The sequence below is a fragment of the Micromonospora sp. NPDC005220 genome, assembly GCF_040607895.1.
Taxonomy (GTDB): Bacteria; Actinomycetota; Actinomycetes; order Mycobacteriales; family Micromonosporaceae; genus Micromonospora.
Map to the genome: position 1 here is coordinate 57,312 of NZ_JBEXHP010000002.1, position 56,674 is coordinate 113,985.

The window sequence follows — 56,674 nt, forward strand, 5'->3', positions numbered from 1 at the left end:
CCCGACGGGCGGATCACCGGCCTGTCCAAGCTGGCCCGACTCGTCGAGGTCTTCGCCCGTCGGCCGCAGGTGCAGGAACGGCTCACCTCGCAGGTCGCCGACCTGCTGATGAGCAAGCTCGCACCACGCGGGGTCGTCGTCGTGCTGGAATGCGAACACATGTGCATGGCGATGCGCGGCATCCAGAAATCCGGTGCCAAGACCATCACGTCCGCCGTACGCGGCGTCCTGCAGTCGGACTCCAAGTCGCGGGCCGAGGCGATGGCGCTGATCATCCCCCGCTGACACCGCGGAGGTGTTGTCAGCCGGCGAGCAGGGCCAGCAGCAGACCTGCCGTGGCCAGCACCGCCGGCACCAGGCACACCAACGCGCCGAAGCGCACCGTACGGTCCAACCGCTCGGTGGGGCTGACCCGGAACAACCGCCCGATGCTGATCCAACCGGCAACGAACGCGACCGCCGGCATCGGCAGCCCGCAGATCAACGCCGCCACGCTGGCCGGTCCCACCCCCGTCGCCGCCAGCACCGCGACCTGGATCAACGGCACCAGCAGCGCGAACGGCCCGTACACCAGGAGGTTGCGCGCTCGCGCGGGCCAGGACGCCGGCCGGAACCGGCGGCGCGCGGCCAGCGCCGCGTCCGCCGCCTCGGCCCAACCCCGCGCGGCCCGCAGCGCCGCCAGCACGGCCGCCGGGCCACCCGCCATCGACCGGGCCGCCTCGGTCAGCTCCGGCGGTGACGGCACCAGGGAGATCGCCGGTACGCCCAGCTCGCGCAGCCGCTCCTGCTGACTCGCCAGCCCGGTACGGACCACCGTCAACTCCTCCCGGGCGGCCTCCGCCGACCGGGAGTGCTCACCGGCGGCGGCAGCCGCGCTACGGCGTACCCCGTCCAGCTGGCGGGCGGCCGCAAGGTACTCCGCCCAGGCCGCGCTCGGCTCGACCGCCGGCGGCGGAGCATCCCCGGTCGCCGCGGCAGCCCGCTGCCGCCCCGGCCCGATCACCGTCGCGGTCGGATCCACCTCGACACCCTTCGCCAGTGCCACCCGATCAGCCGGCCTCGTCCGCGAACGGCACCAGGACCGTGCCCCGCTCGTCCGGACCGTCCCAGAGCACCACCCGGTCGGTGCGCGCCTGCCACTCGACCGGCCGGCCGAAGACCGCGGTGAGCTGCGCGACCGGCACGTCCAGCACGGCCACCGCGGCCAGCTTGTCGACCTCGCCCCCCGGCTCGAACAACGCGGCGAACGGCGGCACCGCACGCCACCAGCCCAACAGATGTCTCCCCGCCGGAGGCCCGTCCCGCAAAAGCGACCGCAGCCGGTCCACCGGCAGCTCCCGAGGACCAGGCCGGTCCAGCCCGAAGACCACCAGGTACGTCGGCAGGTCGTCGGCCGCGTCCGCGAGCAGCGTCGGCAGATCCACCAACTCGGCCGGATGCCGGGTCGCCAACTCGGCTGTCAACGCCTCCGCCAGCACCCGGGAGCCCGGGTCCGGTGCCGCCACCAGGAAGCGGGCGCCGCCCGGTGCGTGGTGAGCCGACGTGCTCCGGGCCGCCGTCGCCAACAACCCGCCGGCCGCGACGCCCGAGCCCAACACCGCGAGGTTGCGCCCGGCCGCCGGCCCCAACGGCACGGCAACAGTCGAACGGGCCACGTCCACCGCACGGCCCAGCAGGGCGGCCGGCCCGTGCGCCTGCCCGGCCAGGGCCGCCCGGTGGCGCGGATCGTTGCCCAGCAGCGGCCGGGCGTAACCCGCGAAGACCACCGGCGGCACCGACCCGGTCGGTCGGGCCGCCCACAACTCGTGCCGCAGCTTCTCCACGACCTCCGGATGATCCTGCGGGTCCGGGTGACGGATCAACCGCTCGTGACCCCGGATCGCACCCCGCGGGCCGCCGAGCCCGCCGGCCGTGTTCACCACCGCGCTGCCCACCGGCAGACCGGCCGCCGAATCGTTCGTCGGCTCCAGCACCGGGCTTCCTCCCGGCAGGGCCACCCGCACCGGGAACTGCCCGAGCACCGAATCCCGATGACCAGCATCCGCGCGGGTACTCAGCCCCAACTCGCCCGCGCCGGCCAACACCAGGTGCACGCCGTACGCCCGACCGGACCGGGCCAGCCCGTCCAACTGGGCGGCCACCTCGGCGGCCAACCGATCCCGCTCGGCGAAGAGCAGCGGCACATTGTCCACCACACAGACGATCCGGGGCAGCGGCTGGTGCTGACGCAACTCCGCGAAACGTTGACCCCCGGCCCGGACACCCGCCTCCGTGCGGCGCTGAACCTCGGCCGTCAACACGTCCAACAGATTCCGGACGTACTCCCGGTCGGCGGCCATCGCCGCCGCGCGCACCTGCGGAACCCACGACCGGTCCCGCTCGGTCTGTAGAAACTCCACGAAGGACTCGCCGTTGCCGAGATCCGCCAGGTAGAACGCCAGGTCGTCCGGGCCGTAGCGGGCGGCCAGGCCGAGCAGCGCGGTGGTCAGAAACGCCGCACGGCCCGCTGCGGACCGGCCACTCACCAGCCAGTGTGGGGTCAACTCGGTGAAGCCCAGCGGCACCGACCGACCCCCGGCATCGCCGACGGTCGTGGTCAACCCGTCGGCCGAGTCCGACTCCCACAGCCGCTCACCCGTCGGCGGCAGCAGAGCACCCAACGCCAACCGGGAACCCGCCTCCACCTGCTCGGCGAGCCGCCGACACACCGCGTCGACCAACTCGGCCGGCGGGTCCGACTCGACGAAGACCGGCGAGTTCAAACCGCCCGGCGGATCGGCCCCCGGCCCGGCGAACGACGCCCCCGGCGGGTCGCCGAGCAGCGCGTAAGCGTTACGCAGCGCCAGCGAAGTGGCGCGCGGCAGCGGTGCCCGGGCCGAGTACGGGCCGGCCGGAGGCCAACCCGCCACCACCAGGTGCAGCCCAGCGGCGGGCCCCTGCTCCGCCAACGTCTCGATGCGCGCCAGATCGGACACGCCGGTCGACTCCGGCAGCGCGGCCACCACCAGCAACAACGTCCGATCGTGCCGACGCCGCCCACTCGCCCCCGGCGTGATCCACTGCTCCGCCTCGGTCAGCACCGCGCGCAGACCCGCCACATCCACCGCCGGTGGCGGCAGCAGGCCAGCATCCGCGAGCGCGCCGAACGGCGTCAACACCGCCCCGGTGGCGTCCACCGCGCGAACCAGCAGGGCACCCGCCGGTGCCGCACCCAACAACCGCAGGAGTACGGCCCGGAGCAGCCCCGCCACCCGCGGCTCCCGCGCGTCAGCGTCCACGCTGAGGTGACCGGTGCCGAGAAGCGGCACCAGCGCGGGGAAGCGGGCATCGTCCAACGGCGCCGCGGTGCCGACCCGAACGAACGGCGGTGGACCATCACCCGCCGGCGAGTCCACGGTGAGTGAGTCCAGTGCCGCGCCCGACCAACCCGGAGCCAGCACCGCCGCGGCCGTCCGTAGTCGATCGGCCACCTCGTACTGACGGCGCTGATCGGCCGGAGCTGGCCGCGTCTCGTCCAGGATTCCGGCAGCTGCGGTCGCGACAGCCGTCGCCCGACGGTGCAGGGCTGCGGCGCGGTTCGTGCGAGCCTTCGGACCGGCCACCGCGTCCACCCCCTCTACCCGAGGTTGGCAACCCCTCCCCGAGCAGAGACGGTATCCCAGCCGAGGGCTCTCCTCCGGGAGGTGCCTCGGCGCTGCGCCGGTGTTGTCGTGGATCTCACCGGTGGGGAGGGGTCCGTCACGATCCGCTGGATCTGAGGCATTGGCTCCGGAGCGTCCAGCCGATAACGTCAGGAGGTGGAATCAGTGCAGCCCCCCGCCGGTTCCCAGGTCTCCCGCGTACCGGCCCAGCGGACACCGTCCGAGCAGCTGCCGCCCGCCCCGGCACCGCCGGCGCCGCAGCCGCCACGCCGCCGGATGCGGACAGTGCTCACGGTCGTCGCTGGCGTGCTCGCCCTGCTCTGCATCGGCGGAGTCGCAACGGCCCTCGTCTGGTACAACCGCGCCTCGACACCCGACCGCAGCGCACCCGACGTGGTCGTGGACAACTATCTGCGGGCATTCCTCGTGGATCGCAATGACACAAGAGCAGGCCTGTTTACCTGCGAGAGCGGGGCCGAACTGCAGGCCGTCCGGGACCTGAGAGTTGAAATTGAGCAGCGTGAGGCGAAGTTCGCTGTCACCGTGCGAGTCAGTTGGGGCCAACTGACTCGCACGCCGTCTAGCGAGGGAGAATCGGTCGACACCACGCTGATCATTTCCGGGTCCGCTGAGGGCGTTGTCCGCAGCAGCCGCAGAGAGGCTTGGACCTTCACTGTGGTCGAGGATGACGATGGTTGGCGAGTATGTGGCGGCACGCAGGCTAGCTAACGTCACTCAATCCATAGGAGGTGAACCGGAACCTCCAGGGTGGTGGGTGACTGGCCCCGCCAGGCCCAGCGGTACCACTCCACCTCGGGTGTGATTCGCACGCAGATGTCCCCTTCGGCCCCCGAGTAGGTCTCGGTGACCGCTCGAAGGTCACGGTGCTCCAGGCCGTCCTCGACGTGCACCACCCGCCGTCCGGTGACCGCGTCCGCTTCAAAGACCGGTGTGGGGGTCCGGTGTGCCGGGCCGTCCAGCGAGACCAACCGGATGCCGGTGCCCCGGGCACCGTCGGCCCCCGGTCGGCTGCCGACGGTCTCCACCCAGACCCGCTCGACCGGCACCAGCGGCGCGAACACCTCGACCTGGTCGGCTTCGGCCCGGTACCACTCGTGTTCGGGGATCACCGGCACGTAGGTTCGGGCGCTCTGCACCACCCGGTCGTCCGCGCGCAGGTCGCCGCGCCAACCCAACCCGGGCAGCCCGACCAGCACCCGTCGCCCGCGTAGTTCCACCCGCTCGGTCGCCGGGACGATGGCCAACGGTCTCGGCGGTTGCGGTGCCCAGTCGGGGTGGTCAGCGAAGGGATCGGGCAATGGTCCGGTCATACCGTGGTGGCCTCACTCGGCGGCGCGCAGCGGGGCGCCCCGCTCGCGCATGAACGGGACCGGATTCACCGCGCCGGAGGCACTGCGGTCGTTGCGCAGGTGCACCTCGAAATGCAGGTGTGGGCCGGAGGAGTTGCCACTGCTGCCGACCTTTCCGATCACCTGACCGGCCGTCACGATCTGATCTTTCTTGACGAAGGGCTGGACCACCATGTGGCAGTACCGGGTGATGTAGCCACCGGCGTGCAGCAGGTCGACGAACCAGCCGCAGCCCCCCTTGCCGGGGAAACCGTCCACGTTGCAGTCCTGGCGGCCGCGGTGGTCCTCGTCGCAGGTCGAGACCAGCACCCGACCGGTCGCTGCCGCGCGGATCTCGGTGCCCTTGGCCGCGCCGATGTCGACGCCGTTGTGGCTGGGTCGGCTGGCGGTGCGGAAACCGGAGCCGACTCCGCCTGGGATCGGCGCGGTCCAGCCGGAGGCGGCGATCTGGCCGCGTTCGGCCGCGTTGCACACCGCCTTGCCGTTGATCTCGACGGTGCGGGCCGCGCCGCCGGCCAGCGCGTCCACGATCCGGCTGGCCACCTCCTCGTGTTTGGCGTACGCGTCCGGGTATGCGCTGACCTGCACTCGCTGCGCGACAACGGTCAGTGGCCGGCGTTGCCAGCTCTCTACCTTGACGAGCTTCTCGTAGAACTTGCGGGCCGCATACGCGGGGTTCAACCGCTCGGCGACCGAGCCCCACCCCGGCCGCTGCTGGAACAGACCCAGCGAGTCGTGGTCCGCGCCAACGCCCTCATGCGGCAGGGCCAGGGACTCGGACACACCGCTGTTCGCCAGGTTGCGCAGAGCGGACTCCTGCATCGCGGTGGCGAGGGCGATCACCCAGCCCCGCGAGGGCACGCCCACGTCCTGGCCGACCTTGATAATGATCGCGGCATTACGGACCTGGCTGTCGCCGTACTCGCTGAACCGCGGCAGCTTGCCTGCGACGCTCACCGCTTGGACCGGTCCGCACTCCATGCGGGCCAGGGCATCCCCGTTCTCGGCGTCGTCGCCGCCGAGCCCGGTGAGGAAGAACGCGGCGGTACCGCCGGTGCAGCAGAGCAGCAGCAGCATCCCGGTGAGCACTGCGGCGATCACACCGAGCCGGGGCCGGCGGCGGGTTCCGGTGCTACCAACGTCGTTCACGGCCGCTCCCAGTCCAGAACGTCGACCAGCCAACCATCGTCGGAGGTGACCAACTCCAGCCGGAGCCGGCCGGTATCAAGGGGGAGCAGCAACTCGACGAACGTCTCGGTCCGCTCTCGCATGGTTGGCGGACCGCTGACCTTATCGGCGGGCACGCTCTCGGGCTCGGCGCCGGCCAACTTCTCTCTCAGCGCTGGCGTGGCGAGCGGCCGTAGGCCAGCCTGCCACTCTTCGGCGGTCATCCCGGGGCGGCCCAACCAGGCTGTGGCGAAGCGATCGGCGGTCTGCTCGGGCGTGCGCGCGCCGGGCGACGTCACGGGTGACGGCGGAGCCGCGCTGTTGAGCAAGCCGTCGTCGCCGGCCGTCGGGTCCACACTGATGATCGGCCCATCCGGACGGGTACTCAACCCATCGGCTGAACCAGCCGGGTTGGAGATCAGCCGGGCCGCCCCGAGCACGCCGACGACCACCACCCCGATGGCCAGCGCCACGCCCAACCGGGACCGTAGCGCCCGGGTGAAGAGGAATTCCAACGCCCGTCGCATGACCGTCACCTCGCCTCTGAGCGCACCCGAGGTCCGGTGCGATCCGGCGTTCGCTCGGTGGAGCCCGGGCGGTAGACCACGAACGACGGATTCTCAGCCGGTACATCCGGCTCGGTCCAGGTCGCCGGCTGTCGGCGTCGGGGCTGCGGAGCGACCGGGCGGCTCCGACCTCTGCCCTCCTCCGCCGGCGCCTCGTCGGGCCGCTCTCGACCGTCGGGGCGGACCGTGTCCGCGCGCCGGCCCTCGGCCGCAGCAGTCGGTACCGGGGCCGGGTCCTCCCGCCGAGCCTCCGGACGTAGCCGGGTCTGCTCGACGTCGGGTGACCGCCGACGTCCGCCCACCGGCTCGGCGGTGCCGCCCGGCTCCGCCACGTCCAGCCGTGCGGCGGTCCGCATGTCCCGGAAAAACCGGCGGTGCCAGGATCCAGCCGAGCTGACCGCTTCGCTGCTGTCCTTGCCGCCGAGTTGGGTGATCCGTCGGTACGGCCGAAGCAGCAGCCACCCGACCACCCCGCAGAGCCAGACCAACACCACCTGAAGCCAACCCGGCAGAGCCGGGGTACTCATGATCAGGTCGACGGCAAATAGATAGATAGCGGCCCCGGTGCCGAAGATGGCGATGTTGAACACCGCAGCGACCACTGCATTCGCCAGCCGGCGCAGCCCGGCGCTGGCTGGTCGGAGCAGCCCGATGGTGCCCAGGATGGGTGCCGCGATCACCGCCCAGCGGAAGATCAGAAAGCCAAGCAGCACAAGCACCGACGCGGTGAGGTCGAACATCGCGAAGAGCACGGCCGCGAGCACGGCGATGAAACCAGAGCCGATTCGGTCCATGTCGCGGGTGCCCGTCAGGAACTCGTATGCCTCCGGATCCTCGGTCTTGATCTGCTCGGCCACCGTCATCCACTGCTGTTGCTTCGCCTCGATCGTCGCTGGACGGGTAGCCGGGTTGGCGCGCAGCTTCTCGGCCTCCTCCCAGGAAAACGCCTTGGCGTCGTACAGGGCAGGGCCATACTTGCGGGCGGTCTCGCTATCCGCCGAGCCGAGCACTCCGCGCAGCCAATTGCGGTAGAGCATCGCCTCGGTGGCAGTGTCGCTGGCCCGGACGGCCGGCGGCCGGTTGTCCTTGCAGGCCTTGGGGTCCGGATCGTCGCACTGATCCGGCGGGGTGTCCTTCGAAGCCGGGCCTATGGCGTCGTGGACGACGCCGAGCGAGGTGATCAGAGTGCCGTCTGCGATGTTCGCCGATTTGACCGGCCAGGCCGCCAGCGCGGTTACCGCCACCATCACCAGTAGTGCCCACCCGGCCGTCGTCATCGCATTGCTCATGTCCGACTGGCGGGAGCGCCATAGCAAGTACAGACCTACCACGCAGAGGGTGATGATCCCGAAGACGCTGAATACCTTTTGGTAGACCGCCTTGGTGGCTTTTTCCACCAGTGGGTCGGCCCAGTTCCACATCGAGCGCGGATCCCAGGCCCGCTCCCGCAAGGCGTTCGAGGCGCCCACGACCGCCGTGGCGATCATGAGCTCACCGTTGGCGACGGTGGTGGTGAACTTGTAATCCGGATGGAGAATGGTGGAGGCGCAGCCACCCTCCACGTCATAGGTGTTATAGCTGTAACCGCCGTAGCCGTAATCGCTGTAAATGCCCTTCGGCCCGGGCATTTTGGACGAATCCGGGCGAGAGGCGAACCAGCCGGCGAGGCCAGAATCCGGGGCGGACGGCACCGGCGGCTTCCGACAATCGATCTCTGCCTTGCTGACCTGCTTCAGCTTTCCCGCGCAGGTGCGGAAGTCGGCCTGCCATTCTGCAGTCGTGCAGAGGTCGGCGCGGGCCTGGGCGGTGGGCGGTGCGGCGGCCGCCGCCTCCGCGCCGATCAGCGGCCAGGTGAGGGTGGCGCCGGCCAGTACGCCGAGGGCGAGCAGGAACGACACGATCCTGGCCCGGACCCCGGGGCCTGGGTCACGGCTCTCCGCCTCGGTTCTACCGAGGACCTTGACCCAGGCCCTAGCCATGTCACGCCTCCAGATCCGGCAGGGGGATGCTCGGCAGGACTCCGGCCGCTGCGGCGATCGCGGCGGGCGTCGTGTCGAGGTGGTCCAGCAGCCCTTCGACGTACGAGACGTCGACTCGGACCTTCTGCACCCGGCCGTCAACGTCGCGCATCACGAACTCGCGGAAGCCGAGGCGGGAGGCCGAGTTGGTGTCGGCGGCGGAGAGCGAGGCGAGCGTGGCCTCGTACCCGTCGTTGACCGGTACGCGCAGCAGCCGCAGGGCTTCGGAGGCGATTTCGGCGTCCTCGGCGATGCGGCCGACGAAGACGGTGGAGACGAGGTTCTGCACGTCGAGGCCGAGGATGTCGCGGGGGTTCTGCGAGGCGACCAGCGCGGCCAGGTTCCACTTGCGGGAGTCGCGGGCGAGCCGGACCAGGAAGGAGCGCCCGGACCGCCAGCCCTCCATGAAGTGCGCCTCGTCGAGGCCGACGAGCTTGCGGGACGACATCGACCCGCCGTAGCAGCGGCGGACTGCGAGCCGGTGCGCGGTGTGCAGCATCGGCAGGGCCAGGGCCTCCTCGGCCGACCAGTACTCGCGTTCGATCTTGAGGTCGGGCAGCCGTAGCCCGGCCATGGTGATCACGGTGAGCGCCGCGTCGGCACCGAGCAGCCCTTCCGGCGGTCGGCCGAAGAAGAGCATGGCCAACGGCATCTCGGCGGTGTCCAGCAGGAGGTTGGCCAGTTCCTTGCCGGCGTCGTCGTCGAGCCGCCCGAGGCAGCTGACCACGTCGTCCAGGGTGGAGGTCTCCTCGGCGGGGACCTGGCGGACGGCGTGCCGGAAGAGGGTGGCGGTCGACGCCTCCCGGGCCACCTGCGGCGGAACGAGCATCATGCAGATGTCCTGGACCAGCATCCGGCGCTCGGCTCGGGCGTTGGAGACCGCGATCTCGAACTCCCGGTCACCGGCGGCCCCGGTGCCGAACTCGGAGCGCAGCGGCGTCGGAATGAGCGAGTAGGGCGCCAGGGTGCCGTGCTCCGAGCCGGTCAGGTTCAACACCCGGGAGTACGGCCGCAGCTCGGGCATCGCGCAGAGGCGGGCCAGCGGGCCGGACGGGTCGAGCAGGGTCACCTGGACACCTCGGCGGGCGGCCAGGTAGCCCAGGGCGCCGAGCAGCGTCGACTTGCCACCGCCCGGTTCGGCGACGAAGACCGCGAGCCCGGAGCGTTCCCGGACCTCCATGGGGAAGTGCAGGTCGAGGAAGACCGGGCGGCGGCAGGTGCCGGCGGTCCGGCCGATCAGGTCGCCCCGCCGGTCGCCCACGTTCGAGGCGGCCTGGGGGAGCGCGGCGGCGAGCAACGGCACCGGCATGCGGCGGACGTAGCCGGTGTTGGCGATCGGCTCGCCGGGAATGAACTCGCGGGCCAGCCAGTCCTGGTTCTTCGGGTGTTGCAGCGAGATGCGCAGCTCCCGGGAGTAGAGCTGAATGAGCCGGCGGGCCCGCTCCAGGCATTCCTCCCTGGTCCGGCCGCCGACCGCGATCCGGTGCCAGCCGTGCGCACGGGCCGAGTCGACCGGCAGACCCGTGGTCATCTCGTCGCCGATAACCAGGGCGCGCTTGGCCAGTCGTTCCAGCTCGGGGGGCGCGTCGATGCCGTGTTCGGCGTAGTCGAGCTGTTGCGAGCGGATCATCCGCAGCCGGTGTTCGAGATTGCGGAAGGAGTCGCCGGAGCCGAGGATGTCGACGCGGGTGGAGATCTCCATCGGCCAGGGCAGTCGCTCGTGGAAGTGCAGCCAGGGCTCGTGCCGCTCCGGGATCTCCAGCGGCTCCATTCGGCCGACGGCGAGCACGGCCACGTGCCGCTCCTCGCCGGTCATCCGATTGACCAGCTTGACCGTCGAGCCGTACGGGGTGCGGTAGCGCTCGACCTGCTCGGTCATGGCGAGGAGGTCGCCGCGCTCCCAGCGCCCGTCGGTGACGGGGGAGAGGGTGCTCGGCGGCGACATGCACAGCGCCACCGAGCGGTAGAGCAGCCACTCCAACTCCTGTGCGGTGACTCGTCGGCCGCGCATGCCGAACGCGCCGAGGACCTCGTCGAACTGCTCGACCGTGCGGCCCAGCTTGCGGCGTTCGCCATCGGCGGTGCCCCGGCCGAAGGTGCGGAGCAGCCGCTCGGTGAGCGAGTCGCCGAGGGACCGGCGGGCGAAGGTGACACCCAGGTAGGTCTGCCCCTCGGCGTGGTTGACCGCCATCAGGTGGCGTTGGGCGGCGACCAGGTGGTCGGCCCAGCCGGTGGTGCCGGGGACGTCGGGCAGTGGCGCCGCGGTGTGCGTGTCGATCGTGCGCGCCCACTCGTCGGCGGGGAACGGGCGGGTGGTGCGGCGCAGGTGCAGTCGGAAGCCGGCCAGACCGGCGTACTGCTCGGAGATCGCCGACAGCAGCGCCTCGCGTTCGGCGTCCGGCCGGAACGCCCAGCGGACCTCGGGCAACCAGTACCAGGCGGTGACCGTGTTCGGCGTGAAGGTCAGGTGGCCGGCGATCTCGGTGATGGCCAACTCGACAGATGGATCCCGATCCCCGAACTTGATCTTCGGAGCGCGGACCCGGGTCGGCTTGATCGGTCGGTCCGGTCGGCCAGCCGTGCGCTGTCGCGGGGCGGCGACCTCCTTCCCGGTGGCCGCGGCGCCAGTGCTCCTGGGTCGATCCGGGTCGGTTGCCCGCCGCGCCGTGCGGTCCAGTGCCGGCCGCTCAGTGGCCGCGTTGCTGGCCGGCTGCTCGACCGCTGCCATCGGCCGGGCCGCTTGAGCGGCCGGCGTGGCTGCGGGTCGGCCGCCCGGCAGAGTGCCGGCTGGACGGCCAGCGGGGCCGGTGACCGCCGACGGCGAGCCACGGCCAGCGGGCCCGGTGGTCGCCGCCGGCGAGCCACGGCCGGTGGACGGGTCGACCTCGTCCGGCGGACGCCGCATCGGCCGTCGATCGCCGGCCTGGTGCGGCACCCGGGACTCGCTGGCCGGGTGGCCGCCGCTGTGCCGTGGCTCGACCGGTCGACCGCCGCCGTTGCCGGGCTCGGCGGCGGGATTCCACGGGGGTTCCCGCTCGGGAACCGCGCGGGCTGGTGCCGGGCTGGCGGTGGGTGGCGGCTGATGCGGAATCGCCGGCTGCTCGCGGGTGCTCGGGCCGGACGTGACGGCTCGTGTGGTGCCGGGTCGGGCCCCGCCGCCGAAGAGATCCAGGAAGGGGGAGTCGATGTCGGCGTTCTCGCCGGCCGACACGGCGGTGGGCTCGGCCGGTGGCGTCCGGCGGGGAACTGGCCGGGGCGCCTGGAACACGCCGACGGCGCCGTGGCCGGGCGATGTCACCAGCGCGGGATCGAGGGCGACCTCGTCCTCGTCTTCGGTGTAGTCGAATGAGTGCGCACGGTGACCGGCCGGCGCGCCTGGGCGGCCGGCCGGGGAGCCCGGCGTGGAGGAGCGGCTCATGCGACCGCCTCGGCGACTGTCGGCAGATTCCTGCCCGCGTCCTGCGACGGACCGTTCGACGTACGTCCGGTCATGCCAGCTCCTCCCGAATCCTGATCCGGCTGCCGACCAGGCGCGGATCGCGCTGCTCGACCGCCGGCTCCCGGGTGCGTCGCCAGTCGGTCAGCGCGGTGCGGATGACCACCCGCGCCGGCCGATCGGGGTCGACGTGCCGGAAGATGAACGACGTGGTCACGATGGCGAGCGCGATCTCCCAGGCTGGGAAGAGCTCGACCGTCAACGTGAACAGCCAGTGGATGAACATGTAGAGGGGGACCAGCAGCATGAAGAGCCCGTACTGGGCGTAGGGCAGGTGGACCGGAAGGGTGTAACCGGGCGGCCCGAGGTAGACCAGGCGGGCCCGGTAGATGTCGTCGTCGGTGCGCAGCCGCATCTGGTGAACGCGCCTATTCGAAGATCAGGTCGATCAGGTAATCGCCGACGAAGAAGAGTGTTGCCGCGCCAGCGATGAAGGCGAGCCCGACGATGGCGATCGCGGAACTGGTCAGCACCTTGGAGATCTCGCCTCGGCTGGCACGGCCGATGAATATGACGCCCAGGACGGCGAGCAGGATCGGCGCGATCTTGCTGGCGAAGAAGGTGACGACACCGTTGGTGTCGATCCCCTTCGGTGCCGGCTCCGCGAGTGGAGTCGACGCCAGGGTGGAGAGCGCGTGGGCGACGCCGGACGACGCCGTCTCCATGAGCTCGAAGGCGATCACTGGAACCTCCCCATAGCGCGGCCGGCGGTGCCGCGGCGGTGCAATAGGCAGACCTGGCGGGAAAAGTGCTCCACAGGGCATGGCGTTCTTGACCCTGTGTTCGTTACTCACCACGGAGGGTGGCGAGGTTTGGGCGGATTTTCCCTGCTTCGGCCCTCCCTCCAAGCTTCGCCATCTCGATGCTGGCCAATTCCAAAGCGTACGGGCCGCCCCGGATTGCGACAAGCCGCGAAGGGGCTGCCCGATACTGCCCGGATGACCGATCGTACACGCGTTCTAATCGGCACGTCAGGGCGGTGGTGCGGGGCCGACCCGGGCCGGTGGGCGCCGCTGCCGCGACCGGTACCGTCTAGTCGTGACCGATCTGGTGCGGGCTTCGGGCCCGGTGGTGATGGGCGTCCTCAACGTCACACCGGACTCCTTCTCCGACGGCGGACGGTACGCCGACCTGGACGCTGCCGTCGGACACGGCGTCCGTCTGCGGGACGCCGGTGCGCAGCTGGTCGACATCGGTGGCGAGTCGACCCGGCCGGGCGCCGAGCGGATCGACGCCGCGACCGAGGCCGAGCGGGTGCTGCCGGTCATCCGGGAACTGACCGCTGCCGGCGTGGCGGTCAGCGTCGACACCAGCCGCGCCCGGGTGGCGGAGGCCGCCCTGGCCGCCGGCGCGGCGGTGGTCAACGACGTCTCCGGCGGATTGGCCGACCCGGACATGGCCCGGGTGGTCCGCGACGCGCACTGCCCCTGGGTGCTGATGCACTGGCGTGGGCACTCCCGGTCGATGCGCGAGCTGGCCACCTACACCGACGTGGTGGCCGACGTCCGGGCGGAGTTGGCCCAACGGATCGACGCGGCGCTGGCCGCCGGGGTGGCCGCCGACCGCCTCATCATCGACCCCGGGCTCGGCTTCGCCAAGACGGCCGCGCACAACTGGGAACTCAGCGCCCGCCTGCCGGAGCTGCTGGATCTCGGCTACCCGCTGCTCTTCGGTGCGAGCCGCAAGTCGTACCTCGGCGGGTTGCTCGCCGCCCCGGACGGCACGCCGCGACCGACCGCCCAGCGGGAGGCGGCCACCGTGGCCACCAGCGTGCTGGCGGTCGCCGCGGGCGCCTGGGGCGTACGCGTGCACGACGTGCGGGCCACCGCCGACGCGCTCGCCGTCTGGGCCGCGACCGGCCGCCCCCGCCTGGCCGTGCCGCCGCACGACCAGAACCGAGCGCGACACGATCACGAGCAGGGGGTACGGCGATGACGACGGACCGGATCCAGCTGACCGGCCTGCGGGCGCGCGGCCGGCACGGGGTGTACGACTTCGAGCGCGTACAGGGGCAGGACTTCGTGGTCGACGCCGTCCTGGAGTTGGACCTCGGCCCGGCCGCCGCCAGCGACGATGTCACCGCCACCGTGCACTACGGCGAACTGGCCGAACGCCTTGTGGCGGTGGTGACCGGCGAGCCGGTCAACCTGATCGAGACCCTCGCCGACCGGCTCCTCGCGGTGTGTCTGGCTGACGAACGGGTCGACTCCGCGACGATCACCGTGCACAAGCCGGAGGCTCCGGTGCCGCACACCTTCACCGACGTGGCCGTCACCATGACCCGGACGCGTGCCCGGTGACCCGGGCGATCCTCTCGCTCGGCAGCAACCTGGGCGACCGCCTGGAGCACCTGCGTACGGCCGTCGCCACCCTCGGCGACGCGGTGCTCATGCTCTCCGGGGTGTACGAGACTCCACCGTGGGGCGACACCGACCAGCCCGCGTACCTCAACGCGGTGGTGCTCGCGCAGGACGGGACCGCGACCCCGCGCGACTGGCTGGAGCGGGCCCGCGACGCGGAGCGCGCGGCCGGCCGGGTCCGTGACCCGCGACGGCGGTTCGGGCCGCGCACCCTCGACGTGGACGTGATCGCGGTCTGGGGCGACGACGGCGAGCCGGTGCTCAGCGACGACCCGGAGCTGATCCTGCCGCACCCCCGGGCGCACCTGCGCGCCTTCGTGCTGCGTCCGTGGATCGACATCCAGCCGTACGGTCGGCTGCCCGGGCACGGCTGGCTGACCGACCTGCTGACCACCGGCCCCGCGGCGGACGAGGCGTTGGAACTGCGTCCCCGGCCGGAGTTGGCGTTAGAGTCGACGGCATGACCGAGCGGAACCAGCCGGCATGACGCAGGCGAAGCCCCCACCCGGCGGGTCCGGCCCGGATCGGTCCCGGATGGGCCCCACCCGGATCTCGACCCTGGTCGTGGCCGGCCTGGCTGCGGCGGCGGTGGCCTGGCTGCTGATCAGCACCCTCTACTACAGCGGCATTCCCCGGCTGCCCTGGCTGCCGGTGGTGACGCTGGCCGGGCTCGCGGTGTTGGAGGCGTACGCGGCGATCAACACCCGGGGTCGGGTCGAGCGCAAGCCGGGCCGGGATCCGGTCAACCCGCTGATGGTCGCCCGCTTCGTGGTGCTGGCCAAGGCGTCGGCGCTGGCCGCGGCGATCTTCGCGGGCTTCTACGCGGGGCTCACCGGCTGGCTCTTCGTGGAGACCACCCGCGCCGCCCTGGACGACCGACCGGCGGCTGCCGGGGGTCTGCTCGCCTCGCTGGCCCTGGTCGGCGCCGCGCTCTGGCTGGAGCGCTCCTGCCGGGTGCCGGAACGCCCGGACGACGAGCGCGAGCAGGACCCACGCGAGAGCCGCCCCGGCCAGCGCTGAGCAGGGGGGTTACGCCCGGCTGCGGGCGCGGGTACGGTGCCTCCGATCAGAGAGCAAGGTCCGCCCAGGGTTCGTCCGCGCGCCGGACCGGGGACGGCCGGCCACTGGGGAGGCGGCGTCATGGGGTACGAAGAAGCGGGCCGGGACCGGTCGGCCGAACCCTCGTCGGGGGTGCCCGCCGCCGTACTGGAGAACGTCTTCGACGACCCCACCCACGGTGAGCTCGGCCGGGATCGGATCGGCGTACACCTGTGGTGGGAGCTGCTGCTGCTGGTTGGTCTGGCGGCGGTGAGCTGGCTGCTCTGGCAGGAGGATCCGGCGGCCGTACGCGACGGCAACCTGCGTACGTTGCTGGTCAACGCGGTCGGGCTGGGGTTGCTCGCCCTGGCCGCCGGGCTGAGCCTGCGTACCGCCGCACCGAACCTGGCCGTCGGCCCGGTCGCGGTCGCGGCCGCCCTGCACTACGCCGAGCAGGGTGACCGGGGCCTGCCGGCGTCGATCGGCCCGGCTGTGGGGGTCGCCGCGGTGGGTGGGCTGGCGCTGGCGCTGGCCGTGGTGCTGCTGCACGTGCCGGGCTGGGCCGCCAGCCTGGCCGGCGTCGCCGCCGTGGTGGTGTACATCGAACGCCGTTCGGCGCCGGTGCTGGTGCAGGGCGACTACGACCCCGCCGGCAGCGCCGGGTACCTCTTCGCCGGCTTCGCCGCGGTGGCCGTCCTCGGCGGGCTGTTCGGCGCGATCCGGGCGATCCGCCGGCTCGTCGGCCGGTACCGACCGATCGCCGATCCGGCCCGTCGGCGGGGCGCGGTGGCCGCCGTGGTGACCGCCCTCGCGCTGGTCGTCTCCACGGTGCTGGCCGCTCTCGCCGGCGTGCTGCTCGCCGCCAACGACCCCGGGCCGGTGGCGCCCACCCCCGGGCTGGACTGGACGGTGCTGGCGGTCGGCGTGGCCCTGCTCGGCGGCACCAGCGCGTACGGTCGGCGGGGCGGTGTGTTCGGCACGCTGCTGGCCGTCGGCCTGGTCACCGTCTTCCAGGTGTACGCGCCGGAGCGGGGCTGGACGCTGAGCAACTGGATGGTCGGCGGGGCGGCGCTCGGCGTCGGGCTGCTGGCCACCCGGCTGGTCGAGACGTTCGGGCGGCCCCGAGCCGGCAGCCCCGACCGGCTCGAACCGGTCAGCGACGGCAGGATCAGCTCGGGCTGGACCATGCCGCAGTCGCAGTCCGTCGACAACTGGCCTCCCACGCTGCCCACCCAGCCCGCGCCGCAACCGATCGACCCGTGGCGGGATCCGCGCTGGGAGGACGGCCCGCAGCGGTGGGACACGGACGAGCGGTGAGCCGCGTCGCGTCCGCCGAGCCGGAGCTGATCTCGACCGTTAGGCTCGGCGACATGACCGACACACCTGCCGCCACCCCCGGCGGAACCTCGTTCGAGGAGCTTGACGCGCTGTCCACCGAGGAGCTGCGGGAGCGGGCGTTCGCCCGGGCCCGGGAGCGTCGGGACGTGGGGTTCTACTGGTCGGTGCTGCGCCACCTGCCGAACGCGGACGAGGCCACGGTGCTGGACGGCGCGCCGAACTCGATCGGCCCGACGATCGACGAGGCCAACGCGCTGTGGCGGGAGCTGACCGGTCACGGGTACGAGGAGTCGGCGCCGCTGCTGCGGGCCGCCTTCATCGACTACCTGATGAAGCACTGAGCCGCTCGGGGCAGCCCAGGTCCACCCGGACGACCGGTTCGGGGCCTGGGCGGATCGCGTCGCTGATGCACCGTTCCGGCCCGGTCAGCCGCTACGGCACGGCCGCCGGCACCGGCGCGCTCGCCGTGTTGCTGCTGGTCGGCATCTGCGGCAGCCCGGCGTACACCGGTTGGGCCGCCTCCCTGACCGACCCGGAGTCGGCCGGCGCCTTCTACGCGCGCCTGCTCGCCTGGCCGGCCTGGCGTCTCGACGCGGACGGGCAGCCGGGCGGGTTGTTCGCCGCCGACGTGCGGGCCGTGCTGCTGGTGGTCCTCGCGGTGGCCCTGCTCTACCTGTTGCCCGCCGCCCAGGTGGCCCGGGTGCCCGGCCCGGTCAGCCAGTTCTTCTCCGGCTGGGCCGCGTACGTGCTGGCCGGCGGGCTCGCCGCCGTGCTGGCGGCGCTGCTCGGCCCGGCACCGTCGATGCTGGGCGCCCTACAGGACGCCAGCGCCGGTGCCGGTTACGGCTTCCTCACCGGGTGGATCATCGGCATCGCCAGCCTCGGCGGTCGCGCCTGACCCGGCCCCGATCGCGCCTGACCCGGCCTCGGTCGCGCCTGACCCGGCCGATGCGGGGTCGGTCGCGGCGGTCGTCCGGACCCGACCGGGGCGGTCAGCTGGTCGGGCGGCCGAGGTCGAGGAGACGCTGTCGGCTGAGCGCGCCCACCGGCCGGCCGGCGTCGGTCACCAGGAGCCGGTCCCGGCCCGAGGTGAGCAGGACCGCCAACGCGTCGTACGCGGAGCCGTCCACCGCGACGGTGGGCAGGTCGGCGCCGGCGTCCTCGGGCACCGGCTCCAGCGCCTCCCGGTCCAGTGGGGTGACCGCCAGCCGGCGGATGCCCCGGTCGGCGCCGACGAACTCGCGTACGAACGGGGTGGCGGGCGCGCCGAGCAGCGCGGCCGGGGTGTCGTACTGCTCCAGGTGCCCGCCCGCGGAGAGCACCGCGATCCGGTCGCCGAGTCGGACCGCCTCGTCGAGGTCGTGGGTGACCAGCACGATCGTCTTGCGCACCTCGGCCTGAAGGCGCAGGAACTCCTCCTGAAGGCGGGCCCGGACGATCGGGTCGACGGCCGAGAACGGCTCGTCCATCAGCAGCACCACCGGGTCGGCGGCGAGCGCGCGGGCCACCCCGACCCGCTGCCGCTGGCCACCGGACAGCTCGTGCGGGTAGCGACCACCGAACTCGGTCGGGTCCAACCCGACCAGGTCGAGCAGCTCGTCGACCCGGGCCCGGGTCTGGCCCTTGGGCCAGCGGAGCAGACCTGGCACGGTGGCCACGTTGGCCCGGACCGTCTGGTGTGGAAAGAGGCCGACGTTCTGGATCACGTACCCGATTCGACGGCGTAGCCGCACCGGGTCGACGTCGGTGACGTCCTCGTCGCCGAGCGTGATGCGGCCGGAGGTCGGTTCGATCAGCCGGTTGATCATCCGCAGCACTGTCGACTTGCCGCAGCCGGACGGGCCGATCAGCACCACCAGCTCGCCGGCCCGGACATCCAGGCTGAGGTCCCGGACCGCCTCGGTGCCGTTCGGGTAGCGCTTCTGGATGCCCTGCAGGGAGATCGACGCCGCGCGAGGTGATTGGGCCACGTTGGCAGCCTCCGGGGTAACGTCCACGTATGTCCTTCCGCCTGAGCTACCGGGCCGACCCGGGTAACCCCTGGTTCTCCTGGCAGTACGTGCGGGACAACTCTGACACGATCCTCGCCGCGCTGCGCGAACACGCCTCCCTCACCGGGCGAGCGGTGTTGATCGCGGTGCTGATCGCCCTGCCGTTGTCCGTGCTGGCGTACTGGGTCCGTCCGCTCGCCGGTCCGATCCTCGCGGTCAGCGGGGTGGTCTACACCATCCCGTCGTTGGCGCTCTTCGCGTTCATCGCCCCCTACCTGGGCACCGGGGCGACAACGGTGCTGGTCGGGCTGGTCCTCTACGCGCTGTTGCTGATCGTGCGCAACGTGGTGGCGGGTCTCAACCAGGTGCCCCCGGAGGTTCGCGAGGCCGCCGAGGGCATGGGTTACGGCCGGTGGAGGCGTTTGTTCCGAATCGACCTGCCGCTGGCGTTGCCGGGCATCGTGACCGGCGTACGGCTGGCGACCGTCTCGACGGTGGCGCTGGTCACGGTCGGGGTGCTGGTCGGGCACGGCGGGCTCGGGCAGTTGATTTTCGCGGGCTTCCAGAACAACCTCTACAAGGCCGAGATCATGACCGCCGCGCTGCTCTGCGTGGCGCTCGCGGTCGTGCTCGATCTGCTGCTCATCCTGGTCGCCCGACTGGTGACCCCCTGGTCCACCCGGAGGGCACGGTGACCGTCGCGGCGAACCCGATCGGGCAGGCGATCACCTGGATCAACGACCCACTGAACTGGACCAACCCCGGCGGCATGCTGGACCGACTCGGCGAACACCTGACGATCTCGGCCCTGGCGGTGGCGCTCGGCTGCCTGGTGGCCTGGCCGCTCGGGCTCTGGCTGGGCCACCTCGGCCGAGGTGGCGGCCTCGTGGTGCTGATCTCCAACGCCACCCTGGCCATCCCCACCCTGGCACTGTTGACCATCCTGCCGGTGGTCTTCGCCAGCGGCTTCGGGAAGACGCCGGTCGTGGTGGCGCTGGCCGTCTTCGCCGTGCCGCCGCTGCTGGCCAACGCGTACACCGGGGTACGGCAGGTGGACCCGGAGGCGCGCGACGCGGCCCGGGGGATGGGGCTGTCCGGCGGGCAGCTGCTGCGCCGGGTGGAGTTGCCGCTCGCGGTGCCCTACCTGGCGGCCGGGTTCCGGACGGCGGCGGTCCAGGTGATCGCGACCGCGGCGTTGGCATCCTTCGTCAACGGCGGCGGCCTGGGCCAGATCATCCGGACCGGCTTCGGCATCGGTATCGCCGCCGGCGGCGGGCAGATCGTCGCCGGCGGTGTGCTGGTGGCCGGGCTCGCGCTGCTGGCCGAGGTGATCCTCGGTGGCGTCGAACGGCTGGTCACCCCCAAACCGCTGCGGCGCGGGCGGCAGCGCCTCGGCCGGCCCCGGGCCGCCGATGCCACCGGCAGCGCCTGACCTGTCCGGGTGAGCCAGCGTCGAGCTGCCGACCCAGGCCCGTCCAATCGGTGACGATGAGGTGACGAAGTCCATCTCAAGTTGTCGGTCGGGTGCGGAGGATGTTGGGTGGACATTCGCGGGCGGCCGACAGTCAGGATCGCCCGTCGGACACGCGGCCGGCCCGGGACGGGCCGCGCCGGGACACGGAAGGCGGGCACATGCGCGCACGTACACGTCTGGCGATCGGGGCCGTCAGCGCCGTCGCCGGGGCAGCGCTCCTCACCGGCTGCGGTGACGCCGGCTCGTCCGGCACCGACGCACCCGCAACGAGCGCCTCCGGCGCCGGGTGCGCCCCGGTCGCCGGCCAGCAGCTCATCGCTCTGCAGGACGACAAGAAGCTCCAGAACTCCGACAACGTCATTCCCGCGGTGAACAGCAAGGCGGCCAACCCGCAACTGATCGCCGCACTGGACAAGGTCTCCGCCGCGCTCGACACTCCCAAGCTGATCCAGCTCAACAAGGCGGTGAACGAGGACCGCAAGACCCCCAAGGTGGCGGCCGAGGAGTTCGCCAGCGCCAACAACCTCACCGCGGGCATCGCCAAGGGCCCCGGTGGCGACATCACGGTGGGTGCCGGCAACTTCGCCGAGAGCCAGATCCTGGGCGAGCTGTACCGGATCGCGCTCACCGCGGCCGGCTACCAGGTCAAGGTGCAGCAGATCGGCAACCGGGAGCTTTACGCGCCGGCTCTGGAGAAGGGCGAGATCCAGGTCGTCCCGGAGTACGCGGCGACCATGGCGGAGTTCCTCAACACCAAGGCCAACGGCCAGAACGCCCAGCCGGTCTCCTCGCCCGACATCAACACGACGGTGACCGCGCTGAAGGCCGAGGGCGACAAGGCCGGCCTCACCTTCGGCACCCCGGCCGCCGCACAGGACCAGAACGCCTTCGCGGTGACCCAGGCCTTCGCCGACAAGTACGGCGTGCGGACCCTCTCCGAGCTGGCGGCGAAGTGCTCCGGCAGCGCGACGGTGCTGGGTGGCCCGCCGGAGTGCGAGCAGCGTCCGTTCTGCAAGCCGGGCCTGGAGAAGACGTACGGGCTGTCGGTCGGCAAGTTCTCCTCCCTGGACCAGGGCGGACCGCTGACCAAGAGCGGGCTGCGCGACGGCTCGATCAGCGTGGGCCTGATCTTCTCCTCGGATGGCGCCTTCGCCACCAGTTGAGCCCCCTCCGCAGGTGCTGAGGACGCCCCCGCCCCCGACCGGGCGGGGGCGTCCGCGCATCCCGGGGACCCCGTTCCCTCCGGTGGATATCGTCGGTAGGCTGCACATCCATGCCAGCCCCGGCCACCTCTGACGCCCGGCGTCAACCAGCGTTGCTGAACGTGCTCTTCTGGGCGGGCGTCGCGCTCGCGCCGGTGGCGGCGTTGATCCTGCTGGTGGCCGACGGCAACGGCCCGCTGCGCTTCGCCGCGGTGCTCGCCATTCTCGCGGTGGTGCTGATCGGCCTCTCCATCGCGCTGCGGCCCGGCGGCGAGGGCGACTCGGCGCGGACCGACGAGCTGCTGGACGAGATCGAGGAGCTGCGTCGGGAGCTGCGCAGCGAGATCGTGGCCGCCGCGCAGCGCGGTAACCAGGCGCTCGACCAGGCGCAACGGGCCCAGGAGGGGATCGCCGCGGTGCGCCGCCGCCTCGACGCCAGCGGTGCGGCCCTCGCCGGTGCCGCCCCCGCTGTGGAGCCGGCAGGCGCCGGGCGGGCGCGCGTGGCTGCCGTCGAGCCACCGGTGGACGACGTACCGGTGGCGGCCCGTAGCCGGGTCGCGGGTGACGCGCCGGCCGGCCGCGCCCGGGTGTCGGGCCCCGACGACGCGCCCCGGTGGGGGCGCTCCGAGCACCAGGACGACGACGAGCCGGCGTACGCGCGGGAGGCGCCCCAGCCGCCGGCCACCGCCGGGGTGTACGGCGGGGAGCGGCCGGCCGCCGCCGCGTACGGCTCAGCCCGCCCCCGCGAGCACGACCGCCCGGAACCGGCGCACCGGCCGGGTGGCGTGGTCCGACACACCGAAACCGTGCACGTCACCACCCGGCACACAGTGGTGGACGGCGGCGCGGCCGAGCCGGCCGGGCGCTACGGCGGCGGGTACGCCGGTCAGTGGACCCCGCCAGCGCAGGAGTGGACCCGGGGCGGCGACGCGGACGAGCGTCCCCGCCCGGCCGGCCGGGCGAGGAGCGAGCCGGAGGAGCGCCCCAGGGCCGGGTACGGCGACGAGCCGGGCTGGACGGGTCGCCGCGACGAACCGGAGTGGACCGATCGGCGCGACGCGTACGCCCAGCCCGACGAGCCCGCCCCGACGGCCCGGTCGCACCGCACCCCGGAGCGGCCGGCAGCCGCTTCCTGGGACAGCCCGGACGATCGGGGCTGGTCGGAGCAGCGCGACCGGGCGGGCGCAGCGCCGCCGCAGCCCGGACCGCCGCTGCGCGCCGACGACACCGGCGAGTACTGGTCGCAGCTGCGGGCCGGTGACCGGTGGGCCGCCGTCCGCGACGACGAGAACGGTCGCGAGGTGCGGGTCGGTGAACGCCGGGCCGAGGTGCACGCCGACGCCACCGGCACCGAGTACCGGGTGGCCGACCGCTGGGCCGCCGTCCGCCACGAGGAGCCGCACCGGTACGAGGAAGCCGGCCGCTACGAGGACGCCGGCCGCTACGAGGACGCCGGTGGGTACGAAGAGCCGCACCGGTACGAGGACGCCGGTCGGTACGAGGACGCCGGCCGTTATGCGGAGCCGCGTCGCTACGAGGAGCGGGAGTCGTACCCCCGGGAGGAGCCGGCGCGCCGGCACGACCGCGACGGTGGCCGGCGGGCCGAGCCGGGCAGGCCCGCGCTGCCGGTGGGTGGGGTGCCGGTGCCGGACGAGTGGCGCCCACCGCGCCAACGCGGCCACCAGGTGGAACCCGTGCCGGAGCGGACCGGCCGGCGGCGGGTCGACGAGCGCTACGGCTACCCGCCCCAGGACGACGTACCGCGTGCCGGCGGCGCGCCACCCAGCGACCGCTGGCGGTGACCGGTCAGGCGACTCGGGTCACTTGTCGATGTCGCCGACCACGAAGAACATCGAGCCGAGGATCGCGATCAGATCCGGGACCAGGCAGCCGGGGAGCAGGGTGGCCAACGCCTGCACGTTCGCGTACGAGGCGGTGCGCAACTTCAACCGCCACGGCGTCTTCTCACCCCGGGACACCAGGTAGTAACCGTTGATGCCGAGCGGGTTCTCCGTCCAGGCGTACGTGTGCCCCTCCGGCGCCTTGAGCACCTTCGGTAGCCGGGTGTTGATCGGCCCGGTCAGCTGGTCCACCCGGTCGAGGCACTGCTCGGCAAGGTCCAGCGACGCGTACACCTGGTCGAGCAGCACCTCGAAACGCGCGTGGCAGTCCCCGGTGGTGCGGGTGACCACCGGCACGTCCAGCTCGTCGTACGCCAGGTAGGGGTCGTCGCGGCGCAGGTCCAGGTCGAGCCCGGAGGCGCGGGCCACCGGCCCGGAAGCGCCGAACGCGGCGGCGTCCGCGGCGGACAGCACACCCACGCCGACGGTACGGGCCAGGAAGATCTCGTTACGCCGGATCAGGTGGTCCAGGTCAGGCAGCCGGCGGCGCACCTCGCCGATGGCCGCGCGGGCCCGCCCGGTCCACCCGTACGGCACCTCCTCCTTGAGGCCACCCACCCGGTTGAACATGTAGTGGATCCGGCCGCCGGAGACCTCCTCCATCACCGCCTGGATGGTCTCCCGTTCCCGGAACGCGTAGAAGATCGGTGTGATCGCCCCGATCTCCAACGGGTACGAGCCGAGGAACATCAGGTGGTTGAGCACCCGGTTCAGCTCCGCGAGGGCCATCCGCAGCCAGGTGGCCCGCTCCGGCACCTCCATGCCCATCAGGCGTTCCACGGCGAGCACCACACCCAGCTCGTTGGAGAACGCCGAGAGCCAGTCGTGCCGGTTGGCCAGCACGATGATCTGCCGGTAGTCACGCACCTCGAAGAGCTTCTCCGCGCCCCGGTGCATGTACCCGACGATCGGTTCACAGGCGACCACCCGCTCGCCGTCGAGCACCAGCTTCAACCGCAGCACACCGTGGGTGGAGGGGTGCTGCGGGCCGATGTTCAGCACCATGTCGGTGCCGAGCGGCTGATCTCCGGTGCCGGGTACCAGGCCGGCCCCGGTGCCGACGGTCAGTTCACGAAGGGCCCCGGCGTCGGTGGTCATGCCCGTCATCGTGCCACGGCCGGCCCGAACGGGATGCCGACCGGCTGGCGCAGCCACCAGTGCCCGCCGAGCCCGGTCGGGTCGGTCAGCTCGGTCACCGCCGACGCGGCGGCCAGCGCCCGCAGGTAGCCGGCCGGGTCACTGCCGGCCAGGCTGAGCGGCGGTCGCCCGCCGTCGGCCCCGAGCGCCCGCAGCGCCTCCCGCTGCGAGACCAGGGAGTACGCGCACCGGGCGACCGCCGCGCCAGCGGAGGCGACCGAGTCCATGGCCACGTGCGCGGTGACGTCACTCGACCCGTCCGGCACCGGAGGCACCTGCCGCCCACCCCGGTACCCGGTCAACGTCCCGTCCACCGGTCGTGCCTCCCTGAGGTGCCCGTAGTCCACGGCCACCGCGAGACCTCGGCTGATCTGCCGCAGGGCGTCGGCCCATGCCTCATCTCTGCTTCGGCCGATCTCGGCTCGTTGGTAGTCGCTGCTGGGGGTTTCGGGGCAGCCCGGCCGGCTCCGGGCGGTCAGGCTTGATCCCTGCGCCGGCCGGGCTGCCCCAAAACCCGACTCGCTGCCGCTTGTCGCGCCCGTTGAGGTCACCCCCGCACTGAGCAGGGTCGTGGGCCACCAGGTGGTGAGCCAGTCGAGATCAGCCGGGCTGACCAGCTCCCCAATCGATTCGGCACCACTTTCCGGGTCGACCAGCACGTACCGCCAGCCGTCCTCCGTGTGGACGGCCACGTCCAGCGGCACGTTGTCCAACCACTCGGTGGCGATCAACAGCCCGGTGATCTCCTCGGGGATCTCGGCTGTCCAGTTGATCTCTGCGGGCAGGTTCTCAGGGCGGTCGGCGTACTCGACTGCTGTGAAGCGGATTCGCTGCGCGAGCGACGGACGGGCGGTGCCCAACGACGGCTCGTCGGGTGAGCGACGGACGGCGGCCGTGGGAGTCAGGGTTTCCGGGGAGCCCGACCACGGAGGGATCAAGCCTGACCGCCCGGAGTGGGCGGGCTCCCCGGAAACCCCCACCGCAAGCCCGACGGCACCCCCGGAAACCCCCACCGCGCCCGCGATGGACAGCAGCAGTTCTCCTCGACCCGCGCCCACGTCGACCACGTCGAGACGCGACGGGTGGTCGAGGGCGGCGTCCACCTGTTCGAGAAGGCGCAGCAGTGCGCTGGCGAACGCAGGGGACGCGTGCACGCTGGTGCGGAAGTGGTCGGCCGGCCCGGTGTCGGCGACGAAGAAGCCGCCCGGCCCGTAGAGGGCTCGGCTCATCGCGTCCCGCCAGGCGATCGACATCAGGTCACTCCGAGGTCAAGGTGCGCTGCGCTCACCCGCGGTAGCTGGTTCGATGCCGGAGGGGTGCGCGGTGATCAGGTGATGAAAAGTAGGTCAGAAACGACCCGGACGCCTATTTTTCATCACCTGATCAAGATGGTGGCGGGAACGCGATGGTGGGCGGCGCTTCTGCGGCGGTCGGGACGGTGGCGGAGGGCACTTCCGGGGGCGGTGAAGGTTTTCACACATGCTTGTCCGGGTTCGGTGGGCCGGGCGCATACTTGCGATCGACCGGTACCCCTTCTCGAGGACTGGATCGTCGTCATGAGCGCACCGTCGCGCCCGCGTCCGGCCGCCCCGCACGGGCCCGCCGTTCTCGGTGCCTCCGCCACTCCCGCCACCTCCCGTCTGCTCACCGTCGGTGTCGTTGGCGCCGGCCGGGTCGGCGCCGTGCTGGGCGCCGCGCTCGCCGCCGCCGGGCACCGGGTGGTCGCCGTCTCCGGCGGCTCCGGAGCCAGCCGTGCCCGCCTCGCCCTGCTGCTGCCCGAGGTGCCCCGCCGCCCGGTCGCAGCGGTGGCCCACGCCGCCGCCGACCTGCTGCTGATCGCGGTGCCGGACGATCGGCTGGCCGGTGTGGTGGCCGACCTCGCCGAGCGGGGCGCGCTGCATCCGGGTCAGATCGTCGCGCACACCTCGGGAGCGCACGGCCTGGCCGTGCTGGGGCCGGCCGTCGCGGCGGGCGCCCGGCCGCTCGCCCTGCACCCGGCGATGACCTTCACCGGTACGCCGGACGACCTGGCTCGGCTGGACGGCATCTCGTACGGGGTGACCGCACCGGCGGAGTTGCGCCCGCTGGCGTCCCGGCTGGTCGCCGACCTCGGTGGCGTGCCCGAGTGGGTGGCCGAGTCGGACCGCCCGCTCTACCACGCCGCGCTGGCCCACGGCGCGAACCACCTGGTCACCCTGGTCAACGAGGCGACCGACCGGTTGCGGGACGCCGGGGTGTCCCGGCCGGAGAAGGTGCTCGCCCCGCTGCTGCGGGCCGCCCTGGAGAACGCGCTGCGGCTCGGCGACGACGCGTTGACCGGCCCGGTCTCCCGGGGCGACGCGGGCACCGTGCAGCGGCACCTGGCCCGGTTGGCGGCCACCGCACCGGAGTCCGTCCCCGCCTACCTGGCGCTGGCCCGTCGTACCGCCGACCGGGCGATCGCCGCCGGCCGGCTGCGGCCGGTGGACGCACAGTCGCTGCTCGGTGTGCTGGCCGACAGCGGTCGGGAGGTGGCGGCATGACCGAGCTTGTCCACACGCGCGCCGAGTTGGCGCACGCCCGGGCCGGGCTGAAGGGCACGGTCGGGGTGGTGATGACCATGGGCGCGCTGCACTCCGGGCACGAGACGCTGCTGCGTGCGGCCCGGGAACAGGCCGACCACGTGCTGGTGACGATCTTCGTGAACCCGCTGCAGTTCGGGCCGAACGAGGACTTCGACCGCTACCCGCGCACCCTCGACGCCGACCTGGAGGTGTGCCGGCGGGCGGGCGCCGAGCTGGTCTTCGCCCCGTCGGTGGCGGACATGTACCCGGACGGGCAGCCGCGGGTCCGCCTCGATCCGGGTCCGCTCGGCGCCGAGCTGGAGGGGGCGAGCCGCCCCGGCTTCTTCCACGGCGTGCTCACCGTGGTGCTGAAGTTGCTCCAGCTCACCCAGCCCGACCTGGCGTTCTTCGGCGAGAAGGACTACCAGCAGCTCACCCTGGTCCGGCGGATGGTCCGTGACCTGGACGTGCCGGTCGAGGTGGTCGGCGTGCCGACCGTCCGGGAGCCGGACGGGTTGGCGCTGTCCAGCCGCAACCGCTACCTGAGCGAACCGGAACGGGCCGCCGCGCTGAGCCTGTCCGCCGCGCTGCAGGCCGGTGCGCGGGCCGCCGACGACGGCCTGGACGCGGGGGCGGTGCTGACCGCCGCGCACGCCGCGTTCGGCGCCGGTACGCCCGGCGCCCGCCTCGACTACCTGGTGCTCACCGATCCCGAGTTGGAGCCGGGGCCGGTGTCCGGCCCGGCCCGGCTGGTGATCGCCGCCTGGGTGGGCGCCACCCGGTTGATCGACAACGCGGCGATCCACCTCGCCCCACGTCCCTGATCCGGCCGCGCCGCCACTCCACCAATCCCGCGAAAGGCCACCCCGATGTTGCGGACCATGCTCAAGTCGAAGATCCACCGAGCCACGGTGACCCAGGCCGACCTGCACTACGTCGGTTCGGTGACGGTGGACGAGGACCTGCTCGACGCCGCCGACCTGCTCCCCGGCGAGCAGGTGGCGATCGTGGACATCACCAATGGCGCCCGGCTGGAGACGTACGTGATCCCGGGCCAGCGGGGCAGCGGCGTGATCGGCATCAACGGCGCCGCCGCGCACCTGGTGCACCCCGGTGACCTGGTCATTCTGATCTCGTACGGGCAGATGGACGACGCCGAGGCCCGGTCCTACCGGCCACGGGTCGTGCACGTCGACGCCGACAACCGGGTGATCGAGCTGGGTGCCGATCCGGCTGCTGCGGCGCCCGGGACGGCCGGGAACCCGGTGCCCAGCCCGCTGGCCGTGTCCGGAGTCTGATCCCCCGTACCACGATTCCGGTCTGTCACCAGAAGGTCATTTCCGGTTACCCTGGGCACGCTGGCGGAAGCCGGTCGGTGGCTGGGGGAGGCCGCGATGAGCCGTGCCATGACGACCCTGTTCGCCGCTGCCGTGACGGCAGTGCTGCTGGTGGGCTGCGCCGGGTCCGGCGGCTTGGACGGTGATCTGACCGACGACTGGGCGGCGTTGCCGGCCCCGTCTGCGTTCACCCCGGCCGCCGGTGTGTGTCACGCCGCCGACTTCACCGATCTGGTCAGCCTGGCCGGCTATGAGCCGGTGGACTGCGCCGGGCCGCACCGACTGGAGACCGTGCACGTGGGGGTGTTCCCGGTCGAGCGGACGACCGCTCCGGCGGGTGGTTCGGCGGAGTTGCGGGGCGCGTTCGCCGAGTGTGACACCCGTGCGGCGGGCTACCTGGGTGACGACTGGCGGTCCGGCCGGCTTCGGCTGTCCGTGGCGCTGCCCAACGGGCCGGGCTGGGCGGCGGGTTCCCGGTGGTTCCGCTGCGACCTCACCGAGCTGACCACGGTCGAGGCGGCGGCCACGGTGGTGGTCCGGTCGGGCAGTCTGCGGGACGCGTTGAAGGTGCCTACCGGGCTGCGCCTCGGTTGCCAGCAGACCCGCGGCGGCGCCGGCCGGGGTGTGCAGACGCTGACCCCGGTGGAGTGCGGCAAACAGCACGACGCCGAGTTCGTCGGGGTGTGGCGGGCACCGGATCGCCCGTACCCCACCCGGGACGCCGACTGGTTGCCGCTATACACGGGTTGTCGCAGTGTCCTCGCCCGGTACACGGGGGTCCCGGATGACACCAGGCTGCGTTTCCGCAGCGGGGTGGTGGTCCGACCGCCGGGGGCGGGGCGGTGGAAGGTCGGTGATCGAGGCGTCCGCTGCTATTTGTGGCTCAGTGACCGTACGGTGACCGCCTCGCTGAAGGGCGCGGGCCCGGCGGGTCTGCCGGTCCGGACGAAGTGACCACGGCCTGACGGTCGGCGCGGCACGGCGGGCGCCGGACGGGGTCGCCCAGAACACTCGTCCCGCCCCCGCCGCCCCGGGCGAGGATGGTTCGGGTTGACTGGGGGGATGGACCTCCCGACCGTCGACCTGCCTGCCCTGCCCGCGCTGCTGGCCGCGCCCGCGCCCGGCTGGGTGGAGACCACCGACGTGATCGTGGTGGGTTCCGGCGTGGCCGGGTTGACCGCGGCGCTGCACCTGCGAGAGGCGGGTCTGCACGTCACCGTCGTTACCAAGGTCAACATTGACGACGGCTCGACCCGGTGGGCGCAGGGCGGCATCGCCGCCGTGCTCGACCCGGCCGACACCCCGGCGGCGCACGCGCGGGACACCGAGGTCGCCGGCGTCGGGCTGTGCGACCCGGCGGCGGTCCGGGTGCTGGTCGAGGAGGGTCCGACCCGGCTGCGTGAGCTGATCCGGATCGGCGCCGAGTTCGATCGTCACCCGGACGGCTCGCTGATGCTGACCCGCGAGGGCGGCCACCGGGCGGACCGGATCGTGCATGCCGGCGGGGACGCCACCGGCGCGGAGGTGCAGCGGGCCCTGCACGCCGCGGTGCAGCGCGACCCGTGGATCCGGCTGGTCGAGCACGCCCTCGTGTTGGATCTGCTGCGGGCGCCCGGCGACGGCCCGGACGGGCTCGGGCCGGCCTGCGGGATCACCCTGCACGTGTTGGGCGAGGGCAGCGAGGACGGCGTCGGCGCGCTGCTGGCCCGTGCGGTGGTGCTCGCCACCGGCGGGATGGGGCAGGTCTTCTCGGCCACCACCAACCCGGCGGTCTCCACCGGGGACGGGGTGGCGCTGGCGCTGCGGGCCGGCGCGGCGGTGACCGACGTGGAGTTCGTCCAGTTCCACCCGACCGCGCTGATCACCCCGTCCGGCGCCGGGGTGCCCGGGGCGGGGCACGCGCAGCAGCCGCTGGTCTCGGAGGCGTTGCGCGGCGAGGGCGCGTACCTGGTGGATGGGGACGGCAAGAGGTTCATGGTGGGCCAGCACGAGTTGGCCGAGCTGGCCCCTCGGGACGTGGTGGCCAAGGGCATCCACCGGGTGCTGCTGGCCAGCGGCGCGGACCACGTCTTCCTCGACGCACGGCACCTGGGCGGCGATTTCCTGGCCGGTCGGTTCCCCACCATCGTGGCGTCCTGCCTGGCGATCGGCGTGGACCCGGCGACCGACCTGATCCCGGTGGCGCCGGCCGCCCACTACGCCTCCGGCGGAGTCCGTACCGACCTGCGCGGCCGTACCTCCATCCCCGGCCTGTACGCCTGCGGCGAGGTGGCCTGCACGGGCGTGCACGGCGCGAACCGGCTGGCCAGCAACTCGCTGCTGGAGGGCCTGGTCTTCTCCCGACGGATCGCCGAGGACATCGCGGCCGGCCTGCCCGAGCAGGCCCAACCGGCGGAGACCGGCGCCTGGCGTGGCGGTACGGGTTGGGTGCTGCCCGCGGCGGTGACGCCGACCCTGCAACGGGCGATGACCCGGGGGGCCGGGGTGCTCCGATCCGCGGCGACGCTGGCCGACACGGCCGGGGCGTTGACCGAGTTGGGCGTTGCCCGGGGCCGGCCGCGGACCGCCGACTGGGAGGCGACGAATCTGCTCACCGTGGCGTCGACGCTGGTCGCCGCCGCGTACGCCCGGGCCGAGACCCGGGGCTGCCACTGGCGGGAGGACTTCCCGACGGCCGACGAGCGGTGGCTGGGCCATCTGGTCGGAGCGGTCGGGGCGCAGGGCCGGGTGACGCAGCATTGGGAAGGAAGGTCACAGTGAGCGCGAGGAGTGAGCCGGTTTTGCGAGCCCCGCAGTCGCGAACGGAGATGGCATTGACGGAGTCGACCGAGGCGGCGTTGCGGACGGCTGGGCTGGATCCGGCGCAGGTGCGGCAGGTGATCGAGGGCGCGCTGGTCGAGGATCTGGGCCCGGACTTCCTGGACGTCACAAGCGTGGCCACCATTCCGGCGGAGCAGACCGACACCGCCGACCTGGTGGCCCGCGCGGACGGGGTGTTGGCCGGGATGGCGGTGGCCGCCGCCGTGTTCGAGCTGGTGGGCGAGGTGACGGGCTTCGGTCGTACCGTCGAGGTGTCGGTGCTGGCCCGCGACGGCGAGCGGGTGGCCCGCGGCGACGTGCTGGCGACGGTGACCGGCCCGACCCGGCTGCTGCTGACGGCCGAGCGGACGGCGCTCAATCTGCTCTGCCGGATGTCCGGGGTGGCCACCCACACGCGTGCCTGGGCGGACGCCCTGGCCGGCTCGAAGGCGATGGTGCTGGACACCCGCAAGACGACGCCGGGCCTGCGGACCCTGGAGAAGTACGCGGTGCGCGCCGGCGGTGGCACCAACAAGCGGATGGGCCTCTACGACGTGGCCATGATCAAGGACAACCACAAGCTGGCGGCCGGGGGTATCACGGCTGCCTACCGGCGGGTCCGGGAGGCGTTCCCGGAGGTGCCGGTGCAGGTGGAGGTGACCACGGTCGGCGAGGCGGTGGAGGCGGTGGAGGCCGGCGCGGACTTCCTGCTCTGCGACAACATGACGCCGGAGGTGCTGGCCGAGGCGGTGGCCGCGGTGGGTGACCGGGCGGAGCTGGAGGCGACCGGCGGGCTGACCCTGGAGGTCGCCGGCCGGTACGCGGCCACCGGCGTGGACTTCCTCTCGGTGGGCGCGTTGACGCACTCGTCGCCGATCCTGGACATCGCGCTGGACCTGCGCACCAACTAGTTGTCTAGGCTGCGTGCGTGCTGCTCTGCATCGACATCGGAAACACCAACACCGTGCTGGCGACCTTCGACGGCGACAAGCTGGTGCACTCCTGGCGGATCAAGACCGATGCCCGCTCGACGGCGGATGAGCTGGGCCTGATGTTCCGGGGCCTGCTCGCCGGGGACAACGTCGAGATCACCGGGGTGGCCGCCTGCTCCACGGTGCCGGCCGCGCTGCGGTCGCTGCGCACCATGCTCGGCCGCTACTACGCCGACCTGCCGAGCGTCGTGGTCGAGCCGGGAGTGCGGACCGGGGTGCAGTTGGCGATCGACAACCCGAAGGAGGTCGGCGCGGACCGGGTGGTGAACACCCTGGCCGCGTACACCCTCTACGGCGGCCCGTCGATCGTGGTGGACTTCGGCACCACCACCAACTTCGACGTGATCAGCGAGCGCGGTGAGTTCCTCGGTGGCGCGTTCGCCCCGGGCATCGAGATCTCCTTCGACGCGTTGGCCGCCCGGGCCGCGCAGCTGCGCAAGGTCGAGGCCACCATGCCCCGCTCGGTGATTGGCAAGAACACCGTGGAGTGTCTCCAGGCCGGCCTGTACTTCGGCTTCGCCGGGCAGGTGGACCGGATCGTCGAGCGGATGACCGAGGAGCTGGGCGAGGTGCGGGCGGTGATCGCCACCGGCGGCCTCGCCTCGCTGGTGATGAACGAGTGTCGCAGCATCACCCACCACGAGCCGATGATCACGCTGATCGGCCTGCGGATGGTCTACGAGCGCAACCGGTGAGCCCGCTGGGTCAGCGCCGCCGGGCGCGCAGCACCAGCGTCCGGTACGGCAGCTCGATGGTGTCCCGGCCGACCAGGGCGGGGTGGGTGTCCAGGAGTTCGGCCAGCTCCCGCTCCACCCGCCGCTGATCCTCGGTGGAGGCGGTGAGCCAGTACGAGCGGGTGCGGACCATGCCGAGCAACTGGTCCGGCGTGAGCGTGGTGCGGTGGGTGAACTCACGCTGCTCGATGGCGTCGAACTCGGGGCCGAAGTCTGCGTACTCCCCGATGACCGTCCTGGGCGACTTGTCTCCGAGGTGGGCGATACGGCCCAGCTCGGCGACCCAGTCGACGCTGTCGTCCCGGATGTTCCAGATGGGGGCGAAGGTGCCGCCGGGGCGGAGCACCCTTGCCATCTCGGTGTGCGCGGGCTCCCGGTCGAACCAGTGGTACGCCGTCCCGACCAGCACCGCGTCCGCCGCAGAGTCGGGCAGGGGCACCGCCTCGGCGCTGCCCGCCAGCGCCGTCGTGCCCGGGGTGCTGACGGCCAGCTGCGCCCGCATTCCCGGATCGGGCTCCACCGGTACGACCTGGTGGCCCAGGGCCAGCACAGCGCGGGTCAGGATGCCGGTGCCCGCCGCCAGATCGACCACCCGGGCCTCGCTCAGCCCGTCGAGTGCCCAACGGACCGCAGCGTCGGGATAACGTGGTCGGAACCGGTCGTAATCACTCGCAGCGGCACCGAACGACAGGGCATGAGTGTGATCGACCATGACGGGCAGGTTATCCCGTAACAGCCTCCGGACCGCTTGAGTACGCTCGGCCCTGACCCCCTGTATATCTCCGTGACGAGGAAGCGTGCCGTGAGCGAGCAGAACCCCGTGCCAGTGGACCCCGCCGACGACCTTCCCGAGCAGATGAAGGTCCGCCGGGAGAAGCGGGACCGGATGCTCGCCGAGGGCATTGAGCCCTACCCGGTCGGCTTCCCCCGCACCACCACCCTGGCGCAGGTCCGGGCGAGCTACGCCGACCTGCCGACCGACACCGCGACCGGCGACCAGGTCGCGGTCACCGGCCGGGTGATCTTCGTACGCAACACGGGCAAGCTCTGCTTCGCGACCCTGCGGGACGGCGACGGCACCGAGCTGCAGGCGATGCTCTCCCTGGACCGGGTCGGGCCGGAGCGACTGGAGGCGTGGAAGCGCCTCGTCGACCTCGGCGACCACGTCGGCGTCACCGGCGAGGTGATCACCAGCCGCCGGGGCGAGCTGTCGGTGCTGGCCCAGCAGTGGGAGATGACCGCCAAGGCGCTGCGACCGTTGCCGGTGGCTCACAAGCCCCTCTCCGAGGAGGCGCGCGTTCGGCAGCGTTACGTCGATCTGATTGTCCGGCCGCAGGCACGGGAGATGGTGCGCACCCGGGCCGCCGCGGTACGCAGTCTGCGCGATTCACTGCACGGGCAGGGCTTCATCGAGGTGGAAACGCCGATGTTGCAACTGCTGCATGGAGGCGCGGCGGCCCGACCCTTCGTGACCCACAGCAATGCGTTGAACACCGATCTGTATCTGCGAATCGCTCCGGAACTGTTTCTCAAGCGCGCTGTGGTCGGCGGCGTCGACCGCGTCTTCGAGATCAACCGCAACTTCCGTAATGAGGGTGTCGACTCTTCGCACTCGCCGGAGTTCGCGATGCTGGAGACGTACCAGGCGTACGGCGACTACGACACGATCGGCGAGCTGACCCGTAATCTCGTGCAACAGGCGGCGATCGCGGTGAGCGGCTCGACGGTGGTGACCCACGCCGACGGGCGGGAGTTCGACCTGGGCGGCGAGTGGCGGTCCGTGACGTTGTTCGGTGTGCTTTCCGAAGCACTCGGCGAGGAGGTCACGGTCCGCACCGAACGCTCCCGTCTGGTGGAGTACGCGGACAAGGTGGGATTGGCCGTTGATCCGAAGTGGGGCCCGGGCAAGCTGGCCGAGGAGTTGTTCGAGGAGCTGGTCGTTCCCGGCCTGGAGGCGCCCACCTTCGTACGGGACTACCCGGAGGAGACGAGCCCGCTGACCCGGGCGCACCGCAGCGAGCCGGGGCTGGCCGAGAAGTGGGACCTCTACGTGCTCGGTTTCGAGCTGGGCACCGGGTACTCCGAGCTGGTCGACCCGATCGTGCAGCGGGAACGGCTGGTCGCCCAGGCGCAGTTGGCCGCCCGTGGCGACGACGAGGCGATGCGTCTCGACGAGGACTTTCTTCGGGCGATGGAGTATGGAATGCCGCCGGCCGGCGGTATGGGAATGGGAATCGACCGGCTGTTGATGGCCCTGACCGGGCTCGGAATTCGGGAAACGATCCTCTTCCCGTTGGTCCGCCAGGAGTAGTCCCGCCTGGCTCACGCCGAGCCGTAACGGGGTCCTATTGACGCGACGAGCGGCGCGCGGGTTATTGTGCTCTCGTTAGCAGGAGCACCCTGCTCGAAAGGAATGTGGGACGTGGCCAAGCAGATCATTCACAAGCTGGTCGATGACCTGGACGGCGGGGACGCGGACGAGACCGTCAAGTTCGCCCTCGACGGCGTTCAGTACGAGATCGACCTGTCGAGCGCCAACGCCGCGAAATTGCGCGACGCATTTGCCGCGTACGTCGGTGCCGGCACCAAGGTCGGGCGGGGCGGCGTGGTGATCGGTGGGCGGGCTGCCCGTGGTCGGGGTGGCGCGACTGCCGATCGGGAACAGAACAAGGCGATCCGGGAGTGGGCCAAGAAGGCCGGCAAGGACATCTCGGACCGGGGTCGTATCCCGCAGGAGATCGTGGACGAGTTCCACGCGAAGCGCTGATCCGTCAGCAGCTTGGTGGCCAGCCGCCACCGCAGGCGACACCGACGCCGGACCGGAGGATTACTCCGGGCCGGCGTCGCCGTGTCCGGGCGGCGTCGTGTGCCCGTTTGGGGTGACTCGCCGTTTCGGGGTGACCTCGACGTGCCCGTGTGGGGTGGCATCGTCGTTTCGGGGTGACCTCGCCGGGCCCGCTCGGGGTGGCGTCGTTGTGTCTGTTCGGGGCCGGGAAGCATTCCGGGCCAGCCGGCGTTGTCCACAACCAGTGGAACAGCTATCCACAACCTGTGGACAACCTCCCCCAGGGTCCGGCGCGGCGCTTGTCGCGACGCCGGTCCGCCCTCCCGGGGCCTTCCGGAGCGCTTCCGGACCCCGGATCGGGCTTCCGTCGAGCCAGTCGGATTTCGCTCTGCGCGTAGCGACAGGACTACCGGAACACCTCCTGAGCGCGGACGGTTGTTCAAAACGACGTGGAACCGACCCAGCGCAGCGACACACGACCTCAGCTGAGTCGGTCAGCGACGATAGAGTAAGGAGGCACGGACGCCCGTCCTGGACGTTCGCGCACCGGCCCCGCCAAGATTTGACCATCAAGGCGCACGGCACGTGAGGAGCACGAGGGCATGTTCGAGCGGTTCACCGACCGAGCGCGACGGGTTGTCGTCCTGGCCCAAGAAGAGGCCCGGATGCTCAACCACAACTACATCGGTACGGAACACATCCTGCTGGGCCTGATCCACGAAGGTGAAGGCGTCGCGGCAAAGGCCCTGGAGAGCCTCGGCATCTCCCTGGAGGGCGTCCGCCAGCAGGTCGAGGAGATCATTGGCCAGGGCCAGCAGGCGCCGAGCGGGCACATCCCGTTCACGCCGCGGGCGAAGAAGGTGCTTGAGCTGTCGCTGCGCGAGGCGCTGCAGCTCGGCCACAACTACATCGGCACGGAGCACATCCTGCTCGGGCTGATCCGTGAGGGCGAGGGCGTCGCCGCCCAGGTGCTGGTCAAGCTCGGCGCCGACCTCAACCGGGTCCGCCAGCAGGTGATCCAGCTGCTCTCCGGCTACCAGGGCAAGGAGCCTGCTGCTGCGGGCGCCGCGCCGGGTGAGGCCGCGCCGTCGACCAGCCTGGTGCTGGACCAGTTCGGCCGCAACCTGACCCAGGCCGCCCGCGAGGGCAAGCTCGACCCGGTCATCGGGCGCGAGAAGGAAATCGAGCGGGTCATGCAGGTGCTCTCCCGCCGTACCAAGAACAACCCGGTCCTGATCGGTGAGCCCGGCGTCGGTAAGACCGCCGTGGTGGAGGGCCTGTCCCAGAAGATCATCAAGGGCGAGGTGCCCGAGACCCTCAAGGACAAGCAGCTCTACACGCTCGACCTGGGCGCGCTCGTCGCCGGTTCCCGCTACCGCGGTGACTTCGAGGAGCGCCTCAAGAAGGTGCTCAAGGAGATCCGCACCCGCGGCGACATCATCCTGTTCATCGACGAGATCCACACCCTGGTGGGTGCGGGTGCCGCCGAGGGCGCGATCGACGCCGCGAGCATCCTCAAGCCGATGCTGGCCCGTGGTGAGCTGCAGACCATCGGTGCCACCACGCTGGATGAATACCGCAAGCACCTGGAGAAGGACGCCGCTCTCGAGCGCCGGTTCCAGCCGATCCAGGTGGGTGAGCCGTCGCTGGCGCACACCATCGAGATCCTCAAGGGCCTGCGTGACCGTTACGAGGCGCACCACCGCGTCAGCATCACGGACGCCGCTCTCGTGGCGGCTGCGACGCTGGCCGACCGGTACATCTCCGACCGCTTCCTGCCGGACAAGGCGATCGACCTGATCGACGAGGCCGGTGCCCGGATGCGGATCCGTCGGATGACCGCGCCGCCAGACCTGCGTGACTTCGACGAGCGCATCGCCCAGGTGCGTCGCGACAAGGAGTCCGCGATCGACGCGCAGGACTTCGAGCGCGCCGCCCAGCTGCGCGACAAGGAGAAGCAGCTCCTCGGCCAGAAGGCTCAGCGGGAGAAGGAGTGGAAGGCCGGTGACCTGGACGTCGTCAGCGAGGTTGACGACGAGCAGATCGCCGAGGTGCTCGGCAACTGGACCGGCATCCCGGTCTACAAGTTGACCGAGGAGGAGACCTCGCGCCTGCTGCGCATGGAGGACGAGCTGCACAAGCGCGTCATCGGCCAGGAGGACGCGGTCAAGGCGGTCTCGAAGGCGATCCGGCGTACCCGGGCCGGCCTGAAGGACCCGAAGCGCCCGTCGGGCTCGTTCATCTTCGCCGGCCCGTCCGGTGTCGGTAAGACCGAGCTGTCCAAGGCGCTCGCCGAGTTCCTCTTCGGCAGCGAGGACGCCCTCATCCAGCTGGACATGTCCGAGTTCCACGACCGTTACACGGTCTCCCGGCTCGTGGGTGCCCCTCCCGGCTACGTCGGCTACGACGAGGGCGGGCAGCTGACCGAGAAGGTGCGGCGTCGGCCGTTCTCGGTGGTCCTCTTCGACGAGATCGAGAAGGCCCACCCGGACGTGTTCAACACGCTCCTGCAGATCCTCGAAGACGGTCGGCTCACCGACGGTCAGGGTCGGATCGTGGACTTCAAGAACACGGTCATCATCCTGACCACCAACCTGGGCACCCGTGACGTCGCCAAGGCGGTGTCGCTGGGCTTCCAGCAGTCGGAGGACTCCGAGTCCAACTACGACCGGATGAAGCAGAAGGTCAACGACGAGCTCAAGCAGCACTTCCGGCCTGAGTTCCTCAACCGGATCGACGACACCATCGTCTTCCACCAGCTGCGCCAGACCGAGATCCTCTCGATCGTAGACATCATGATCCAGCGGATCGAGGGCCAGCTGCGGAACAAGGACATGGGTCTGGAGCTGACCGACAACGCCAAGAAGTACCTGGCCGCGAAGGGCTTCGACCCGGTGCTCGGTGCCCGTCCGCTTCGTCGCACGATCCAGCGCGACATCGAGGACAACCTCTCCGAGCGGATCCTGTTCAACGAGCTGACCCCGGGTCAGATCGTCGTGGTGGACTGCGAAGGCGACCCGGACGACATCGACAAGTCCAAGCTCGTTTTCCGGGGCTCGGACAAGCCGGTCGAAGTTCCGGACGCTGTCCCGGCCGACCTCGGTGGCACTGCCGCTGGCACCGCCGCCGCAGGCGTGGACGAGTAGTACAACCAGCAAGGGGCGGGGCCCCGGTGGCGCAAGCCACCGGGGCCCCGCCTTTGTGTGCGCTACCCGCACAGGCAACACCCGCCGCCCCCACAACAACCCCGGCCGACCACCCTCCAGGCCCGCCCGCCCCCCCGACGCGTCGCACCCCCTCGCCGGCCCGCCCGCTCGCCACGCCGGCCCGCCCGCTCGCCACGCCGGCCCGCCCGCTCGCCACGCCGGCCCGCTCGCCACGCCGGCCCGCTCGCCACGCCGGCCCGCTCGCCGTCGCCGCGGGTGTGCCGGCGTACACCCGCTCGCCGTCGCCGCGGGCTCGCTGGCGTACCCGCTTCCCGGCATCCGTGGCAGCGCATGCTCCGCGCGCTCGCGCTGCCACGGCCGGCAAGATCCGCGCAACATCAGGGAAAGTGCTGCCTCACCGCGTCCGGAGGCAGCACTTTCCCTGATGTTGTGGGGCGTTCCGGTGGGACGGGTGGTGGTCTTGCTCCCGGTGGGGTCCTCCGCCGGCAAGATCGCACAACATCCAGGATGTAGTGGCATCCGTGGCGCCTGACACCACTACATCCAGGATCGAGCACGATCTTGAGGTGAGCTGCGCCGAGCCCGGCCACCGGCCACCGGCCACGGCGACCGGCGACCGGCGACCGGCGGAGCGTGGGACGTGTGGGCGTGCGGCGTGTGGGCGTGCGGCGTGTGGGCGTGCGGCGTGTGGGCGTGCGGCGTGTGGGCGCGCGGCCGATGTGCGGGCGAGCGCCGTGTGGGCCTGCGGCGTGCGGCGGGTTGGAGCGCGCGGGCGTGCGGCCAGCGGGTCGCTGGGCAGGATTCGCGGGGTGGGGCAGGTCAGGTCAGGTCGTGAGGTCGGCCGTTGGCAGGGAGGGGCCGTCGCCGACCAGGCGAAAGGAGTCGGTGCCGGCGGGTTCGACCAGCCCGTCCTGCACCAGGCCGGCGAGGGCGCGGGCGCGTTGTACGTCGTCGGTCCAGACCTGGTCCAGCCGCTGGTGCGGGACTGGCCCGGCGCTGTCGCGGAGCACTCCGAGCAGCAGACCGCGTACCTGTCGGTCGGTGCCCGCGTACCGCTGGGGTCGGCGGGTTGGCCCGGCGGGTGCCTCCTGGCCGGACGCCCGCCACGCGCAGATCGACTCGACGGGGCAGGCGGTGCAGCGCGGTGACCGGGCTGTGCAGATCACCGCGCCGAGTTCCATGAACGCGGCGCTGGCCAGCGCGGCTGCGGCCGGTTCTGTCGGGAGCAGCTCTTCGGTGGCGACCAGGTCGGCTGGTCGGGTGACGGGCCCGGCGTCCGCTTCGCCGGCCACCGCCCGGCACACCACCCGTCGTACGTTGGTGTCGACCACAGGGTGCCGCTGCCCGTACGCGAAGGCGGCCACCGCCCGCGCCGTGTAGGTGCCGACACCGGGCAGCGCCAGCAGTTGCTCCAGCCGGTCCGGCACCTGGCCGCCGTGTCGCTCGACGATCGCGACCGCGCATTCGCGGAGCCGGACCGCTCGGCGGGGGTAGCCGAGGCGTCCCCACATCCGGATCGCCTCGGCCGGGGTGTCCGCCGCCAACGCGGCCGGCTCCGGCCAGCGGGCCAGCCATGCCTGCCAGGCCGGCACCACCCGGACCACGGGTGTCTGCTGGAGCATGACCTCGCTGACCAGGATGGCCCACGGGGTGACGCCGGGCTCGCGCCAGGGCAGGTCACGGGCGTGCTGCTGGAACCACCGGCTGACCACTGTGGCGAATTCGGGTTGAGTCATGGCGTCGTCGATGATGTCACGCCCGGCGTTCCCGTTGGGTGGGCGGCTCGGGCGGGGTGCCACGTCGTCGTTCGGCGGACGGGGGAGAATGCCCGGATGAACGAGCTCGCGATCACCGTCATCGGTCGGGACCGGCCGGGCATCGTGGCCGACGTCGCGGAGGTGCTGGCCCGACTGGGCGCGAACCTCACCGACAGCACGATGACGCGGCTGCGGGGGCATTTCGCGATGACCCTCATCTGCACCGGCCCGGCCGCCGCCGAGGTCGAGGCCGCACTGGCGGCGCTGGCCGCCGAGGGACAGTTGCTGGCGACGGTACGCGCTGTCACCCCGGACGGCGATGTGCCTCCGGCGGGTGAGCCGTACGTGATGGCGGTGCACGGTTCGGACCGGATGGGGATCGTCGCGGCGATGACGCGGGTGCTGGTGGATGCCGGGGGGAACGTCACCGATCTGAGTACCCGGTTGACCGGTGCGCTCTACGTGGTCCTGGCGGAGGTCGAGTTGCCGGCCGGTGTGGCGGACACGCTGATCGACCGGCTGCACCGGACGGCTGCCGAGCTGGGCGTGGAGGTCACTCTCCGGCCGGCGGACCCGGATCTGCTGTGACCGGCGAGGAGCGCGGGCCGGCCGTCGGCCTGGGGGACTGGACACCGGAGTCGCTCGACGTGCCGGGCGAGGTGCTGGCAGTGGTGTCCGCCCCGCACCCGGTGCTGAGTCGGGCCGCGGACGAGGTCGACCCCACGGCCAAGGAGACGGTCCAACTCGCGGCCGACCTGATAGCCACGATGAAGGTTTCGCCGGGCTGCGTCGGGCTGGCCGCGCCGCAGGTCGGGGTGGGCGCTCGGGTCTTCGCCGTCGACGTGACCGGGCACCCGAAGGCGGTGACGGTGCACGGCACCTTCGTGCTGTGCAACGCACGCGTGGTCGAGGCGACGCGGTGGAAGCCGGGCCGGGAGGGCTGCATGTCGGTGCCGGACCTGACCGGGGACGTGAAGCGGGCCAGCCGGCTGGTGGTGGAGGGTGATCTGCCGGGCAGCGGCGCGCCGGTCCGGCTGGTGACCGATGGCTTCGAGGCTCGGGCGTTGCAGCACGAGATCGACCACTGCGCGGGGCTACTCTTCCTGGACCGGGTGGCCGGTGCGCACGCGGTCTACCAGCGCAAGGTCTACCTGTGACCGGTGCGCCGTCTGTCCTTAGTAGAGGTTCGGGCGCACCCCTCGAATCGGTTCCGGCGCGTCGCGGCGCACTGCCGGGTACGGCGCGGCTACGGTGGAGGGCATCATGCGTCTGACGGTCGGCCCCCTGCCACCCGCCGTGTACTGGCGGCGTCGCGCCGTCGTACTCGGAGCGGGGTTCCTGTTCCTGATTGTCCTGCTCTACTCCTGCACCGGTTCGGGTCGTTCCGGCGACAAGGAGCCGAAGGCGGGAGGCACACCGTCGGCGACGTCCGCCGCGACGTCTGGTCCCGCTGGGCCGGTGCTGACACCGCAAACCGGCGGTCCGTCGTCGTCCGCGTCCGCTGATTCGGGTGCGACGAGTCCGAGCCCGGCGATCACCAGCAACACACCGCCGCTGGGCGCGGCGGCCGGTTCGGAGGACGACGGCACCTGCACCGACGAGGAGATCAGCGTGGTCTCGTCGGCGAGCCCGACCTCGGTGCAGCGGGGCGCGGTGGTCGAGCTGCAACTGAGGATCAAGAACACGTCGGACCGGACGTGCAGTCGCAACGTCGGCGCCGACCTTCAGGAGATCTTCATCAAGTCCGGTGCCGAGAAGATCTGGTCGTCGGACACCTGCGGCAAGGTCGAGGGCTCGGACCCGCAGTCCTTCACGCCGAACTTCGAGCGCTCCTACCAGGTGCCGTGGAACGGGCGGGACACCAGCCGGTGTAACGGCGCGCTGGCCGCCGGCCCGTTCCCGTCGGTCGGGTCGTACCAGGTGTTCGCTCGGGTCGGCACGAAGCTCAGCGACCCGGTGAAGCTCACCGTCACCGGCTGAGCCGGGTCAGACGTAGCGTTCCAGGATGGATGCCTCGGCGAGCCGGGAAAGCCCCTCACGGACGCCGCGGGCCCGGGCGTCGCCGACCCCTTCGACGGCTTGCAGGTCCTCCACTGTCGCGCCGAGCAGACGCTGGAGGCTGCCGAAGTGCAGCACCAGGCGGTCGACCACCGCCACCGGTAGCCGGGGCACCTTGGCCAGCAGTCGGAAGCCGCGCGGACTGACCGCGGCGTCGAGGGCGTCGGACGCGGCCGGGTAGCCGATCGCCTTGGCCACCGACACCAGGTCGATCAGCTCGGTGGCGCCGAGCAGGTCCAGCTCGACGAGAGCCTCGTCGAGGGTGCGCGACTTGCGGCCGACCGGGAGGTAATCCCGGATGACCAGGGTCCGGTCGGCGTCCACGCCGGCCATCAGCTCGTCGAGTTGCAGGGCGAGCAGGCGACCGTCTGTGCCCAGCTCCACCACGTAACCGGCGATCTCGTCGGCGATGCGGCGAACCATCTCCAGTCGCTGCACCACGGCCACCGCGTCCCGCACGGTGACCAGATCCTCGATCTCCAGGGCGGAGAGCGTGCCGGAGACCTCGTCCAGCCGGAGCTTGTAGCGCTCCAGGGTGGCGAGCGCCTGGTTGGCGCGGGAGAGGATGGCCGCCGAGTCGTCGAGCACGTGCCGTTGCCCGTTGACGTAGAGGCTGATGATCCGCATGGACTGGCTGACCGAAATGACCGGATAGCCGGTCTGGCGAGCCACCCGCTCGGCGGTGCGGTGCCGGGTGCCGGACTCTTCGGTCGGGATGGACGGGTCGGGCATCAGGTGCACGGCGGCCCGGACGATCCGGGTGCCGTCGCTGGAGAGCACGACAGCGCCGTCCATCTTGCACAGCTCGCGTACCCGGGTCGCGGAGAACTCCACGTCCAGTGGGAAGCCGCCGGTGCACAGGCCCTCGACCACCTTGTCGTAGCCGAGCACGATGAGCGCGCCCGTGCGACCCCGCAGGATGCGCTCCAGACCGTCGCGCAAGGCGGTGCCCGGGGCCATCAGGGCGAGATTGGCCCGCAGCGGATCTCCGGCACTCCCGGCGGCTCCCGCAGTCACGCTCACGCTGATCGGGCGGGCGGGCGAGCCCACGGCGCCGGTGCGGGCCTGGGGCGGCGCGCCGGCTGGCTTGGTGGTATCGCGGTCGATCGGCACGGGCACAGTCTACGGACTGCCGTGCGGTGGGTGCTGTCGTGGTTACTGTGATGTGTCACGATGCCGCCCTCTTCCCCGTTTTCGGCTTGCGACGTGCTGTCCGGTTTCGCCGCCCTCGTCGGCACGGTGGGTCACTCGGCGGACGCACGGGCCGCATGCTGCAACGCCGAGCGGACGTCGGTGACCTCGGTCACGCGCATCTGCTCGGGGCCGGCGCCGGTGCTGGCCGGGCCGCAGCCGGGCGGCACCAGGGCCACCTTGAACCCCAGTCGGGCCGCCTCGGCCAGCCGGCGCGGCACCGCCCCGACCCGACGCACCTCACCGGTCAGCCCCACCTCACCGATCGCCACCAGGTGCGGCGCGATCGCCAGGTTGAGCCCGCCGGAGGCGACCGCCAGCGCCACCGCCAGGTCGGCGGCCGGCTCCACCACCCGGATCCCGCCCACGGTGGCGGCGAAGACCTCCCGGTCATGCAGGGTCAGCCGCTCGGTGCGCCGTTGCAGCACCGCGAGCACCATCGCCAGTCGCGCCGAGTCGAGGCCGGAGACGGTGCGTCGGGGAGAGCCCGCCACGGTCGCGCCGATCAGGGCCTGCACCTCGGTGACCAGGGCCCGCCGCCCCTCCATGGCCACCGTCACGCAGGTGCCCGGGACCGGCTCCGCGTAGCGGGTCAGGAACAGCCCGGACGGGTCGGCCAGGCTGCTGATGCCGCCCTCGTGCATCTCGAAGCAGCCGACCTCGTCGGCCGCGCCGAACCTGTTCTTCACGCCGCGCACCAGGCGCAGCGACGAGTGCTTGTCGCCCTCGAAGTGCAGCACCACATCGACCAGGTGCTCCAGCACCCGAGGCCCGGCCACCTGGCCGTCCTTGGTGACGTGCCCGACCAGCACTGTCGCGATGCCGCGCTCCTTGGCGACCGAGACCAGCGCGGCGGTGACCGCGCGGACCTGGGTCACCCCGCCGGGCACCCCCTCGGTGCCGGTGGTCGAGATGGTCTGCACCGAGTCGAGCACCAACAGGCCCGGCTTGACCGCGTCGAGGTGACCGAGCACCGAGGCCAGATCGCTCTCTGCCGCGAGGTAGAGCTGCTCGTGCAGGGTGCCCATCCGCTCGGCGCGCAGGCGCACCTGACTGACCGATTCTTCGCCACTGACCACCAGCGAGGGGCTGCCGGCGCCGACCGCCCACTGCTGCGCCACATCGAGCAGAAGGGTCGACTTGCCCACGCCGGGCTCGCCGGCGAGCAACACCACGGCACCGGGAACCAGGCCGCCGCCGAGCACCCGGTCGAGCTCGCTCACCCCGGTGGGCACGGCGCGGGCCGGGGCGGCGCTGATGGTGGCGATCGGTCGGGCCGGCTCGGACGGCATCCGGGAGCTGACCACCCGACCGGAGACGGTCGGGCCGGTCACCGTGCTCTCGACCACCGCCCCCCACTCGCCGCACTCTGGGCAGCGCCCCACCCACTTGGGTGGCTGGTGCCCGCAGGCGTCGCACTGGTAGGCCGGGCGCGGCTCGCGGGCGGCGGACCGACCACGGGGGGCACCCGCCGTGCCGCCACGCGGAGGGGTCGATCGGGAGGTGGTCACATCAGGACGCTAGTCCTCGCGTACGACGAAAACACCCCGGCGTGGTGGTCACCACGCCGGGGTGTTTGTCGATGTGCGGGTCGGGTCACCCGTGGGTCGCGCCGCCCTCGTCGCCCTCGTGGCCGCCCTCGCGCTCGATGATCGGCGACGGAGGGGCCGCCGGGGTGAGCGGCACCGCGACCGGCGCCTGGCCGGTGACCGTGTTGCCGTTGCCGAAGTCGAAGGTCACCACGACGTTCTGGCCGGAGCGCAACGCCTCGGTCAGGCCGATCAGCCGGAGCTGCGTGGTGGCCTGCGAGTTGAACTGGATGTAGCTCAACGGCGCCAGCTCGATCCGGGCCGGCTGGCCCGGGGCGGCGGGGCTGGCCGAACCGGACGCCCGCGCCGACTCCGGGGCGGACGGGGTGGCCGAGGACGACCCGGTCTCGGACGGCGTCACCGACGGGGTCGGCGAACCGGAGGTCGAATTCGACGGGCTCTCCGAGGCGGACGGCGACGGGCTCGCCGAGCCGCCGCTGATCACCACCTCGCGGGCGCTCTCGGTGGTGACGGTGACCGTCACCGTCTCCTTGGAGTCGTTGTAGATCACGGCGCCGAGCCCCGCGTCCTGCCCGGCCCGGTAACCCTCGGTGCCCGGGTAGTCCACCAGCAGGCCCCGCACCGAGAAGGAACCGTTGCTGGTGGTGAGGCTGACGCCCTGGATCGACGGCTCCTTCAACGCGGTCTCGGCGATCTGACCGGCGCCGCATCCGGAAGCCAGCAGGCCGGCCGCCGCAATCCCGGACAGCAACAGGGCCGCCCGCCGGGATCCCCTGATCGAGCGCGTCACGTCGGTCCTCCTCGTCACAATCCCCACCCGGGCCGTACGCCGGGCACGGTGGCCATACCCGCGCAGACCGCGCTCCAGGGTAGTTGGGGCTGATCGAGGCCCGCACGCGGACCCGGCAATGCCACCGCACCGGGTGGCGTTCACACCACCCGACCGCTCGCCACCAGCAGAACCACGTCGATGAGGGCCACCAGCATCACCGCCCGGAAGGCCGCCACCGGCCGCCGGCCGACCCGGCTCGCCGAGCGCCCGGCGTACCAGCTCAGTGGCGGCACCACGGCGGCCGTGCCGACCGCCGCCCACCCGATCACCGACGGCGGCCCGGGTGGTCCGAGGGCCAGCGCCGCGGTCGCCGCGAGGAGGAGACCCGCCGCGGCCACCCGGCTGCCGGCGGCGCCCAGCCGGTGGGGCAGGCCGCGCACGCCGGTGCGGGCGTCGTCGGCCAGGTCGGGCAGCACGTTGGCGAAGTGCGCGCCGGCGCCCAGGCAGGCCGCCGCCGTCACCAGCCAGCCGGGCGGGGCCGGCTGACCGGGCAGCGCCAGCACCACGAAGGCGGGCAGCGCGCCGAACGACACGGCGTAGGGCAGCACCGAGAACGCGGTGGCCTTGAGCGGCCAGTCGTAGAGCAGGGCGGAGACCAGGGCGAGCGTCAGCCAGAACGCCGCCGCCGGATTCGTGGTCAGCGCCAGCAGCGGGCAGGCCACCGCGGCCGCCGCGGCGGCCCAGGCCGTGGCGCGTCTACCGACCGCGCCACTGGCGACCGGTTTGTCGGTACGCCCCACAGTGGCGTCCCGCTCGGCGTCCAGCGCGTCGTTGGTCCAGCCGACGGCGAGCTGGCTGGCCAGCACGGCGAGCACCACCGACACGATTCCCGCCGGCCGGTGGCCCACTCCCCACGCCAGCAGACCGGCCACCGTGGTCACCGCTGCGGCCGGTTCCGGATGGCTCGCTCTGACCAGCCCTAACACCCTCGACGACATAAGGGAAGTCTGGTCGTTACCGAGCAGTCGTGCCACGCTCGGTTCCATGCGAGACGTGGCTGCGGCCGGGGCGTCCACCGGCCCGAGGGTGCTGCCGCGAAACGATCCGCGTCAGTACGACGATCTGGCCGGTGAGTGGTGGCGGCCGGATGGCGCGTTCGCGATGCTGCACTGGCTGGCCGAGGCCCGTGCGGCGCTGGTGCCGCCGGCCACCCGTCCGGGCGCGTTGCTCGTCGATCTGGGCTGTGGTGCCGGCCTGCTCGCGCCGCACCTGGCCGGCAAGGGCTACCGGCACGTCGGGGTGGACCTGACCCGCTCGGCGCTCGTCCAGGCGGCCGAGCACGGGGTACGCGTGGTCCAGGGTGACGCCACCGCGGTTCCGCTGCCCGACGGCTGTGCCGACGTGGTCTCCGCGGGCGAGCTGCTGGAGCACGTGCCGGCCTGGCCGCGCGCGGTGGCCGAGGCGTGTCGGCTGCTGCGCCCCGGTGGCGTGCTGGTGCTGGACACCCTGAACGACACGGCGCTGGCCCGGCTCGTCGCGGTCCGGATCGCCGAGCGGCTGCCGACGGTGCCTCGCGGCATCCATGATCCACGGTTGTTCGTGGACGCGCGGGCGCTGGTGGCCGAGTGCGCCCGGCACGACGTCGACCTGCGGCTGCGGGGCATCCGTCCGCAGGTCGGTGGCGTGCTCGCCTGGCTGCTGCGCCGGGCCCGCGCGAGCCGGACGGCCGGTGCGGTGCCCGTCTGCCGCGCGCCGCGCATCGTGCCGACCCGGTCCACCGCCGTGCTCTACCAGGGCCGGGGGGTCCGCAAAGGATAGTCGGGCCGGGGCGGGGGTATGGAACGCCAAGGAGGGTGCGAGATGACGGTGCACGCGCTTGAGGCAGCACGCCGGTTGGCGCCACGGTTCGCCGCGCGGGCAGCCGAGCATGACCGGGACGGTTCCTTCCCCGTGGACGACTTCGCCGACCTGCGAGAGGCCGGCCTGTTCGGGCTGATGGTGCCCCGGGCGCTCGGCGGCCTCGGAGCCACCTTCGCCGAGTACGCCGCGGTGGCCACCGAGCTTGCCCGGGGCAACGGTGCGACCGCCCTGGTGTTCAACATGCACGCCTCGGTGACCGGCGCGCTGGGCGCGGTCACCGAGGAGTTGGCCGAGGCGCTGGGCGTACCGGACGAGGCGCTGGCCGCCCGCGACCGGCTGCTCGGCGCGGCGGCGCAGGGCGCCTGGTACGCGGTCGCGATGAGCGAGCGTGGCGCTGGAGCCCGGCTGTCCCAGCTGACCACGGCGTACGAGCCGACCGACGGGGGCTGGCATCTCAAGGGCAGCAAGACCTTCTGCTCCGGGGCCGGGCACGCGGACGGCTACCTGGTGGCGGCGCGCAGCGCGGCCGACCAGTCGGTGGTCTCCCAGTTCCTGGTGCCGGCGGGCGACGGGCTGACGGTGGAGCCGACCTGGGATTCGCTCGGCATGCGCGCCACCTCCTCCCACGACCTGCACCTGGACGTCAGCGTGCCCGCCGACCGGCTGCTCGGCGGGGTGGAGGGGCTGGCGCTGGTGGTGGCTCAACTGATGCCGCACTGGCTGGTGGCCAGCTACGCGGCCGTCTACGTGGGGGTGGCCCGGGCGGCGATCGACGCGGCGGCCGAGCACCTCAACGCCCGCAACCTGGCCGGTCTGCCGGCGGTGCGGGCCCGGCTGGGTCGGGCGGACGCGGCGACGGCCGCCGCGCAGCTGGTGGTCGCGGAGGCGGCCCGGCGGGTGGACGAGGCACCCGGTGACGAGGAGACCAACCGCTGGGTGTGGCGGGCGAAGCTGCTGGCCGGCACCACGGCCGCCGAGGTGGCGGCGTCGGTGCTGGAGTCGGCGGGCACCTCGGCGACCCGCCGTGGTCATCCGTTGGAGCGGCTGTACCGCGACGCCCGCTGCGGCTCACTGCATCCGGCCACGTCGGATGTCTGCGCCGACTGGCTCGGCATCGCCGCGCTGGGCGGCGACCCGGATCGTGACGGATCGGCACCACGTTGGTGAGCCCGCGGGCTCGCACTGAAGAACGACCAGCCGAGGTGGCTGGAGGGACGGCCAGGGGGAGGACAGCATCTGACGAGAGGTGGGGATCGTGTCCGTACCAGTGATCGCGGGGCTCGGGACAGCGCAGCCGCCGTCCGCTTCGCAGGACGAGTTGTGGGAGGGCTTCTTCTCCCGGCACTTCTCCGGCACCACCCGGTCGTTGGCCCAGCGAATCTTCGCCAACTCGGGGGTGACCCGGCGGCAGGCCGCGGTCAACCCGCTGCTGGAGGACGTGTCGGACTGGCCGACCGAGCGCCGGATGCGCCGCTACCAGGTGGAGGCGCTGCCGCTGGGCAAGGAGGCGGTGGGTCGGGCGTTGACCGCGGCCGGGCTGAGCGCCGGTGACATCGGGCTGTTCATCGTCTGCTCGTGCACCGGGTACGCCACCCCGGGATTGGACATCCTGCTCGCCCGGGACCTGGGCATGGCCGCGGACACCCAGCGGATGGTCATCGGCCACATGGGCTGTTACGCGGCGCTGCCGGGGCTCGGCGCGGCGAGTGATTTCGTCGCCGCCCGGGGGCGTCCGGCGCTACTGCTCTGCGCGGAGCTGACCAGCCTGCACATCCAGCCGTCCAGCGCCCGGGTGGACACCCAGCAGATCGTGTCCCATGCGCTCTTCTCGGACGCGGCGGTCGCCGCCGTGGTCGTGCCCGGCGGCCCGGGGTACGCGCTGCGCGAGGTCACCGCCGTCACCGACACCTCGACCGCCGACCACATGACCTGGGACGTCACCGACGCGGGCTTCCGGATGGGGCTGTCGCCGAAGGTGCCGCAGGTGCTGTCGAGGCACGTCCGCGGGTTGGTCGACGAGCTGCTGGCCCGGCACGGCGTCGCCAGCTCCGAGGTGGACGGTTGGGCCGTACACCCGGGCGGGCCGCGCATCCTCAACGTGGTCGAGCGGGAGTTGGCGTTGCCGCCGCTGGGGCTGGCAGCGTCCCGGGCGACGCTGGACGAGCACGGCAACTGCTCGTCGCCGACGGTGCTGCTGATCCTGGACCGGTTGGGTCGGGCGACACCGGCGGCGCGGCGCATCGTCATGCTGGCCTTCGGCCCCGGCCTCACCCTGTACGCAGCCCTGCTCGATCGACAGGACTGAACCTCCGGCCGGTACGCTCGGTGGGTGGATGCGACGGCGGACGATCGGCTGCGCTCGGTGGTGCTGTTCGGTGCCGCGTCGGCCGTCCTGGTCGTCGGCGGCTGGTGGTGGCAATCTGCCGCGCCCGCGTCGACGGCCGCGACGGCTGCCTCTCCCACGGCGACGCCGGGCGCCGAGCAGAGCGTCAGCACCCCACTGGAACGCCTCATCGTGGCTGAGGGGCCCGAAGCGCGGATCACGGCTCGGATGGACCCCGACACCGGCGAGGTCATCCGGGTGGAAAGCAGCCCAATGGCGGTGATCGACCCGGCGACGGGCTCGATCACCGACATCGAGGGCGATCCCGGGGTGCTCTTTCCCGCGGGTGACCTGCCGCCGTTCCGCGAGACGATCTGGCGGGAGCAGCGGGAGCTCGCTCCCGGTCAGGGACTGACCCGGCAGGCCGGCGGCGACGGCGCTCGCTACCTGCTCCAGTACCGGTGCACCCGCCCTGGCACGCTGGCGGTGACGAGCACCGGTGCCGAGATCGTCGGCCAGTCGCGGGTCGACTGCGACGGCACGATCGCCAATGCCGAGGTGCTGCCCGGTGGGGGGCCGTTCCGGGTGTCGCTGTCGGCCGTCGACCGGCCCATCGACATCCAGGCGCAACTCGTCGCGCTGCCCGAATAGGCGCGGCGGGTCAGGCGGCCAGGGCGGTCAGGTCGCGCCGGTAGGAGTCGGTGGTGCCCAGTTCGGGCAGCACCCGGGTCACGATGCCGGCCCGGTCGACGAGCAGGCCGGTCGCCGCGCCGGGGCGGGCCGGTTGACCGAGGAACGAGCGCAGCCCTCCGGCGGGGTCGGCCAGGGCGCGAGCCCGCCGCCCGATGGTGGGCCCGGCCGGGGCCGTCTTCCCGCCGGTGACGGTGACCACGGAGACGCCGGCGGGGGCGGCCGCCAGGGCGTCGGTGACCCGGTCCGGGCAGGGGCAGCCGTCCAACAAAATGATCATGGCGGGTAGCAGGCCGCGCAGTGGCACGGGTGCGTCGTCCGCGTCGACCAGGTCGAGTGCGGGCAGCGGCTGACCGGCGAGGGTCGCGGGCGGCGCGTAGGGGGCCGGGGTCGGCCGGTCGGTACCGCGGTTGGCTCGGGGCCAGGTGACCGCCACCAGGCCGGCCAAGGTGGTGAGGACCGCCACCAGCAGCACCAGCAGCGGCAGGCCCAGTGCCCGGTAGCCCCCCGACAGGCCGCTGGCCCGGCGCAGCTCACGGCGGACCTGGGCGGCCTCGGCGGCAAGCGCGGAGGCGTCGTCGGGAACCACCACCCGACCCCATTCGGGCGGAAGGCCGGGCAGGCCGTCGGCTGGCCCGTTCCCCTCTGCGTCCGGCTTGCCCATCGGACCTCCTGGAAGCGTCTCGAGAGCGGAGTGCGGCTCTCTCCAGGGTCGCGCACCGGGGGCTCCTCCCGCTACATCTGGGCGCGGTCCTGCTGGCCGGGCTACCATGGGAGGAGCGCGTAGCCCTTGATCTCGACGTTCTGTTCACCCGCACCGGGCAGTCATTTGTGCGTTACGGAGCGTGTTCGAACCATTGGTTTGACCGCCTGTCAAGCTGAAGCAAGACCTCTCACAGGGCCCCTGAGCTGCGCCAATGGTCAGGACATCGGAGAGACATCAGTGCCTGACCGTGTTACCCTAGACACAGCGAAAGGGGTTTCGAACCTATGGTTTTCAGTGTCGGCGAGACCGTTGTTTACCCCCACCACGGGGCCGCACTCATCGAGGCAATCGAGACTCGGATCATCAAGGGCGAGCCTAAGAAATATCTCGTCCTGAGGGTCGCGCAGGGTGACCTGACGGTCCGGGTGCCCGCCGAGAACGCCGAGATCGTGGGCGTGCGCGAGGTGGTCGGCGAAGAGGGCCTCGGGAAGGTCTTCGACGTTCTGCGGGCTCCGCACACCGAGGAGCCGACCAACTGGTCGCGGCGTTACAAGGCCAATCTGGAAAAGCTGGCTTCCGGCAACCCGCTGAAGGTCGCCGAGGTCGTGCGTGACCTGTGGCGCCGGGAGCGGGAGCGGGGCCTCTCTGCGGGCGAGAAGCGGATGCTCGCCAAGGCCCGCGACATTCTCGTCGGCGAGGTCGCGCTGGCCGAGAAGAGCACCAAGGACGAGGCGGAGACGCTGCTCGACAAGGTCCTCACCGAGGCCTAGTCCGCACAGCATCGTCGTACCCACTTCGTAGTGAAGAAACCACCGAGGACCGCGACGTGACCGCGCAGCTCAATCCGCGCGGTGACGTCGCGGTCCTTGTGCCTGCGGCGGGTGCCGGCGTACGACTCGGCCCCGGCCGACCCAAGGCGCTGCGCCTGCTCGCCGGTGAGCCGCTGTTGGTGCACGCCGTGCGTCGACTGGCCGCCGCGCCGTCGGTGCACACCATCGTGGTGGCCGCGCCGGCCGCCGAGGTGCAGGCCGTCCGCGAGCTGTTGGCCCCGATCGCACCGGTGATCGTGGTGCCCGGCGGCGCGGAACGGCAGGCGTCGGTGGCCGCCGCGCTGGCCGCGGTGCCCGCCGGCCCGACGATCGTCCTGGTGCACGACGCCGCCCGAGCGCTCACCCCGCCTGAGCTGGTCGAATCCGTAGCGGCGGCGGTCCGGGGCGGGCAGGACGCGGTGATCCCGGTCCTGCCGGTCGTCGACACGATCAAGGAAGTCGGTGCCGGCGAGGTGGTGCTCGGCACCGTCGACCGTTCCGCCCTGCGCGCGGTGCAGACCCCGCAGGGTTTCCGTCGGGCCGTGCTCAGCGCCGCACACGCTGCCGCCGGTGACTCCCTCACCGACGACGCCGGGCTGGTCGAGAAGCAGGGCGTCGCGGTGAGCTGCGTGCCCGGCTCGGAGTACGCACTGAAAATCACTCGACCGTTCGACCTGGCTCTGGCCGAGCATCTGCTTGCCGCCGCCGGTTGACGCGTTGACCGACGCCTCAGATGTCCGCCGTCGTGGCCGCGCGTCTGAGTCTGTCCCGAACGATGTAGCGCTGGCTTTGCGTGAAGGCGCTTCCTCTGCCTCGTGCTAGGTGGGCGACCGGCTGTCGGAGCGTGAGGTGATCTTCTGCTCCGGGCGCGGTCAGTCCGAAGACCTGGTAACGCCCGTCAGTCCACCCGAGTTTACGACTGGCCTCAATGATGTCCGCGACTCGCGCGTCCCGTGCTTGGCCGGTGGCGCGTAGCCGATTGACCTCCCCGATGGTCCAGTCAACGTTGTCCAGTCGGAAGAGAATCTTGGGCACCTCGGTATGGATCTGCTGCTGCGAGTAGAAGGCCAGGTATTCCACTGGCTGGAAGGAGCGACCGGCCTGGCAAACATAGGCATTGACGGACTCGTAGAGGCTCCAAGCATCCCGCGCCGGTACTACGACGGTGTCATGTCGTGGCGAGGGTCGATCTGCATGAACCTGAGTCACCCGCTCGTTGTCGGCAAGCCAGTTCGCGGCGTCCGGGTCGGCCCAACCCAGCACGTCGATCATCTGGGAAAGTCGAAACGGCACGTCGGCGGCGAGAAGTGAGTCGTGATGAGCCAACCGATTGCGGAAGACGCGCAGTCTTTCCAAGGCGGTGACGACGTCATGCCGCTTTCCGGAAGAATGTGGGAACGCCTTGTGGATGGCTTCTCGCCAGAGTTGCTCGTGCTTGGGGCCGAGCAGGTTGACCCAGAACCCGAAGCTCAGGCCGGCGATGACCTGGTCGCGTTTTTCCTTCCTGCTGTTCTCGTTGCGCAGCCGGGTGCGGACCTGGTGAACGCTATGGTCGATGCTGTCTTGGGCGGTCTTGTTGCTGCTGATCGGCAGCAGAAACCAGGGGATCCCTCGATCGGCCTCGCGGAGGTGCCGTTGCATCGCCACATCGATGGCATTTCGGACGACGACTTCGACGTAGTGGAACGCCTCAAAGGAGGCGGCGGACAACGCTGCGTTCCACTCGTAGAGCTCACATGCCTTGCTGTGATCACCGCCGGCGGCGGCGAGATAGGAGCCGAAGCGGCCGGGGGAGATCCATTGGGGCATGATTTGCAGGTAGGGGTGCTGCACCATCGCTGCAGAATAGACCGCAAGTGTGCTGGTGTCCGGCAGGAGCAGAAGGCGTCTTACCATGTTCCGGACAAAGATAGAGCCCCAGGCGCATGCAAAAGGCAGAGGCGGACCTGGGGCGTTCGGTGCGATCGTACCGACTATCTCGTTAGAAGGCAAGGACGCTTAACTCGGACTGGGCGAAACCTCATAGTTGACGCGTACCCTGTGATCATGATCGTTCCCCGGGTGGCCATCGGCACCGACGTGCACGCGTTCGAGCCGGCCCGGCCCTGCTGGGTGGCCGGGCTGCTCTGGCCCGACCAGGACGGCCTCGCCGGGCACTCGGACGCCGACGTGGTCGCGCACGCCGCCTGTAACGCGCTGCTCTCCGCCGCCGGTCTCGGTGATCTCGGTTCGGTCTTCGGGGTGGGTCAGCCGGAGTGGGCCGGCGCCTCCGGGGTGGCGCTGCTGACCGAGACGGCCCGCCGGGTGCGGGCCGCCGGCCTGGAGATCGGCAACGTGTCCGTGCAGGTCATCGGCAACCGCCCCAAGATCGGCCGGCGCCGTGCGGAGGCGCAGGAGGTCCTCTCCGCCGCGGTCGGTGCCCCGGTCACCCTCTCGGCGGCGACCACCGACGGGCTCGGCTTCGCCGGCCGCGAGGAAGGGTTGGCCGGGATCGCGGTGGCCCTGGTGTACGACCCGTCGGCCGCCTAAGCTCGCCGCGATGTCCAGCGACCCCGCTCCCGACCAGTCCGCCGCCGACGGCTACGTCCAGCGGGCCCAACTCCTCGCCGAACTCGGCCGCTACGACGAGGCGGCCGGGGAGCTGGCCTACGGGCTGGCCCTCCAGCCGGACGACGTGTACGCGCTCACCATGCTGGCCCGGGTGCACCTGGCCGCCGACCGCCCGGCCGAGGCGCTCACCGCCGCCGACACGGCCGTGACCGCCGCGCCGGAGGCCCTGCCCCCGCTGGTCGCCAGGGGCATGGCGCTGGCCGACCTGGAGCGCTACACCGAGTCGGCGGCCACCGCCGACCGGATCCTCGCCCTCGGCCCGGCCGACGCGTACGCCCAGCGCAGCGCGGCGGCGATCCTGGCCGGCGCCCGCAACGGTCAGCCGGCGCTGAACGCGGCCTGGCGCGGCGTCGAGTTGGCCCCGCAGGAGCCGCAGGCGCACCTGGTGCTCAGCCTGGTCGCCGCCCGACTGGACCTGTTCGACCTGGCCGAGCGGGCCTACCGGGAGGCGCTGCGGCTCGACCCGCGGATCGCCGAGGCCGGCCACGACGTGGGTGTCCTACGGCTGGAGCAGCGGCGCTGGTCGGAGGCGTTGGAACATGTCGCCGAGGCGGTGACGATCAGCCCGAGCCGGATCGACTCGCCACGGACCCTCGCGTACGGGCTGCACCGCCTGGTGCTCTACGGCGCCGGCTGGTCGCTGGTGGCGGCGGTGCTGGTCGCGTTCGCGGCGTCGGCGAGCGACGGGTTCTCCCGCATCCTGGCGGTGCTCGCCGCGCTCACCGGCGGGATCGTCGTCTGGCAGCTCGCGGCCCGGCTGCCGGGGCTGACCCGGACCGTCCTGCCCGCCCTGCTGCACGCGGACCGGGCGATGGCCCTGGCGATCTACGCCGTGGCCGCCGCCCCGTTGCTGCTGCTGGTGTACGCCATGGTCGGCTCCCCATGGCCGCTGGTGCTGGCCATCGCCGTCACCGCGGTAGCCGAGTTCGCCGTCTTCACCAGAACCGCGATCCGCTAACCGCGACGCGCCCAGGTCCAGGCGTACGCCTCGTCCTCGCAGGCGCTGGCGGCGTCGCAGAGGTCCAGCGGACGGAAGGTGTCGACCATGACGGCCAGTTCGTCGAAGTAGTCCGCGCCGATGGAGCGCTCGGCGGCACCCGGCTGGGGGCCGTGGGTGAAACCGGACGGGTGCAGCGAGATCGAGCCCTGCTCGATGCCGGAGCCGCGCCGCGCCTCGTAGTTGCCCCCGGTGTAGAAGAGCATCTCGTCGGAGTCGACGTTGTGGTGGTTGTACGGCACCGGGATCGACTGCGGGTGGTAGTCGACCTTGCGGGGCACGAACGAGCAGATGA

At 72.1% G+C, this 56,674-nt stretch carries 55 protein-coding genes (2 of these 55 only partly in view); 34 read left to right on the plus strand and 21 right to left on the minus strand.

Annotated elements, in window-relative coordinates:
- Positions 1–285: the final stretch of a GTP cyclohydrolase I FolE gene (folE, locus tag ABZU52_RS01245; RefSeq protein WP_354969228.1), read on the plus strand. The gene continues 381 nt to the left of window position 1, outside the view; 285 of the gene's 666 nt are visible here — the last part of the coding sequence; the start codon falls outside the window, past its left edge; it ends in the stop codon at positions 283–285.
- 16 nt (positions 286–301) lie between these two features.
- Here the strand turns inward: folE and ABZU52_RS01250 are convergent, their stop codons facing one another.
- Positions 302–1,021, minus strand: a complete 720-nt coding sequence (locus ABZU52_RS01250; protein ID WP_354969096.1) for a hypothetical protein — start codon at positions 1,019–1,021, stop codon at positions 302–304.
- 28 nt (positions 1,022–1,049) lie between these two features.
- Positions 1,050–3,611 carry an FtsK/SpoIIIE domain-containing protein gene (locus ABZU52_RS01255; protein ID WP_354969097.1) on the minus strand — a complete coding sequence of 854 codons (2,562 nt, stop codon included), beginning with the start codon at positions 3,609–3,611 and terminating at the stop codon, positions 1,050–1,052.
- A gap of 195 nt (positions 3,612–3,806) precedes the next feature.
- Here ABZU52_RS01255 and ABZU52_RS01260 point away from each other — a divergent pair, with 195 nt between their 5' ends.
- A complete protein-coding gene (locus ABZU52_RS01260; protein WP_354969229.1) occupies positions 3,807–4,370 on the plus strand; it encodes a hypothetical protein in 564 nt (187 codons plus the stop codon).
- A gap of 2 nt (positions 4,371–4,372) precedes the next feature.
- On the opposite strand, the gene ABZU52_RS01265 is transcribed toward ABZU52_RS01260, so the two are convergent.
- The 7 genes from ABZU52_RS01265 to ABZU52_RS01295 all read right to left on the minus strand — a co-directional run bounded on the left by ABZU52_RS01265 (position 4,373) and on the right by ABZU52_RS01295 (position 12,941).
- The gene (locus tag ABZU52_RS01265) at positions 4,373–4,972 is read right to left on the minus strand and encodes a hypothetical protein (RefSeq protein WP_354969098.1); all 600 of its coding nucleotides are present in this window, start codon (positions 4,970–4,972) and stop codon (positions 4,373–4,375) included.
- 12 nt (positions 4,973–4,984) lie between these two features.
- On the minus strand, positions 4,985–6,088 hold the full coding sequence (locus ABZU52_RS01270; RefSeq protein ID WP_354969230.1) for a M23 family metallopeptidase: 1,104 nt from the start codon (positions 6,086–6,088) through the stop codon (positions 4,985–4,987).
- A gap of 68 nt (positions 6,089–6,156) precedes the next feature.
- The gene (locus tag ABZU52_RS01275) at positions 6,157–6,714 is read right to left on the minus strand and encodes a hypothetical protein (RefSeq protein WP_354969099.1); all 558 of its coding nucleotides are present in this window, start codon (positions 6,712–6,714) and stop codon (positions 6,157–6,159) included.
- Positions 6,711–8,723, minus strand: coding sequence for an MFS transporter (locus tag ABZU52_RS01280; RefSeq protein ID WP_354969100.1), 2,013 nt, complete (start codon positions 8,721–8,723; stop codon positions 6,711–6,713). The genes ABZU52_RS01275 and ABZU52_RS01280 overlap by 4 nt, the downstream gene beginning before the upstream one ends.
- A 1-nt stretch (position 8,724) precedes the next feature.
- The gene (locus ABZU52_RS01285) at positions 8,725–12,180 is read right to left on the minus strand and encodes an ATP-binding protein (RefSeq protein ID WP_354969101.1); all 3,456 of its coding nucleotides are present in this window, start codon (positions 12,178–12,180) and stop codon (positions 8,725–8,727) included.
- 70 nt (positions 12,181–12,250) lie between these two features.
- Positions 12,251–12,613, minus strand: a complete 363-nt coding sequence (locus ABZU52_RS01290; RefSeq protein WP_053654782.1) for a hypothetical protein — start codon at positions 12,611–12,613, stop codon at positions 12,251–12,253.
- A 13-nt stretch (positions 12,614–12,626) separates the two neighbouring features.
- Entirely contained in the window at positions 12,627–12,941 is a 315-nt protein-coding gene (locus tag ABZU52_RS01295; protein WP_278149444.1) for a hypothetical protein, read from the minus strand.
- A gap of 355 nt (positions 12,942–13,296) precedes the next feature.
- On the opposite strand from ABZU52_RS01295, the gene folP reads away from it, so the two are divergent.
- The 7 genes from folP to ABZU52_RS01330 all read left to right on the plus strand — a co-directional run bounded on the left by folP (position 13,297) and on the right by ABZU52_RS01330 (position 17,892).
- Positions 13,297–14,193: a dihydropteroate synthase gene (folP, locus tag ABZU52_RS01300; RefSeq protein ID WP_354969102.1), complete on the plus strand. Its 897-nt coding sequence runs from the start codon at positions 13,297–13,299 to the stop codon at positions 14,191–14,193.
- Positions 14,190–14,558, plus strand: coding sequence for a dihydroneopterin aldolase (folB, locus tag ABZU52_RS01305; protein ID WP_354969103.1), 369 nt, complete (start codon positions 14,190–14,192; stop codon positions 14,556–14,558). Before folP ends, folB begins: the two co-directional genes overlap by 4 nt.
- Positions 14,555–15,082, plus strand: coding sequence for a 2-amino-4-hydroxy-6-hydroxymethyldihydropteridine diphosphokinase (gene folK, locus ABZU52_RS01310; RefSeq protein ID WP_354969104.1), 528 nt, complete (start codon positions 14,555–14,557; stop codon positions 15,080–15,082). Before folB ends, folK begins: the two co-directional genes overlap by 4 nt.
- Positions 15,083–15,101: 19 nt before the next feature.
- Entirely contained in the window at positions 15,102–15,638 is a 537-nt protein-coding gene (locus ABZU52_RS01315) for a DUF3180 domain-containing protein (RefSeq protein WP_354969105.1), read from the plus strand.
- A gap of 120 nt (positions 15,639–15,758) precedes the next feature.
- Positions 15,759–16,973 (plus strand): ABC transporter permease, encoded by a 1,215-nt coding sequence (locus tag ABZU52_RS01320; protein WP_354969106.1) that lies wholly within the window; start codon positions 15,759–15,761, stop codon positions 16,971–16,973.
- 53 nt (positions 16,974–17,026) lie between these two features.
- Complete coding sequence (locus ABZU52_RS01325) at positions 17,027–17,335, plus strand: hypothetical protein (RefSeq protein WP_279515403.1); 309 nt, start codon at positions 17,027–17,029, stop codon at positions 17,333–17,335.
- A gap of 65 nt (positions 17,336–17,400) precedes the next feature.
- On the plus strand, positions 17,401–17,892 hold the full coding sequence (locus ABZU52_RS01330) for a hypothetical protein (protein WP_354969107.1): 492 nt from the start codon (positions 17,401–17,403) through the stop codon (positions 17,890–17,892).
- Between the two features lie 94 nt (positions 17,893–17,986).
- Here the strand turns inward: ABZU52_RS01330 and ABZU52_RS01335 are convergent, their stop codons facing one another.
- Positions 17,987–18,964 (minus strand): ABC transporter ATP-binding protein, encoded by a 978-nt coding sequence (locus tag ABZU52_RS01335; protein ID WP_354969231.1) that lies wholly within the window; start codon positions 18,962–18,964, stop codon positions 17,987–17,989.
- 29 nt (positions 18,965–18,993) lie between these two features.
- Between ABZU52_RS01335 and ABZU52_RS01340 the strand changes: the two genes are divergently transcribed.
- From ABZU52_RS01340 to ABZU52_RS01355, 4 genes are all read left to right on the plus strand, one after another.
- Positions 18,994–19,680, plus strand: a complete 687-nt coding sequence (locus ABZU52_RS01340) for an ABC transporter permease (protein WP_354969108.1) — start codon at positions 18,994–18,996, stop codon at positions 19,678–19,680.
- Positions 19,677–20,417, plus strand: a complete 741-nt coding sequence (locus ABZU52_RS01345; RefSeq protein WP_354969109.1) for an ABC transporter permease — start codon at positions 19,677–19,679, stop codon at positions 20,415–20,417. The genes ABZU52_RS01340 and ABZU52_RS01345 overlap by 4 nt, the downstream gene beginning before the upstream one ends.
- Positions 20,418–20,617: 200 nt before the next feature.
- On the plus strand, positions 20,618–21,622 hold the full coding sequence (locus ABZU52_RS01350; protein ID WP_354969110.1) for a glycine betaine ABC transporter substrate-binding protein: 1,005 nt from the start codon (positions 20,618–20,620) through the stop codon (positions 21,620–21,622).
- A 110-nt stretch (positions 21,623–21,732) separates the two neighbouring features.
- Positions 21,733–23,463, plus strand: coding sequence for a hypothetical protein (locus ABZU52_RS01355; protein WP_354969111.1), 1,731 nt, complete (start codon positions 21,733–21,735; stop codon positions 23,461–23,463).
- Positions 23,464–23,481: 18 nt separating this feature from the next.
- Here the strand turns inward: ABZU52_RS01355 and ABZU52_RS01360 are convergent, their stop codons facing one another.
- Entirely contained in the window at positions 23,482–24,669 is a 1,188-nt protein-coding gene (locus tag ABZU52_RS01360; protein WP_354969112.1) for an NADH-quinone oxidoreductase subunit D, read from the minus strand.
- Positions 24,666–25,952 (minus strand): SAM-dependent methyltransferase, encoded by a 1,287-nt coding sequence (locus ABZU52_RS01365; RefSeq protein WP_354969113.1) that lies wholly within the window; start codon positions 25,950–25,952, stop codon positions 24,666–24,668. The genes ABZU52_RS01360 and ABZU52_RS01365 overlap by 4 nt, the downstream gene beginning before the upstream one ends.
- Positions 25,953–26,255: 303 nt before the next feature.
- Here ABZU52_RS01365 and ABZU52_RS01370 point away from each other — a divergent pair, with 303 nt between their 5' ends.
- From ABZU52_RS01370 to ABZU52_RS01400, 7 genes are all read left to right on the plus strand, one after another.
- Positions 26,256–27,221: a Rossmann-like and DUF2520 domain-containing protein gene (locus ABZU52_RS01370; protein WP_354969114.1), complete on the plus strand. Its 966-nt coding sequence runs from the start codon at positions 26,256–26,258 to the stop codon at positions 27,219–27,221.
- Complete coding sequence (gene panC, locus ABZU52_RS01375) at positions 27,218–28,066, plus strand: pantoate--beta-alanine ligase (protein ID WP_354969115.1); 849 nt, start codon at positions 27,218–27,220, stop codon at positions 28,064–28,066. Before ABZU52_RS01370 ends, panC begins: the two co-directional genes overlap by 4 nt.
- Before the next feature lie 45 nt (positions 28,067–28,111).
- Complete coding sequence (gene panD, locus ABZU52_RS01380; RefSeq protein WP_354969116.1) at positions 28,112–28,540, plus strand: aspartate 1-decarboxylase; 429 nt, start codon at positions 28,112–28,114, stop codon at positions 28,538–28,540.
- Positions 28,541–28,636: 96 nt separating this feature from the next.
- Positions 28,637–29,533 (plus strand): septum formation family protein, encoded by an 897-nt coding sequence (locus ABZU52_RS01385; protein WP_354969117.1) that lies wholly within the window; start codon positions 28,637–28,639, stop codon positions 29,531–29,533.
- 108 nt (positions 29,534–29,641) lie between these two features.
- Positions 29,642–31,339: an L-aspartate oxidase gene (locus ABZU52_RS01390; protein WP_354969118.1), complete on the plus strand. Its 1,698-nt coding sequence runs from the start codon at positions 29,642–29,644 to the stop codon at positions 31,337–31,339.
- A gap of 53 nt (positions 31,340–31,392) precedes the next feature.
- Positions 31,393–32,289 (plus strand): carboxylating nicotinate-nucleotide diphosphorylase, encoded by an 897-nt coding sequence (gene nadC, locus ABZU52_RS01395; RefSeq protein WP_354969119.1) that lies wholly within the window; start codon positions 31,393–31,395, stop codon positions 32,287–32,289.
- A 17-nt stretch (positions 32,290–32,306) separates the two neighbouring features.
- Positions 32,307–33,065, plus strand: a complete 759-nt coding sequence (locus ABZU52_RS01400) for a type III pantothenate kinase (RefSeq protein ID WP_354969120.1) — start codon at positions 32,307–32,309, stop codon at positions 33,063–33,065.
- A 10-nt stretch (positions 33,066–33,075) separates the two neighbouring features.
- On the opposite strand, the gene ABZU52_RS01405 is transcribed toward ABZU52_RS01400, so the two are convergent.
- Entirely contained in the window at positions 33,076–33,816 is a 741-nt protein-coding gene (locus tag ABZU52_RS01405) for a class I SAM-dependent methyltransferase (RefSeq protein ID WP_354969121.1), read from the minus strand.
- A gap of 90 nt (positions 33,817–33,906) precedes the next feature.
- On the opposite strand from ABZU52_RS01405, the gene lysS reads away from it, so the two are divergent.
- The 3 genes from lysS (at position 33,907) to ABZU52_RS01420 (ending at position 39,035) form a co-directional block, all read left to right on the plus strand.
- Positions 33,907–35,415, plus strand: coding sequence for a lysine--tRNA ligase (lysS, locus tag ABZU52_RS01410; RefSeq protein ID WP_354969122.1), 1,509 nt, complete (start codon positions 33,907–33,909; stop codon positions 35,413–35,415).
- Positions 35,416–35,526: 111 nt separating this feature from the next.
- The gene (locus ABZU52_RS01415) at positions 35,527–35,871 is read left to right on the plus strand and encodes an Lsr2 family protein (protein WP_081883668.1); all 345 of its coding nucleotides are present in this window, start codon (positions 35,527–35,529) and stop codon (positions 35,869–35,871) included.
- Positions 35,872–36,491: 620 nt separating this feature from the next.
- A complete protein-coding gene (locus tag ABZU52_RS01420) occupies positions 36,492–39,035 on the plus strand; it encodes an ATP-dependent Clp protease ATP-binding subunit (protein ID WP_030327930.1) in 2,544 nt (847 codons plus the stop codon).
- 845 nt (positions 39,036–39,880) lie between these two features.
- Here ABZU52_RS01420 and ABZU52_RS01425 read toward each other — a convergent pair.
- Entirely contained in the window at positions 39,881–40,792 is a 912-nt protein-coding gene (locus ABZU52_RS01425; protein ID WP_354969123.1) for an A/G-specific adenine glycosylase, read from the minus strand.
- Positions 40,793–40,888: 96 nt separating this feature from the next.
- On the opposite strand from ABZU52_RS01425, the gene ABZU52_RS01430 reads away from it, so the two are divergent.
- The 3 genes from ABZU52_RS01430 to ABZU52_RS01440 all read left to right on the plus strand — a co-directional run bounded on the left by ABZU52_RS01430 (position 40,889) and on the right by ABZU52_RS01440 (position 42,793).
- Complete coding sequence (locus ABZU52_RS01430; protein WP_354969124.1) at positions 40,889–41,401, plus strand: ACT domain-containing protein; 513 nt, start codon at positions 40,889–40,891, stop codon at positions 41,399–41,401.
- Entirely contained in the window at positions 41,398–41,970 is a 573-nt protein-coding gene (locus tag ABZU52_RS01435) for a peptide deformylase (protein ID WP_354969125.1), read from the plus strand. Before ABZU52_RS01430 ends, ABZU52_RS01435 begins: the two co-directional genes overlap by 4 nt.
- 106 nt (positions 41,971–42,076) lie before the next feature.
- The gene (locus tag ABZU52_RS01440) at positions 42,077–42,793 is read left to right on the plus strand and encodes a hypothetical protein (protein ID WP_354969126.1); all 717 of its coding nucleotides are present in this window, start codon (positions 42,077–42,079) and stop codon (positions 42,791–42,793) included.
- A 6-nt stretch (positions 42,794–42,799) separates the two neighbouring features.
- Here the strand turns inward: ABZU52_RS01440 and disA are convergent, their stop codons facing one another.
- From disA to ABZU52_RS01460, 4 genes are all read right to left on the minus strand, one after another.
- Positions 42,800–43,984 (minus strand): DNA integrity scanning diadenylate cyclase DisA, encoded by a 1,185-nt coding sequence (gene disA, locus ABZU52_RS01445; protein ID WP_030327921.1) that lies wholly within the window; start codon positions 43,982–43,984, stop codon positions 42,800–42,802.
- A gap of 131 nt (positions 43,985–44,115) precedes the next feature.
- Entirely contained in the window at positions 44,116–45,573 is a 1,458-nt protein-coding gene (gene radA / locus ABZU52_RS01450; RefSeq protein ID WP_354969127.1) for a DNA repair protein RadA, read from the minus strand.
- 85 nt (positions 45,574–45,658) lie between these two features.
- Entirely contained in the window at positions 45,659–46,402 is a 744-nt protein-coding gene (locus ABZU52_RS01455) for a hypothetical protein (RefSeq protein WP_354969128.1), read from the minus strand.
- A gap of 140 nt (positions 46,403–46,542) precedes the next feature.
- A complete protein-coding gene (locus tag ABZU52_RS01460) occupies positions 46,543–47,430 on the minus strand; it encodes a UbiA family prenyltransferase (RefSeq protein ID WP_354969129.1) in 888 nt (295 codons plus the stop codon).
- Here ABZU52_RS01460 and ABZU52_RS01465 point away from each other — a divergent pair.
- From ABZU52_RS01465 to ABZU52_RS01480, 4 genes are all read left to right on the plus strand, one after another.
- Positions 47,429–48,202: a methyltransferase domain-containing protein gene (locus tag ABZU52_RS01465; RefSeq protein WP_354969130.1), complete on the plus strand. Its 774-nt coding sequence runs from the start codon at positions 47,429–47,431 to the stop codon at positions 48,200–48,202. The genes ABZU52_RS01460 and ABZU52_RS01465 overlap by 2 nt on opposite strands.
- A 42-nt stretch (positions 48,203–48,244) precedes the next feature.
- Entirely contained in the window at positions 48,245–49,411 is a 1,167-nt protein-coding gene (locus tag ABZU52_RS01470; RefSeq protein ID WP_354969131.1) for an acyl-CoA dehydrogenase family protein, read from the plus strand.
- 88 nt (positions 49,412–49,499) lie between these two features.
- The gene (locus ABZU52_RS01475) at positions 49,500–50,549 is read left to right on the plus strand and encodes a type III polyketide synthase (protein WP_354969132.1); all 1,050 of its coding nucleotides are present in this window, start codon (positions 49,500–49,502) and stop codon (positions 50,547–50,549) included.
- 24 nt (positions 50,550–50,573) lie between these two features.
- Positions 50,574–51,218, plus strand: coding sequence for a hypothetical protein (locus ABZU52_RS01480; protein WP_354969133.1), 645 nt, complete (start codon positions 50,574–50,576; stop codon positions 51,216–51,218).
- A 10-nt stretch (positions 51,219–51,228) separates the two neighbouring features.
- On the opposite strand, the gene ABZU52_RS01485 is transcribed toward ABZU52_RS01480, so the two are convergent.
- Entirely contained in the window at positions 51,229–51,921 is a 693-nt protein-coding gene (locus ABZU52_RS01485; protein WP_354969134.1) for a hypothetical protein, read from the minus strand.
- Positions 51,922–52,247: 326 nt separating this feature from the next.
- Here ABZU52_RS01485 and ABZU52_RS01490 point away from each other — a divergent pair, with 326 nt between their 5' ends.
- Complete coding sequence (locus ABZU52_RS01490) at positions 52,248–52,733, plus strand: CarD family transcriptional regulator (protein WP_088950500.1); 486 nt, start codon at positions 52,248–52,250, stop codon at positions 52,731–52,733.
- 56 nt (positions 52,734–52,789) lie between these two features.
- Positions 52,790–53,485, plus strand: coding sequence for a 2-C-methyl-D-erythritol 4-phosphate cytidylyltransferase (gene ispD, locus ABZU52_RS01495; RefSeq protein WP_354969135.1), 696 nt, complete (start codon positions 52,790–52,792; stop codon positions 53,483–53,485).
- A gap of 16 nt (positions 53,486–53,501) precedes the next feature.
- On the opposite strand, the gene ABZU52_RS01500 is transcribed toward ispD, so the two are convergent.
- Positions 53,502–54,608, minus strand: a complete 1,107-nt coding sequence (locus ABZU52_RS01500; RefSeq protein WP_354969136.1) for a hypothetical protein — start codon at positions 54,606–54,608, stop codon at positions 53,502–53,504.
- A gap of 207 nt (positions 54,609–54,815) precedes the next feature.
- Here ABZU52_RS01500 and ispF point away from each other — a divergent pair, with 207 nt between their 5' ends.
- The gene (gene ispF / locus ABZU52_RS01505; protein WP_354969232.1) at positions 54,816–55,301 is read left to right on the plus strand and encodes a 2-C-methyl-D-erythritol 2,4-cyclodiphosphate synthase; all 486 of its coding nucleotides are present in this window, start codon (positions 54,816–54,818) and stop codon (positions 55,299–55,301) included.
- 10 nt (positions 55,302–55,311) lie between these two features.
- Positions 55,312–56,340: a tetratricopeptide repeat protein gene (locus ABZU52_RS01510; protein ID WP_354969137.1), complete on the plus strand. Its 1,029-nt coding sequence runs from the start codon at positions 55,312–55,314 to the stop codon at positions 56,338–56,340.
- Here ABZU52_RS01510 and ABZU52_RS01515 read toward each other — a convergent pair.
- On the minus strand, positions 56,337–56,674 hold the 3' end of the coding sequence (locus ABZU52_RS01515; protein ID WP_354969138.1) for a homogentisate 1,2-dioxygenase domain-containing protein. 829 nt of this gene lie beyond the right edge of the window; 338 of the gene's 1,167 nt are visible here — the last part of the coding sequence; its start codon lies off the right edge, out of view — the gene reads right to left on this strand; the stop codon is at positions 56,337–56,339. The two genes, ABZU52_RS01510 and ABZU52_RS01515, sit on opposite strands and share 4 nt — an antisense overlap.

Bases quoted from the DNA above. Each gene is read 5' to 3' on its own strand.
- ABZU52_RS01510 (WP_354969137.1), top strand. From the start codon at position 55,312: ATGTCCAGCGACCCCGCTCCCGACCAGTCCGCCGCCGACGGCTACGTC.
- ABZU52_RS01355 (WP_354969111.1), top strand. From the start codon at position 21,733: ATGCCAGCCCCGGCCACCTCTGACGCCCGGCGTCAACCAGCGTTGCTG.
- ABZU52_RS01280 (WP_354969100.1), bottom strand. From the start codon at position 8,723: ATGGCTAGGGCCTGGGTCAAGGTCCTCGGTAGAACCGAGGCGGAGAGC.
- ABZU52_RS01285 (WP_354969101.1), bottom strand. From the start codon at position 12,180: ATGAGCCGCTCCTCCACGCCGGGCTCCCCGGCCGGCCGCCCAGGCGCG.
- ABZU52_RS01490 (WP_088950500.1), top strand. From the start codon at position 52,248: ATGGTTTTCAGTGTCGGCGAGACCGTTGTTTACCCCCACCACGGGGCC.
- ABZU52_RS01360 (WP_354969112.1), bottom strand. From the start codon at position 24,669: ATGACGGGCATGACCACCGACGCCGGGGCCCTTCGTGAACTGACCGTC.
- ABZU52_RS01405 (WP_354969121.1), bottom strand. From the start codon at position 33,816: ATGGTCGATCACACTCATGCCCTGTCGTTCGGTGCCGCTGCGAGTGAT.
- ABZU52_RS01315 (WP_354969105.1), top strand. From the start codon at position 15,102: ATGACGCAGGCGAAGCCCCCACCCGGCGGGTCCGGCCCGGATCGGTCC.
- ABZU52_RS01385 (WP_354969117.1), top strand. From the start codon at position 28,637: ATGAGCCGTGCCATGACGACCCTGTTCGCCGCTGCCGTGACGGCAGTG.
- ABZU52_RS01325 (WP_279515403.1), top strand. From the start codon at position 17,027: ATGACCGACACACCTGCCGCCACCCCCGGCGGAACCTCGTTCGAGGAG.
- ABZU52_RS01370 (WP_354969114.1), top strand. From the start codon at position 26,256: ATGAGCGCACCGTCGCGCCCGCGTCCGGCCGCCCCGCACGGGCCCGCC.
- ABZU52_RS01390 (WP_354969118.1), top strand. From the start codon at position 29,642: ATGGACCTCCCGACCGTCGACCTGCCTGCCCTGCCCGCGCTGCTGGCC.
- ABZU52_RS01265 (WP_354969098.1), bottom strand. From the start codon at position 4,972: ATGACCGGACCATTGCCCGATCCCTTCGCTGACCACCCCGACTGGGCA.
- ABZU52_RS01500 (WP_354969136.1), bottom strand. From the start codon at position 54,608: ATGGTGCAGCACCCCTACCTGCAAATCATGCCCCAATGGATCTCCCCC.
- folB (WP_354969103.1), top strand. From the start codon at position 14,190: ATGACGACGGACCGGATCCAGCTGACCGGCCTGCGGGCGCGCGGCCGG.
- ABZU52_RS01465 (WP_354969130.1), top strand. From the start codon at position 47,429: ATGCGAGACGTGGCTGCGGCCGGGGCGTCCACCGGCCCGAGGGTGCTG.
- ABZU52_RS01350 (WP_354969110.1), top strand. From the start codon at position 20,618: ATGCGCGCACGTACACGTCTGGCGATCGGGGCCGTCAGCGCCGTCGCC.
- panD (WP_354969116.1), top strand. From the start codon at position 28,112: ATGTTGCGGACCATGCTCAAGTCGAAGATCCACCGAGCCACGGTGACC.
- ABZU52_RS01340 (WP_354969108.1), top strand. From the start codon at position 18,994: ATGTCCTTCCGCCTGAGCTACCGGGCCGACCCGGGTAACCCCTGGTTC.
- ABZU52_RS01470 (WP_354969131.1), top strand. From the start codon at position 48,245: ATGACGGTGCACGCGCTTGAGGCAGCACGCCGGTTGGCGCCACGGTTC.
- ABZU52_RS01440 (WP_354969126.1), top strand. From the start codon at position 42,077: ATGCGTCTGACGGTCGGCCCCCTGCCACCCGCCGTGTACTGGCGGCGT.
- panC (WP_354969115.1), top strand. From the start codon at position 27,218: ATGACCGAGCTTGTCCACACGCGCGCCGAGTTGGCGCACGCCCGGGCC.
- ABZU52_RS01425 (WP_354969123.1), bottom strand. From the start codon at position 40,792: ATGACTCAACCCGAATTCGCCACAGTGGTCAGCCGGTGGTTCCAGCAG.
- ABZU52_RS01330 (WP_354969107.1), top strand. From the start codon at position 17,401: ATGCACCGTTCCGGCCCGGTCAGCCGCTACGGCACGGCCGCCGGCACC.
- ABZU52_RS01290 (WP_053654782.1), bottom strand. From the start codon at position 12,613: ATGCGGCTGCGCACCGACGACGACATCTACCGGGCCCGCCTGGTCTAC.
- ABZU52_RS01430 (WP_354969124.1), top strand. From the start codon at position 40,889: ATGAACGAGCTCGCGATCACCGTCATCGGTCGGGACCGGCCGGGCATC.
- ABZU52_RS01365 (WP_354969113.1), bottom strand. From the start codon at position 25,952: ATGTCGATCGCCTGGCGGGACGCGATGAGCCGAGCCCTCTACGGGCCG.
- ABZU52_RS01460 (WP_354969129.1), bottom strand. From the start codon at position 47,430: ATGGAACCGAGCGTGGCACGACTGCTCGGTAACGACCAGACTTCCCTT.
- ABZU52_RS01420 (WP_030327930.1), top strand. From the start codon at position 36,492: ATGTTCGAGCGGTTCACCGACCGAGCGCGACGGGTTGTCGTCCTGGCC.
- ABZU52_RS01270 (WP_354969230.1), bottom strand. From the start codon at position 6,088: ATGCTGCTGCTGCTCTGCTGCACCGGCGGTACCGCCGCGTTCTTCCTC.
- ABZU52_RS01485 (WP_354969134.1), bottom strand. From the start codon at position 51,921: ATGGGCAAGCCGGACGCAGAGGGGAACGGGCCAGCCGACGGCCTGCCC.
- ABZU52_RS01320 (WP_354969106.1), top strand. From the start codon at position 15,759: ATGGGGTACGAAGAAGCGGGCCGGGACCGGTCGGCCGAACCCTCGTCG.